Source organism: Streptomyces sp. NPDC093071 (assembly GCF_044754545.1).
GTDB lineage: Bacteria > Actinomycetota > Actinomycetes > Streptomycetales > Streptomycetaceae > Streptomyces.
Map to the genome: position 1 here is coordinate 393582 of NZ_JBIVPH010000003.1, position 55885 is coordinate 449466.

The following is a 55885-nucleotide window of genomic DNA, read 5'->3' on the forward strand; positions in this document are numbered from 1 at the left end:
CGCATCCTCCTTCCCCTGGCCGCCGGGGCCTGCGCCGCCGTGCTCGTCGGGGGGTGCTCCTCCGCCGGGGAGGCGGGCGGTCCCGAGCGGTCGACCCGGGCGGTGGCGCCGCGCTCCGCCAACGCGCTGGAGGACGACTACCGGGCCGTCATCAAGGACGTCCTGCCGTCGGTCGTGCAGATCGACGCGGCGAACAGCCTCGGCTCGGGGGTCGTCTACGACGACAAGGGCCACGTCGTGACCAACGCGCACGTGGTCGGCCAGGAGAAGAGCTTCAAGGTCACGGCGGCCACCGGCGGGCAGCCGGTGACGGCGCGGCTCGTCTCCACGTATCCCGAGCAGGATCTCGCCGTGATCCGGCTGGAGAACGTGCCGCAGGGGCTGAAGGCGGCGAAGTTCGGGGACTCCTCCGCCGTCGACATGGGGCAGATCGTGCTCGCGATGGGCTCCCCGCTGGGTCTCTCCGGGAGCGTGACCCAGGGGATCGTCTCGGCCACCGGCCGGACGGTCAGCGAGGGGCGGGCCGGCGGGGGTACGGGGGCGACCATCGGGAACATGGTGCAGACGTCGGCCGCGATCAATCCGGGGAACAGCGGGGGCGCCCTGGTGAACCTCGCCGGGGAGGTCGTCGGCATCCCGACGCTGGCGGCGTCCGACCCGGAGATGGGCGGCGGCTCGGCGCCCGGCATCGGCTTCGCCATCCCCGCGTCGATGGTGCGGACGGTCGCGGACCAGATCATCAAGGACGGCAAGGTCACGGACTCGGGCCGGGCGGCCCTGAACATCACCGGGCGCACGGTCCTGGACGACGACTACGAGCCGGCGGGCGTCGCCGTGGTCGAGGCTCCGGCGAACGGGGCGGCGGGCCGGGCGGGCCTGAAGCCGGGCGACGTGATCACCCGCCTCGGCGACACGGACATCACCACGATCACCTCCCTGTCGGAGGCCCTGGCCTCCCGGAAGCCGGGCGAGAAGGTCCAGGTGACGTACGTGCGGGGCACGGAGACGGCGAAGACGGAGGTCACCCTGGGCGAGATGTGACGCCCGGCCTCCCCCGGCGGCACCGACACTCCCGTCCACGCCACCGACTCGTGCGGGCCGCCGTGAAGCCATGGGGCCACCCCGCGAAACCCTCGGCCGGGAGCCCGTGGGGCACCTCGCACGCGGGGCGCGGGGCCAGCGGCCCCGGAGGCCGAGAAGGGTGCGGGGCCCGTCGGCCCAGGGTCCGAGAGGGCACGGGACCCGTCGATCCGAGGCCCAAGGGGGCACGGGCCCTTCGGACCCGGAGCCCGAAGGGGCGCAAGCCTCGTCTCGCCCCCGGCGCTCCAGAGCGCGCAGGTCCCATCGTCCCTGGCGCCCCGGAGGGCGCGGAGCCCGTCGGTCCCGGGGCTCAAGGGGCCGGGGACCGGGAGGGCGCGGGGCCCGCAGGGGCCCCGCACCCCCCGTCGCCGGGCGCCCTAGCCCTCCGCGTTCAGGGGCATCGGGCCGTAGATCTTCGTTCCGTCCTCCGAGAGGGTGACCTGGTCGGCGCCGCCGCCGAGGAGGTCACGCCAGTGCTCGCCGATCCAGCTCTCCGCGTCGCCCTGGGTGGTGAACTCCTCGGGGGTCACCACCGGCTCGACCTCCGTGCCGTCGGACTTCTCGAACCGCCACGTCCATGCCATGTCCGCCTCCTGGCGCTCACCGGATGATCGGTTTCCTGCCCGCAGCGTAGCCGGGCGCGCACGCCTCGCGGCGGCGCGGGAGGATCTGAGGGTGGAACTGACTCTGCTCGGCACCGGCGCCCCGCTCGGCCTCCCCCGTCCCGACTGCCCCTGCGCCGTGTGCGCGCTCTCCCGGGGGCCACGCGCGCGTGCCGCGACCGCGCTGCTCGTGGACGGGGCCCTGCTGCTCGACCTGACCCCGGGGGCCGCCCTCGCGGCGGCCCGGTCGGGGCACTCGCTCGTGGGCGTGCGGCAGGTGCTGCTCACGCATCCGCACGACGGGCCGGCCGTGGAGCTGCCGGCCGGTCTCCCGACGGCCGGGCGGGTGCCGGACGGACGCGAGTTGACGCTCATCAGCGGGCACCGGGTGCGGGCGGTCGCGATGGACTCCCCCGGCACGGGCTACGAGGTGACCTCGGCGGACGGCGAGCGGCTGCTGTACCTGCCGCCCGGCGGGGCCCCGGCGGGGCTCGGGGACGACCACCGGGAGCCGTACGACGTGGTGGTGGCCGACGTGACGGGCCGTCCGGACGGGCTGGCCCGGATGCGGGCGTCCGGGGCCGTCGGCCCGGCCACGGACGTGATCGCGGCGCACCTGGACCACGACGTGCCGACGGGCGCCGAGCTGGACCGGCGGCTGGCGGCGGCGGGGGCCCGGGCGGTGCCGGACGGGGCGACGCTGTACACGGGCGAGTACCACGAGGTGCCGGACGTGCCCCGGCGGACCCTGGTGACCGGCGGGGCCCGCTCGGGGAAGTCGGTGGAGGCCGAGCGGCGCCTGGAGACCTTCCCCGAGGTGCTGTACGTGGCGACCGGCGGGACCCGGGAGGGGGACCCGGAGTGGGCGCAGCGGGTCGGGCTGCACCGGGAGCGGCGGCCGGGTTCGTGGCGTACCGCCGAGACCTGCGACCTCGTACCGCTGCTGGCGGAGGACGGGCCCGCGCTGCTCGTCGACTGCCTGTCGCTGTGGCTGACGCACGCCATGGACGAGGTGGGCGCCTGGGACGACGAGGCGTGGGCGGACGGCGGGGAGAAGGCGCTGCGGGAGCGGACGGCGGAGCTGGTGGCGGCGGTGCGGGCGACGCGCCGCACGGTGGTGGCGGTGACGAACGAGGTCGGCTCGGGCGTGGTGCCCGCGACGGCGGCGGGGCGGCGGTTCCGGGACGAGCTGGGCCGGCTGAACGCGTCCTTCGCGGACGAGTGCGAGCAGGTGGTGCTCGTGGTCGCGGGCCGGCCGCTCGTCCTGCGCGGGTAGGGTGCGAGCACCGATGGCCCTCGCTGATGTGTTTCAAGGCGGAACCGTGAACCTGGACGACTTCTCCGATCTGATCGAGCGCCCCGACGGGGGGATACGGCGTGACGCCGAGGAACGCCGGGAGCGGCTCGTCGTGCCGCCGGGGGCGCTCGGCCGCCTCGACGAGCTGGGCGAGTGGCTGTCCGCCGCGCAGGCCTCGGTCAAGGTGCGGGCGATCGAGCAGCCGAAGGTCGTCCTGTTCGCGGGCGACCACGGGGTGGCCTCGCTGGACGTGTCGGGGCGCCCGGCGGGCACCGCGCACGAGCTGGTGCGGGCGGTCCTGGACGGGGCGAGCCCGGTGGCCGTCCTGGCCCGGTCGATGCGCGTGCCGGTGCGGGTCGTGGACGCCGGTCTGGACTGCGACCCGGAGCTGCTGCCCGCCGAGGTCGTACGGCACCGGATCCGGCGCGGCAGCGGCCGGATCGACGTGGAGAACGCGCTGACGTCGGAGGAGACCGGGGCCGCGGTCCGGCTGGGCGTCGCGCTCGCGGACGAGGAGGCGGACTCGGGCACCGATCTGGTGGTGCTCGGGGACCTGAGCGTCGGCGGCACGACCCCGGCGTCCACGCTGATCGCGGCCCTGTGCGGGACGGACGCCTCGGTGGTGACCGGCCGGGGCGGCGCGGGGATCGACGACCTGGCGTGGATGCGCAAGTGCGCGGCGGTCCGGGACGCGCTGCGGCGGGCCCGGCCGGTCCTCGGCGACCAGCTGGAGCTGCTCGCGGCGGTCGGCGGCGCGGACCTGGCGGCGATGACCGGCTTCCTGCTCCAGGCGTCGGTGCGGCGGATGCCGGTGATCCTGGACGGCGTGGTGGGGGCGGCCTGCGCGCTCGTGGCGCAGCGGGCGGCGTTCCGGGCGCCGGACTGGTGGCTGGCGGGCCAGGTGAGCGGCGAGCCGGCGCAGTCGAAGGCGCTGGACCGGATGGCGCTCAACCCGTTGCTCGACCACGGCGTCCATGTGGGTGAGGGAACCGGGGCACTGCTCGCGCTCCCCCTGGTCCAGGCCGCGGCGGCGTTCGCCGCGGAGCTGCCCGAGCGTCCGGATCCGACCACTCCGGACGACGGGGGCGACACCCCGGGAACCCCCGGGGCCTGACGGGGAGGACGGCGGACTCACATCGTCTCCGGGGCGGCCGTACGCGACGCGCGTGCGGCCGCCTCCGGCGTCGCCGCACGGCAAGCGGTGCCCCATATGATCGCTTTTCATGGGAGAGGTCCGTTTGTCCGCCGAAGGAGCGCCCCGGGGCACCACCGCCCGTTCGCGGCGCAGCGCCGCGTTCGCCGTCTGGTACCTGCGCGTCGTCACGTTCATCAATTTCCTGAGCGCCGTCTGGGTCTCGTTCGGACAGGACCTGCGCCGCCACAACGAGGACGACTACTTCACCCCGTACCTGCTCACGGCCGGTTTCGCCTCGGGGCTGTTCACCCTCTTCCTGGCGATCACCATGCGCCGCCGCAAGCGGGCCGCGTGGATCCTGAACCTGGTGCTCGGCGGGCTCTTCCTGCTGCTCTTCGCGCTGGTGATGCTCTTCCCGGAGATCCGGCAGCACGCCCAGAACTGGGTCTCGCTGGTCCTGACCGGCGCCTTCGTCCTCGCGCTGCTGCTCGGCCGCAAGGAGTTCTACGCGAAGGGCGACCGCTCCAATCCGCTGCTCGCCGCGGTGGTGGCGGTCGGCGGGCTGCTCGTCACCTCGCTGCTCGCGGCCGTCCTGGTGACCGTCACCAACGACTCCCCGGGGCACTCCACCTTCGTGGACCGCTGGCGGTACGGCCTGATGCGGCTGGTCACGCTGGCCTCGGACGACTCGCGGTTCCCGGGGATCGACACCCCCGGCTGGGTGGACGTCACGATCAACGTCCTGTCCACGCTGCTGCTGGTCGCGGTGCTCTTCGCCGCCTTCCGCTCCCGCCGGGCCGTCGACCCGCTGACCGAGAAGGACGAGGAGCGGCTGCGGGCGCTGCTCGACAAGCACGGGGACCGCGACTCGCTGGGCTACTTCGCGCTGCGCCGCGAGAAGAGCGTGGTGTGGTCGCCGAGCGAGAAGGCGGCCGTCGTCTACCGGGTGGTGGGCGGGGTGTCGCTCGCCTCCGGCGATCCGATCGGGGACCCCGAGGCCTGGCCGGGCGCCATCGAGCCCTGGCTGGCCGAGGCGCGCGAGCACGGCTGGATCCCGGCGGTGATGGGCGCGGGCGAGGAGGCCGGGACGATCTACGCCCGGCACGGCCTGGACGCCCTGGAGCTGGGCGACGAGGCGATCGTGGAGACGGACGAGTTCACGCTGGACGGGCGGGCCATGCGGACCGTCCGGCAGGCCTTCAACCGGGTCAAGCGGGCCGGGTACGAGGTCCGGATCCGGCGCCACGAGGACATCCCGGCCGAGGAGATGGCCGCGCTGGTGCGCAAGGCGGACGACTGGCGGGACGGGGCGACCGAGCGCGGCTTCTCGATGGCGCTCGGCCGGCTCGGCGACCCAGGGGACGGCCGCTGCGTGATGCTGGAGTGCACCGACGCCGAGGGCGAGCTGCGGGCGCTGCTCTCGTTCGTGCCGTGGGGGCCGAAGGGCCTCTCGCTCGACCTGATGCGCCGTGACCGGGAGTCCGAGAACGGTCTGATGGAGTTCATGGTCATCGAACTGCTCCAGCGCGCCGAGGAGATCGGGATCACTCAGGTCTCGCTGAACTTCGCGATGTTCCGCTCCGTCTTCGAACGCGGCTCGAAGCTCGGGGCGGGGCCGGTGCTGCGGATGTGGCGTTCGCTGCTCAGCTTCTTCTCCCGGTGGTGGCAGATCGAGTCGCTGTACCGCGCCAACGCCAAGTACCGACCGATCTGGGAGCCCCGATTCATGCTCTTCGAGAAGAGCGCCGACCTGTTGCGCATCGGCCTGGCCGCCGGGCGGGCCGAGGGCTTCCTGGAGGCCCCGGGACTGCCGAAGTGGCTGCACCGCAGACACCTGGAGGGCGGGCGTTGAGCGGGACCTCCCGGGGCGGATCCTCCCGGGAAGGGGCCACCCGGGAAGGGACCTCCCGGGGCGGTGGCGTCCGGGGGTTCGCCCGCCGCGAGTGGGGGCCGCTGTTCACCACCGTGCGGACGGCGCTCGTCACGCGGCGGTGGCGGGCGATACCGATGACGCTGGCGGCGGTCTGCCTGACGGCCCTGTTCCAGGTGGTGCAGAACCAGGACTGGGGCTACGGGCCGGTCCACGACATCGGTTTCGTCCGGGCCGAGGACCCGCTCTGGCTCGCGCTGCTCCGCACCCCCCTCTCGCTCTTCGTGCCCGCGCTCGACCTGCCGGTCTGGGGCGCCCTCGCACAGGTGCTGCTGGTGTTCGGGATCGCCGAGATCTGCCTCGGACGCCGGCGGACGCTCGCCGTCGCCTATCTGGCGACGCTGGCCGGCACGCTCTACGCGCGCGTGGGCATCGCGATCGGCCCGCACAGCCCGTTCGGCCTGCCCGCGTCCGACGCCCTCGTGGTCGACACCGGCCCGTCGGCGGCCGTGGTCGGCCTCGCCGTCTACGTCTGTTGGCGGTACCGCGCCTACTGGACCGGCGGCCTGGTGGTCCTCGCGATGGTCGTGGAGGTGGTCGTCAAGCCGAACCTGGCGGGCAAGGAGCACCTGGCGGCCATCGCCGCCGCCCTCGTCCTGATCGCGGTCGTCTCCTGGCGGGAGCGGCGTCAGGGCGGGGTCGAGCCGGGCCCCGAGACGCGCTCCTGGAAGCCGCCGATCAGGTCCTGAAAGCGGCGGCGCACCTTGGTCCAGCGCCGGTCGTGGCGGTACGTGCGGAGCCGGGAGCGGGCCCTGGCCCGGTGGCGGCGGCGGTAGAAGCGCTTGGACCACCAGGAGCCGGGGCGGGCGAGCCGGACGGCGCCGACGAGCGCCACGAAGGGGACGAAGACCCCCATCACGGCCATCCGGAACTTCCCCTTCACCAGACTGACCAGGATGAAGAGGAAGTTGAGCACGATGGTGGCGATGAAGGCGGCCCGGTCCTGGCGCTCGTCCTCGGACACGTCGTTCACACCGAGCGGGGAGAAGCCGCTCAGGGCGAGCATGACCAGGGCCGCGGTGAGCACCACCACCTCGACGCTCTTGCGGCCGTCCTCGCTCCAGTACACGTCGTCGAGGTGGAGGATCAGCGCGAACTCGTCCAGGACGAGCCCCGCGCCGACCCCGAAGACGACGGCGAAGACGGCCGCGCCGACGCCGTGCCGGCCGCTGCCCACCGCGCCGAAGCCGCCGACCACGGAGAGGACCACGCCGGGCACGACATGATGGATGTGGAGCCCTCCCGAGGAAACGTTTCCGAAGGGCCCCTTCCCCGCCCGGATGAGACGGGTGATGGTCCGGGTGACCAGGAACGTCACGACAAATGAGGTCAGGGCGAGGAGCAGCGGGAGCTTCCCCGGTTCGAGGATGTTCCGCGAGAACCAGTGACCCATGCCACCCCCTTCCGAAATGGGCGTTATGCGCAATCTACCGCCCGGAACCGGCGATTACCCTGCCCGGATGGACGGCCTGCGTTTCGCCTTCGGCACCCTCACGGTGCTCCCCGCCCGCATCACCCGCTGGGACCGGGACGCGGCGCGCGCCGGGATGCTCTGCGCCCCGCTCGCCGGGCTGACCGTCGGTCTGGCCTCGGCCGCGCTCGGCGGGGCGTTCCTGCTGCTCGGCTCGGGCCCGCTGCTCGCGGCCGTCGTCACCGCCGCCGTCCCCGCCGTCCTCACCCGTGGCCTCCACCTCGACGGCCTCGCCGACACCGCCGACGGCCTCGGCAGCGCCAAGCCGGCCGAGGACGCGCTGCGCATCATGAAGCAGTCGGACATCGGCCCGTTCGGCGTGATCGCCGTCGTGCTCGTCCTGTTCGCCCAGGTCGCCGCGCTCTACCGGCTGTACGGGGAGGGCTGGGCGCACGGGGCCGTCGCCGCCGTCCTGGCCGCCACCGTCGCCCGCCTCGCCCTCACCCACGCCTCCCGCCACGGCGTCCCGGCGGCCCGCCCCGAGGGGCTCGGCGCGATCGTCGCCGCGACGGTCCCGGTCCGCTCCGCGACCCTGGTGACGGCCGCCTTCCTGGTCCTGGCCGCCGGGGCGGGCCTGCTGCTCTCCCCGTACGACGCGGTCCGCAACGTCCTGGCGGCCGGTGCCGCCCTGGGCGCGGCGGCGCTGCTGCTGCGCCGGTGCGTGCGCCGGTTCGGCGGGGTCACGGGCGATGTGTTCGGGGCGGTGGAGGAGGCGGCGGCGACGGCGGCCCTGATGGCGCTGACGCTGGGCTGACCGGCCTCAGCAGGGCTTGCGCCAGACCCCGAGCTCGTACTTCTTGAGCATGGAGTCGAGGCCGAGCCGCCGGGACTGCGGGCAGAACCGCGCGGTCGTCAGCTCGTACTCCACGTGGAAGACGGCCTTGCCGGCCTTCACGAACGGGGTGAGCCGGTCGCACTCGTCGTACTGGGCGCACTGCTCGTTGACCGCGAAGTCGAAGTCCGGGAGGAGCTCCGGGATCTGGTCGAGGTCGTTCTTGAGGCCGACCGCGAGGCCGCGCTCGTGGGCGAGGCGGGCGATCAGGCGGTTGTAGCGGAGCTGGTCGGCGGCGGTGAGGGGGAAGCCGGTGCGGTTCTTGTAGCCGTCCATGTTGTCGGGCTCGACGGCGTCGAAGCCCTTGTCGCGGCACATGTCGAGGCGTTCGGCCATCAGGGGGCCGAGGACGTCGGTGCGGCGGACGTCGAGCCAGCGCTCGCCCTCCCAGCCGTTGCCCCGGCCGAGCACGGCCTTCGGGAAGCGGTCGGCGTCCGGGCGGAAGTCCTCCCAGGCGCCGGTGGAGAGGTAGCAGATCACCTTGCGGCCCCGGGCGTGCAGGTCCCGCACGGCGGACGCCGGGTGGTCGAAGCCGTCGATGTCGTACACGGGGACGTCGACCGTCGGGTCGAGCCGGCCGCTGAGCTGCCACTGCCAGGCCAGGCCGGGCGCCGGGCGCCAGCGCTCGGCGGCCCGCTTGGCGTCGGGGGGAGGGGCCGCCGTCGTGCAGGCGGTGGCGAGGAGCAGCAGCCCCGCGAGCAGGGGCGCCAGGCGTCTCATCGGGCGGGCTCCAGGAGGTGCGGGAGGGTGCCCCAGGGGTGCGCGCCCGTGCCGGGGACGGCGCAGTGCACCGGGGTGGCGGGGCGGAATCCGGCGGGGGCGGCGTAGACCAGGTGGCAGTAGTGGTCGGCGACCGGCAGGTCGAGGGTGCGGTAGGTGTCCCAGGGGCCCTCGAAGGTGACGAGCAGGTCGGCCTGGGCCTCGTAGCCGGGGTCCGGGTGGGCCCCGTGGTTGAAGACCAGGGTCGCGGCCCCGGCGGCCCGGGCGCCGACCGCGATCCGGCGGTAGTGGGCGAGGGCGCCGGGCGCGGTCGCCACCTGGTCCAGGAAGGCGCCGTCGGTGGCGTACCAGTCGCGGTGGCGCAGCAGTTCGCCGACGACCTCGGCCTGCGGGCGGCGCCCGTAGGCCGTGTCCACGTAGCCGAGGACCCGGACGCCGGCCGTCCGCAGCCGGGCGGCCGCCCCGGCGAACGCCGGGTCGGGGGCCGGGCCCGCGCCGCTCGCCGGGTTGAGGACGACGCCGTACAGGGAGGGCGCCGCGTCGACCAGCGCCGCCCAGGCGTCGGGTCGTTCGGCCGGGTGCTCGTAGAAGGGCACCAGGAGGGACGAGGTCGTCATCACACCCCCTAGACGCGATGGGCGGTCGGTCGTACCAGCAGAACACAGGTGAGGACGGCGAGCGCGGCCGCCGCTCCCCCGGCGGCCACCGGGCCCGCCGCGGGCAGCGCGGTCTGCGCGGCGGCCGCGAGCAGGCAGACGGTGGCGGCGCCGAGCACCGCGCCGAAGGCCTGGAGGAGCAGCCCGAGCCAGAGCGCGGTGCCGACCAGGAGCAGGGCGAGCAGGCGCGGGAGCGTCGGCCAGGGCGCCCCCGGCCAGGCCAGGGTGACGGCGAGGGCGAGGGAGACGAGGACGGTGAGGTAGCCGCCGAGGCAGAGGACGAGGGTGCCGGTGACGGCCCGCCGGAACGCGCGGGCGGTGGTGAGGGTCCGCAGCCGGGTCAGGCTCTCGCCCCGGAAGCGGTGCAGCAGCCATTCGGCGGGCCCCATGGAGAGGGTGAGCGCGACGACGGCCCCCGCGCCGCCGACCGGGGTGGCGCCGACGCCCGCGTGCAGGACGAGGAGCCCGCTGCCGAGCCCGAAGAGCCCGTACGGGAGGGAGGCCGCGCGCGGGGGCCCGCCGCGTCCCGCCGCCGCCCGCCGGAGGCCCGGCCGGAGCACCAGCGCGGCGAGGACGACGGCCGCGGTGAGGGAGGCGAGGAGGAGGCCGATCCGCAGGGACCCCGGCAGGTCCCAGCGGAAGGCGGGGAGGGCCCCGGCGAGCGGCACCAGGGCGCCGAGCAGGGCCCGTTCGCGGCCGAGGACCAGGAGGACGGTCGCGGCGGCGAGGTAGAGCGCCTGTCCGGCGGCGAAGACGGCGGCCGGGGTCTCGCCGGGCGCGGCGACCGCGAGGGCGACGCCCGTCCCGGCGAGGGCGCCGGGGAGCGCCCCGGTGAGCAGGGCGCGGGCGGCGGCGGGCCGGTCGCCGAGGCCGAGCCAGGTGTACGCGCGGTGGGACAGGGCCTGGTTCCAGACCCAGCCGGTGAAGGCCCCGGCGAGCAGCGGAACCGTTCCGCCGGGGAGCCCGTACCGGCCCTGCTCCCCCGCGAGCAGCGGGGCGGCGAGGACGTACGCGAGGCCGGGCAGCGCGAAGACGAGCCCGCGCAGGAGGCAGTGCGCGAGGCCGTCGAACCGGGGCCCGGCGGGCGGCGCCTGCGGTGCGGGGTGGCGCCGCTCCACGCGCGCGTAGAGGTCCTCGGCGAGGGCGAAGGAGTCGGCGCGGCCGTAGGTGAGCCGGATGTGGTCGTCGGTCATGCCGTCGGACTCCAGGAGCGCGGCCACCTCGTCGGGGTGCACGGCGGCGGCGACGAACCCGTCGATCCGCCCGGCGAGTTCGTCGAGGGGGTCGGGGGCGAGGTCCGTGTCCGGGACCTCCTTCGCGTCCGGGGTCTTCGGCGCCTCCTCGCGGCGCGGTCTCGGAATCGCCGGGAGGGCGGCCCCCTCCTTCGGGGGTTTCAGCCAGAGGGAGCCGCTCATGCCGGGGTGCCTCCCGCCACGAGGTCCGCCGGGGTGCGGTGGGGGACGGGGACCCGGACCGTCCAGATCCTCGGGACGGGACGGTCGGGGCGGTCGGGGCGGTCGGGGCGGGGGGACGGGTCCGCGCCCGCCAGTTCGCGGTAGATGCGGCGGAAGCCGTCCACCGACCGGTTCAGGGTGAAGCGGTCGACGACCCGCTGCCGGGCCAGGCGGCCCAGTTCGGCGCGCCGGGCGCCGTCACGCAGGAGCGCCGAGAGCGCGGCGGCCATGACGGCCGGTTCGCGGGGCGGGACGACGAGTCCGGTGTCGCCGACGGCCTCCCGCACCCCGCCGACGTCCGTGGAGACGGTGGCGCGGCCGCAGGACATGGCCTCGATGAGGGAGAAGGGGAAGCCCTCGCTGATGGAGGAGAGGACGACCACGCTGCCGGCCGCGTAGGCCGAGGGGACGTCGGAGACGCGGCCCTCGAAGGCGAGGCCGTCGGTGACGCCCAGTTCGGCGGCGAGCTTCTCCAGGCGGGTCCGGTAGTCCTCGTTCCCGGCGGGCACCGGGCCGAACAACCGCAGCCGCAGCGCGGGGAGTTCGGCGCGGCAGATCGCGTACGCCCGGATCAGGGTCTCCAGGTCCTTGATGGGGTCGACGCGTCCGCACCAGCTGAGGGTGGGGGTCGCGGGCTCGGGGCCGGCCTCGGGGAAGAGGGCCGGGTCGACGCCGTTGTAGACGGTGCGGATGCGGTCGGCGGGGGCGCCGCCGCGCTCCTCCCAGCGCCGGTTGTACTGGTTGCAGGGGGTGATGAGGTCGGCCTTGCGGTAGCCGAGGGTGTTGAGCTCGCGGTAGAAGGCGAGCATCAGGGCCTTGACGGGCCAGGGCTGCGTCTCGGTGCGGTAGCCGAGGTACCGCTCGCGGAGGTAGATGCCGTGTTCGGTCAGCAGGAAGGGGACCCCTTCGAAGTGCTGCGCGGCGAGGGCCGGCAGGGTGGCGAGTCCGCTGGAGACGGCGTGCGCCACTCCGCCGGTGGATATCCGGGCGGCGAGCGGGCGCAGGGCGTGTTCGAGCAGGTCGGTGGCGGTGAGCGCGTCGTGGACGGTGGGCCGGGCCGCGCGCGTCGGCAGGTGCGGCATGGCCCACGTCCACATCAGGGAGCGCAGGGCGGCCTCGGAGCGGAGGGCGGCGGTGAGCCGTCCCCGCCGGGCGAGCGCGGCCAGTTCGTAGAGGCTCGTGCCGAAGTCGTAGCCGGTCCCCGGGTCGAGGAGGGAGAGCAGCAGCCGCTCGTACGTGTCGAGGAAGCGGCGGTGGTCCCGCCCGCGCGGGGCCCGGCGCGCGCGGACGGGCGCGGCCGGGCCCCGCGCGGGGCCCCAGAGGGGGAACGCGGTGTGCCGGACGACGTTGGGCGGCAGGTCCCAGGTGACGGGCTCCCGTCCGCTGCCGGTGAGGGCGAGGATCTCGAAGTCCACCTCGGGCATTCCCCGGACGAGTTGGTCGCACCAGGTGCTGACCCCGCCGTGGACGTGCGGATAGGTGCCTTCGGTGAGCATGGTGACGTGACGGCCACTGCTCGGCATGTTCGGTTCCCCCCGGAACGTGCTGGGTCAGGTGGTCGGGATCGTGAGGGTGACGGCGCTCTGGAGCAGTTCGGGCGAGGTCCAGGCGGAGCGGGTGCCGGCGTAGGCCGTGCCGAAGGCGGTGGTGCCGAGGAGCAGCTTCTTGCGGGTGCCCTCGGGGGCGGTCACGGGCGCGGTGACGCCGGAGGGGGCCTTGACGGTGACGGTGGTGCCGATCCGGTAGGCGGTGACCTTTCCGGCGGCGAGGGCCTGGTCCCAGGCGGTGCGGCGGGTCAGCTCGGTGCCGACGTCCCGCTGGGCCGGGTTGACCAGGGGCGCGGAGGGCGCGAACAGGCCCCGGTAGTCGGCCAGTACGCGGTCGAGGACGGGGTAGAGGAGCCGTTCCTCGGCGAGGTTGGACTGGTGCACGTAGTGCGGGCGCGGGTCGTTGCCGAGGACGTGGGAGAGCGCGGTGCGCGCCTCCTGCGGGACGATGTGGTCGGCGTAGCCGGTGGCGAGGGGCAGCGGGGCGGGCAGGCAGGTGGAGGCCGGGTTGGACTCGCAGATGCCGCTGCCGCCGTCGGCGCGGGAGGTGTAGACCCAGTTGTACTCGTCGGCCATCTCGGCGGCGGTGCCCACGTTGTAGTACACGTTCATGGGGTGGCGGGGCACGGTCTTCGCGGCGCCGGAGGCGGTGGTGAGGGCGCGCTGCTGCGGCTCGCGGGAGTTGTCGCTGCCGGTCCACTTCACGCCGTTGTCGGCGAGGGCGCCGGCGAGGTTCGGGTTGTCGACGGGCTGCTGGGGCAGGGTCCTCAGGCCGGAGTGCTCGCCGGTGACGAGCTCGGAGCGGTCGACGGCGATGCCCTTGCGGACGGCCCAGTCGTGGTTGTCGCGGATCTGCGCGGACAGCTCGGCGCGGGTGACCCAGAGGGTGTTGCCCCGGGCGTCCGTGGCGCACCGCCAGGGCACGACGGTGTTGTCCTGGACGCAGCCGAGGAAGGGGTGGGTGTAGGTGTGGTTGATCCACCGGTACTGGGCGCGGTCGGCGACGAGCCGGTCGGTGAGCGGGTCGGAGCCGCCGTGCTCGGCCTTCCACTGCTCGCCCTGGCCGCCGTTGTAGACCATGTCGAGGGTGAAGCCGGAGGCCTTCTGCCAGGCGGCGGCGTACTGGGCGTCCGCGGCGGTCATGCGGATCGGGTTCGCGCCCTCGCCGTCGTCGCCGGCGCAGTCGAAGTCCCCGGGGGTGCAGTCGAGCGCGGGGTCCCAGCGGGCGTCGGGGGCGAAGACGTCGTCGACGTGGACGGAGAGGTAGTTGCGGCTCTGGCCGAGGTGGACGCCCTGGGTGAGCCATTCGACGATGCCGCGGGCGAGCGCACGGAACTGCCGCTGATACTGGTTGTAGGCGAAGGTGACGACGAGCTCGCGGCGCCCGTCGGCGGCGTACTCGCCGACGAGGCTGGCCCGGCCGCCGCCTTCGACGGGGAGGTCGAGGTAGCTGGTGTAGCCGGCGCGGGGGCGGCCCGCGTAGCCGTAGCTCTCGGCGATCGCGGGGTCGTTGTCCTCGAAGGTGAGCGATCCGGCCAGGTAGCGGAAGGGGCCCGCCTGCCCGGCGGGGGTGACGGAGGTGGTGACCCCGTCGAGGACGCCGGACATGCCGCCCTCGTTCGTGTAGTCGAGGCCGACGCCCGGGTGGGACCAGGTGTAGGCGTCGACCTGCGGGATCCCGAAGGTCCGCTCGTACGCCCGGAGCGCGGTCTGCTCGGCGGAGTCGGGGCCGAAGGCGGTCTCGTGGGGCAGGACGACGCCCTGGTACCTGGCGCGCGGCCGTCCGTCGACCGTGTCGCTGAGGAAGGCCTGGTTCAGGACCGGGCGGTTCGGGTCGTTGAGGTCGATCCTGCGGTACGGGACGCCGGAGCCCTTCAGCTCGGCGGTGATCGCCCCGACCGCGCTGCCGCCGTCGTCGACGACGAGGACGACGAGGTCGACGCGGGGCGCCGGGGCGGTGGCGGCCTGCGCGGACGGCACGACGGTGGCGATCAGCGCGGCGGCGGCGAGGGCCGCGATCCGGCCCGTGCGGGATCCGGGACGGGCGGTGCGGGACGGGGCGCGGTCGCCCGGGGCGGTGCGGGACGCGTTTCCGGGCATACGGATTCGGCCGGAGTCCATCGGTGGTTTCCCCCCTCTGCAGGACCGCGCCGGGCCGGGACGGGACCGGGCGGACCTGTGGAGATGTTGCAGATGGTGCGAAGGCGAGGGCGTCGCCCTTGCGTGATTGAGGCGAGTGTGAAGGGAGCCCCTCGGCCCTGGCCGGTAAACATGAAAGAGACACCACGGATGAGTGAATCAACGCCGCCGTGAGCGAACCGGGCGAGCGAGCGTAGGCTCGTTCCCGGCGCTCTCCGGGCCGAAATACGATGCGGCGGGCACGGTCGGCCCATCCCTCGACCGCCACAGAACTCAATGGAAGCGAGAATTCACCACCGTGACTGCTCTCACTCTCAGCACTGCCGGCGCGGCGACGCTGCGCGCCGACGTCCTCGTCGTCGGCGTCGCCAAGTCCGGGAAGGAGCTGATCGTCGCTCCCGGCGCCGAGGCCGTCGACAAGGCCTTCGACGGCCGGCTCGCCGCCGTCCTGGAGACCCTGGGCGCCTCGGGTGCCGAGGGTGAGGCGACCAAGCTGCCCGCCCCCGCCGGTCTCAAGGCCCCCGTCGTCCTGGCCGTCGGCCTGGGCGGCGCCCCCGAGGACGGCGAGGCGTTCGGCACGGAGACCCTGCGCCGCGCCGCCGGCACCGCCGCCCGCGCCCTCTTCGGAACGAAGAAGGCCGCCTTCGCCCTGCCGGTCGCCGAGGCCGCGGCCGTCTCCGCCGTCGCGGAGGGCGCCCTGCTCGGCGCGTACGCCTTCACCGCGTACCAGGAGGCCGGCAAGGACGCGAAGAAGCCGCTGGCCGAGGTCGCCCTGCTCGGCGCCAAGCCGCGCGACAAGGCCCACAAGGCCGCCGCCGAGCGCGCCCAGGCCGTCGCGGAGGAGATCAACCGCGCCCGCGACCTGATCAACACCCCGCCGAACGACCTGACCCCGGCCGCCTTCGCCGCCGCGGTGCAGACCGCCGGCAAAGAGCACGGCCTGAAGGTCCAGGTCCTCGACGAGAAGGCGCTGGCCAAGGGCGGCTACGGCGGCATCCTCGGCGTCGGCGCCGGCTCGGAGAACCCGCCGCGCCTGGTCCGCGTCGCCTACACCCACCCGAAGGCGGAGAGGACCCTCGCCCTGGTCGGCAAGGGCATCACCTACGACTCGGGCGGCATCTCCCTGAAGCCGGCCGGTCACAACGAGACGATGAAGTGCGACATGAGCGGCGCCGCCGCCGTGTTCTCCACCGTCGTCACCGCGGCCCGCCTCGGCCTGGAGGCCAACGTCACCGGCTGGCTGGCGCTCGCCGAGAACATGCCGTCCGGCTCCGCCACCCGCCCGGGTGACGTCCTGCGCATGTACAGCGGCAAGACCGTCGAGGTCCTGAACACCGACGCCGAGGGCCGGCTGGTCCTGGCCGACGCGCTGACCCGCGCCTCCGAGGAGAACCCGGACGCGATCGTCGACGTGGCGACCCTGACCGGCGCGATGATGATGGCGCTGGGCAGCCGCACCTTCGGGATCATGGCCAACGACGACGAGTTCCGCTCCACGATCCACGAGATCGCGGAGGAGGTCGGCGAGGCGTCCTGGCCGATGCCGCTCCCGGCGGACCTGCGCAAGGGCATGGACTCCCCCACCGCCGACATCGCCAACATGGGCGAGCGGATGGGCGGCGGCCTGGTCGCCGGCCTCTTCCTCCAGGAGTTCGTGGGCGAGGGCATCACCTGGGCCCACCTGGACATCGCGGGCCCGGCCTTCCACGAGGGCGCCCCGTACGGCTACACCCCCAAGGGCGGCACCGGCTCCTCGGTCCGCACCCTGGTGCGGCTGGCCGAGCGGGCCGCCGAGGGCGAGCTCTGAGCACCGTCTGACCCCGTGCGACGGGTACGGCCCCGGGCTCCGCGCCCGGGGCCGTACCCGTCGCGTTCCCCCGTCCGGGGCCTTCCGTACGGACGATCCGCCGTCTCGGAGAACGGCCCCGCGTCCCGCCATCCGTCAACAAGTGCGAAGATGGGTTCTCGGCAGGACAGGGCCCCCATCACAGGGCCGGAAAATAAGCGGCCGAACACCAGCCGCCGCCCGGTCATGGACGACCGGCGACGAGCGCACATGCATGGAGGACGTGACGTGGCGAACGACGCCAGCACCGTTTTCGACCTAGTGATCCTCGGCGGCGGTAGCGGCGGTTACGCCGCGGCGCTGCGCGGAGCGCAGCTGGGCCTGGACGTCGCACTGATCGAGAAGAACAAGCTCGGCGGCACCTGCCTGCACAACGGCTGCATCCCGACGAAGGCCCTGCTCCACGCCGGCGAGGTCGCCGACCAGGCACGCGAGGCGGAGCAGTTCGGTGTCAAGGCCTCCTTCGAGGGCATCGACATCAAGGGCGTGCACAAGTACAAGGACGACGTGATCGCGGGCCTCTACAAGGGTCTGCAGGGTCTCGTCGCCTCCCGCAAGGTGACCTACATCGAGGGTACGGGGCACCTCTCCTCCCCGACCTCCGTCGACGTGGACGGCCGTCGCGTCGAGGGCCGTCACGTCCTGCTCGCCACGGGTTCCGTGCCGAAGTCGCTGCCCGGTCTGGAGATCGACGGCAACCGGATCATCACCTCGGACCACGCGCTGACCCTGGACCGGGTCCCGGAGTCCGCGATCATCCTGGGCGGCGGCGTCATCGGCGTCGAGTTCGCCTCGGCGTGGAAGTCCTTCGGCACCGAGGTCACCGTCATCGAGGGCATGAAGCACCTGGTGCCGGTCGAGGACGAGAACAGCTCGAAGCTTCTTGAGCGCGCGTTCCGCAAGCGCGGCATCAAGTTCAACCTCGGCACCTTCTTCCAGTCCGCCGAGTACACCGACAACGGCGTCAAGGTCACGCTGGCCGACGGCAAGACCTTCGAGGCCGAGGTCCTCCTGGTCGCCATCGGCCGCGGCCCGGTCTCCGCCGGTCTCGGTTACGAGGAGCAGGGCGTCGCGATGGACCGCGGCTACGTCCTGGTCGACGAGTACATGCGCACCAACGTGGAGACGATCTCGGCCGTGGGCGACCTCGTCCCCACCCTGCAGCTCGCGCACGTCGGCTTCGCCGAGGGCATCCTGGTCGCCGAGCGCCTGGCCGGTCTGAAGACCGTCCCGATCGACTACGACGGCGTGCCCCGGGTGACGTACTGCCACCCCGAGGTCGCCTCCGTCGGCATCACCGAGGCGAAGGCCAAGGAGATCTACGGCGCGGACAAGGTCGTCGCCCTGAAGTACAACCTCGCGGGCAACGGCAAGAGCAAGATCCTGAAGACCGCGGGCGAGATCAAGCTCGTCCAGGTCAAGGACGGTGCCGTGGTCGGCGTCCACATGGTCGGTGACCGCATGGGCGAGCAGGTCGGCGAAGCGCAGCTGATCTACAACTGGGAGGCGCTGCCGGCCGAGGTCGCGCAGCTCATCCACGCCCACCCGACGCAGAACGAGGCGCTCGGCGAGGCCCACCTGGCCCTGGCCGGCAAGCCTCTGCACTCCCACGACTGACGCTGACGTCATCACAGGGCGCGACGACCACTTTCCGCAATTCGTTAGGAGCAACTGAAACCATGTCGGTTTCCGTAACCCTGCCGGCGCTCGGCGAGAGCGTCACCGAGGGCACCGTCACCCGCTGGCTCAAGGCCGAGGGCGAGCGCGTCGAGGCCGACGAGCCGCTGCTCGAGGTCTCGACCGACAAGGTCGACACCGAGATCCCCGCCCCCGCCTCGGGCATCCTGGCCTCCATCAAGGTCGCCGAGGACGAGACGGTCGAGGTCGGCGCCGAGCTGGCCATCATCGACGACGGCTCCGGCGACTCCGCCGAGGCCAAGGCCCCGGCCGCCGAGTCCGCCCCGGCGCAGGAGGCCCCCGCGCCGGAGGCCCCGCAGGCCGAGCCGTCCACCGAGACCGAGCAGCCCGCCCCGGCCCCGACGGCCGAGGCCGCCTCCGGTGGCGGTTCCGCCGAGGGCACCGACGTCGTGCTGCCCGCCCTGGGCGAGTCCGTCACCGAGGGCACCGTGACCCGCTGGCTGAAGTCGGTCGGCGAGACCGTCGAGGCCGACGAGCCGCTGCTCGAGGTCTCCACGGACAAGGTCGACACCGAGATCCCGGCCCCGGCCTCCGGTGTCCTCCTGGAGATCGTCGTCAACGAGGACGAGACCGCCGAGGTCGGCGCCAAGCTGGCCGTCATCGGTGCCGAGGGCTCGGCTCCGGCCGCCGCCCCGGCACAGGAGGCCCCGGCCCCCGAGGCCGCTCCGGCCCCGAAGCAGGAGGAGGCCCCCGCGGCTCCGGCCGCCCCGGCCCCGGCTCCCGCGCCGGCCGCCCCGGCCGCTCCCGCCGCCCCGGCTCCGGCTCCGGCCGCGCAGGCTCCGGCCGCTCCGGCCCAGGCCGCCCCGTCCATCGCCCCGGCCGTGGTCACCCCCGTCCCGTCCGCCCCGGCTCCCGCCGCGCCGTCGGAGGACGGCGCGTACGTGACCCCGCTGGTCCGCAAGCTCGCCACCGAGAACGGTGTCGACCTGGGCTCCGTCAAGGGCTCCGGCGTCGGCGGCCGCATCCGCAAGCAGGACGTCCTCGCGGCCGCCGAGGCCAAGAAGGCCGCTCCGGCTCCGGCCGCCACCGCCCCGGCCGCGTCCGCTCCGAAGGCTCCGGCTCTGGAGACCTCTCCGCTGCGCGGCCAGACCGTCAAGATGACCCGGATGCGCAAGGTCATCGGCGACAACATGATGAAGGCGCTGCACGGCCAGGCCCAGCTGACCTCGGTCGTCGAGGTCGACATCACCAAGCTGATGAAGCTGCGCGCCCGCGCCAAGGACGCCTTCGCCGCCCGTGAGGGCGTCAAGCTCTCCCCGATGCCGTTCTTCGTGAAGGCGGCGGCCCAGGCGCTGAAGGCCCACCCGGTCATCAACGCCCGGATCAACGAGGACGAGGGCACGATCACCTACTTCGACACCGAGAACATCGGTATCGCGGTGGACTCCGAGAAGGGTCTGATGACCCCGGTCATCAAGGGTGCGGGCGACCTCAACATCGCCGGCATCTCGAAGAAGACCGCGGAGCTGGCCGGCGCCGTGCGCGCCAGCAAGATCACGCCGGACGACCTGGCCGGCGCGACCTTCACCATCTCCAACACCGGTTCGCGCGGCGCGCTGTTCGACACGATCATCGTGCCCCCGAACCAGGTCGCCATCCTGGGCATCGGCGCCACCGTGCGTCGTCCGGTCGTCATCGACCACCCGGACCTGGGCGAGACGATCGCGATCCGCGACATGACGTACGTCGCGCTGTCCTACGACCACCGTCTGGTGGACGGCGCCGACGCCGCCCGCTACCTGACGGCCGTCAAGGCGATCCTGGAGGCCGGCGAGTTCGAGGTCGACCTCGGCCTGTAGTCGTGTGCGGGCGGGCTCCGGCCCGGCCGCAACGTAACGAGCCTCACCTGCGGCGCCCCCGTCCGGAAGTGTTTCCGGACGGGGGCGCCGCCGTATTGTCTAAGGGTCAACACTCCCCGAGGAGCCCTTCATGACCGTCCCCGTCGTCCACTCGCTGCGCGAACAGATCCGCGAGCACATCGTGGAGGGGATCGTCAGCGGCCGCTGGAAGCCGGGCGAGCGGATCGTGGAGCGCCGGATCGCGACCGAGCTGGAGGTCAGCCAGACCCCGGTCCGCGAGGCGCTGCGCGAGCTGGAGTCGCTGCGGCTGATCGAGTCGGCGCCCAACAAGGGCGTCCGGGTCCGCAACCTGACCGCGGCCGACCTGGAGGAGAGCTACCCCGTACGGGCCGGTCTGGAGCAGATCGCGGCCGAGCTGGCGGCCGGACGCCTCTCGGCGGACTGCTCGGCCCTGGAGCCGCACGTGGCGGCCCTGTACGAGGCGGACGCGGCCGCGGACGGGACGGCGCAGGTGCGGCACACGGTGGCCTTCCACCGGGAGCTGGTGAAGGCCGCGGGGAACGCCGTGCTGCTGCACACCTGGGAGACGCTCGGCATCGAGGTCTTCACGGCCCTCTCGATCCGCTGGCTGGGCACGGTCCAGAAGTCGTACGCGGAGGAGCACCAGGAGCTGGTGGAGGCCTTCCGGCGGGGCGACCCGAACATCGGCGCGCTGGTGAAGGCGCACGTCCTGGGCTGCGCGCCGCGCGCCTGACCGTACAAAGACACCAGCGGGTCCGCTCTCCGGCGGGCCCGCTTCCTCATGTCCGGACGCCCGCTCATCCGTGCGCGGACCCCCTCAGAAAACCGCTCCCACCTGCGAAAACAAGGCACCGGGTGCCCCTTTTCGCGGCACCCTGTGCCGACTTTCTCGATCTGAAGAGGTTTTCGCCTTCAACCCTTTGATCGATCATCGATCGCCGGTTTACAGTCTTCGGCGGGCCACACCCGGCCCTTCGCCCTGTCCTGCCAGACAAGGGCCCCATCTCCACCCCCACCTGTCCGGAAGGCGGCGATCATGACCGATCCCGTAGGCAAGATTCCGAGCGAGCTCGACCAGCTCCCGGACCGTGACACCGAGGAGACCGCCGAGTGGGCGGCCTCCCTGGACGCCGTCACCAAGGCCGCCGGCCCGCACCGGGCCGCCTACCTGATGCGCCGCACGCTCCAGCACGCCGAGGGCGCGGGCCTCGCCCTCCCCAAGCTCCTGGAGACGGACTACGTCAACACCATCCCCACCTCCGCCGAGCCCTCGGTCACCGAGTTCGGCGGCGACGAGGAGATGGAGCGGAAGATCACCGCGTGGAACCGCTGGAACGCGGCCGCGATGGTCTCCCGCGGCTCCAAGTACGGCGTCGGCGGCCACATCGCCACCTTCGCCTCCGCGGCCTGGCTCTACGAGACGGGCTTCAACCACTTCTTCAAGGGCAAGGAGTCGCAGGACGCCCCCGGCTCCGGCGACCAGCTCTACATCCAGGGCCACGCCTCCCCCGGCATCTACGCCCGCGCCTTCCTCGACGGACGCCTGAACGAGGCGCACCTCGACAACTTCCGGCAGGAGTCGGGCGGCAACGGCCTGCCCTCCTACCCGCACCCGCGCCGCCTCCCCTGGCTGTGGGAGTTCCCGACCGTCTCCATGGGTCTGGGCCCGCTCTCCGCGATCTACCAGGCGCGGTTCAACCGCTACCTGACCAACCGCGCCATCAAGGACGTCTCCGCCTCCCACGTGTGGGCGTTCCTCGGCGACGGCGAGATGGACGAGCCCGAGTCGACCGCGGCCCTCGCGCTCGCGGCCCGCGAGGGTCTGGACAACCTGACCTTCGTCATCAACTGCAACCTGCAGCGCCTCGACGGCCCGGTCCGCGCCAACTTCAAGATCGTGCAGGAGCTGGAGGCCCAGTTCCGCGGCGCCGGCTGGAACGTCGTGAAGTCGCTGTGGGGCAACGCCTGGGACGAGCTGTTCGCGCTCGACACCACCGGCGCCCTGGTCCGCCGCCTCCGCGAGGTACCGGACGCGCAGGTCCAGACGTACCAGACCCGCGACGCCGCCTACATCCGCCAGGACTTCTTCGGCAAGGAGCCGGCGCTCGTCGAGATGGCGAAGCTGCTGAGCGACGACAAGATCCTGGAGTGCTTCCACCTCTCCCGCGGCGGCCACGAGCCGCGCAAGGTGTACGCCGCGTACAAGGCCGCCCTGGAGTTCAAGGGCGCGCCGACGGTCATCCTGGCGCAGACCGTCAAGGGCTTCACCCTCGGTGAGGGCTTCGCGTCGAAGAACGCGAACCACCAGATGAAGAAGCTCTCCACCGACGAGTTCAAGAACATGCGCGACCTCCTCGGACTCCCGATCTCGGACGCGCGGTTCGCCGACGGCCAGGTGCCCTACGGCCACCCCGGCGCCGACTCCCCCGAGGTCCGCTACCTCCAGGAGCGCCGCGCGGCGCTCGGCGGCCCGGCCCCGGCCCGCCGCGTCCACCCGCTCGCCCCGCTGCCGGCCCCGGCCGACAAGGCGTTCAGCGTCTTCGACAAGGGCTCCGGCAAGCAGTCGATGGCCACGACCATGGCCTTCGTCCGCCTGGTGAAGGACCTGATCCGCGACAAGGAGACCGGCAGGCGCTGGGTCCCGATCGTCCCGGACGAGGCCCGCACCTTCGGCATGGAGAGCCTCTTCCCGTCCCTCGGCATCTACTCGCCGAAGGGCCAGACGTACGAGCCGGTCGACCGCGACCAGCTGATGTACTACAAGGAGGCCAAGAACGGCCAGATCCTCAACGAGGGGATCACCGAGGCCGGTTCGATGGCCGACTTCATCGCCGCTTCCACCGCGTACTCCACGCACGGCGAGGCGATGATCCCGTTCTACATCTTCTACTCGATGTTCGGCTGGCAGCGGACCGCCGACCAGATGTGGCAGCTCGGCGACCAGCTCGGCCGCGGCTTCCTCGTCGGCGCCACCGCCGGCCGCACCACCCTGACCGGCGAGGGCCTCCAGCACGCCGACGGCCACTCGCCGGTGATCGCGGCCACCAACCCGGCGGCCCTGACGTACGACCCGGCGTTCGCCTACGAGGTCGCGGCCATCGTCAAGGAGGGTCTGCGCCGGATGTACGGCGAGGCCGCCGAGGGCGAGGACCAGGACGTCTTCTACTACCTCACGGTCTACAACGAGCCGATGCCGCAGCCCGCCAAGCCGGCCGGGATCGACGAGGGCATCGTCAAGGGCCTGTACCGCTTCAACACGGCCGAGTCCGCCGGGGTCGACCTGCCCGCGAACCCGTCGCGGATCCAGCTCCTCTCCTCCGGCACGGCCATCCACTGGGCCCTGGAGGCGCAGAAGCTGCTCGCCGCCGAGTGGGGCGTGGCCGCCGACGTGTGGTCCGCGACCTCCTGGACGGAGCTGCGGCGCGACGCCCTGGAGGCGGACGCGGCGCTGCTGCGCGGCGAGGAGCGGGTGCCGTACGTCCGCGAGGCCCTGGCGGGCGCCGAGGGCCCGGTGCTCGCGGTCTCCGACTACATGCGCCAGGTCCCGGACCAGATCGCGCAGTGGGTCGAGCAGGACTGGTCCTCGCTCGGTGCCGACGGCTTCGGCCTCTCGGACACCCGCGACGCGGCCCGCCGCCACTTCGGCGTCGACGCGCAGTCGATCGTCGTCGCGGCGCTCGCGCAGCTCGCGCGGCGCGGCGAGGTGCAGGCGTCGGCCGTGAAGGAGGCGCGCGAGCGCTACGGCCTGTAAGGGTCCTCCGGTCCGGACGGGGCGGGCGGCACGCATGATGGAGTCATGCGTGCCGCCCGCCTCATCAAGTTGGTCCTGCTGCTCCAGTCCCGCCCGTCGATGACGGCGGCCGAACTCGCCGCCGAGCTGGAGGTGTCGGAGCGGACGGTCGCCCGGGACGCGCTCGCGCTCTCGGAGGCGGGGGTGCCGGTGTACGCGGACCGGGGCAGGGCCGGCGGCTACCGGCTCGTCGACGGCTACCGCACCCGGCTGACCGGCCTCGCCCGGGGCGAGGCGGAGGCGCTGTTCCTGTCCGGCCTCCCGGGCGCGCTGCGGGACATGGGGCTGGAGGACGCGGCCTCGGCGGCCCGTCTGAAGGTGTCGGCGGCGCTGCTCCCGTCGCTGCGGGACGCGCCCCGTACGGCCGCCCAGCGCTTCCACCTGGACGCGCCCGGCTGGTACCAGGAGCCGGTGACCCCGGAGCTGCTGCCCGCGCTCGCGGAGGCCGTCTGGGACGACCGGTGCGCCCGGGTCCGCTACCGGCGCGGGGACGGCACCGAGGTCGAGCGGGAGCTGCGGCCGTACGGGCTCGTCCTGAAGGCGGGCGTCTGGTACGCGTGCGCGTGGACGGGCGGTTCGTTCCGCACGTACCGGGTGGACCGGTTCACGGCGGTGGCGGTGGGCGGGGAACGCTTCGAGCGGGACCCGGACTTCGACCTGCCCGCGTTCTGGTCCGCCCGCTCCCTGGAGTTCACCCGTTCCCTGCTCCGGGCCGAAGCCGTGCTGCTCCTCACGGAGGAGGGGGCGCGGCGGCTCCCTTACGTGACGGACCGGGCGGCGGCCGGGGAGGCGCTCGCGGCGGGCACGGCGGAGGCCGACGGGCGGCTGCGGGTGACCCTGCGGGTGGAGAACGAGGAGGTGGCCTTCGCCCAGCTCCTGGGCCTGGGCCCGGAGGCGGAGGTGACGGCCCCGGCCGCGCTCCGGGAGCGGTTCGCGGAGGCGGCGCGGGGCCTGGGAGGGCTGTACGGACAGGACCCCCCGGGTTCCTACCGGTAGTCGTCCACCGACACGTCCTCGTCCGTCTCCTTGGCGACGATGAAGCCCCACGCGTCCGGCCGCGAGCCGTCCGCGTCCGTGAAGCCGTACTCCTTCGCGAGCTGTCCGCTGGAGAGCGAGCGGCCGTTCCAGCGGGCCCGGTCGGGGTCGGCGGCGAGGGCGGCGACCGCGCGGCCGACGTAGACCGGGGACTCGGCGACGGCGAAGTCGGGGAGCTTCTCGGCGGCGTCGCGCCAGTTCTCCTCGGTCACCCCGAAGTGGTCCAGCATCTGCTCCGAGCGGAGCCAGCCGGGGGTGAGCGCGACGGCCGTGCAGCCGGCCGGCTCCAGTTCGCGCGCGAGGCCGAAGGCCATCCGGATCGGGGCGTTCTTGGCGAGGTCGTAGTAGACGTTCTCGCGGTAGCGGGTGGCGTTGTACTCCTGGGTGCCGTCGGTGACCTCGACGAGGAGGCCGCCGGGGTGCCGGGTGAGCAGCGGGGTGGCGGCGGCGCTGGTGATCAGGTGGCTCTTCACGCCCAGCTCCAGCATCCGCAGGCCGTCGGCGAGGTCCACCTCCCAGATCTTCCCGCCGAATCCGGCGACGACCAGGTGCTCGCCGCCCCAGATGTCGTTGACGAGGACGTCGAGGCGGCCGCGCTCGCGGTCGATCCGGTCGACCAGGACGCGGACCTGCTCGGGTTCCAGGTGGTCGGTGGGGACGGCGATGCCCTCGCCTCCGGCGGCCGTCACCAGTTCGGCGGTCTCCTCGATGGTCTCGGTGGTCCGGCCGACCTCGCTGACCTTCTCGCGGGTGGTGCGCCCGGTGGCGTAGACGGTGGCTCCGGCGGCGCCGAGCTGGACGGCGATGGCCCGTCCGGCGCCCCGGGTGGCCCCGGCGACCAGGCAGATCCGTCCGCGCAGGGGCTTGCTGTCAGGTGTCTCGGTGGTCATGGACGTCACCCTGGCAGGAAAGTAAGACACCTTCTGTCCGGATTCATTTCGCGCTTTCCGGGTGCGTCGTCCCCGCCGGGGCAGGATGCTGGTCCCGTGATGGACGAGACCGAGTTCTGGAAGATCATCGACGCCGCCCGGGAGGACGCCGAGGGCGACGCCGAGGAGCAGGCGGACCTGCTGGTGGAGCGGCTGACCCGGCTGGACCCTGACTCGGTGCTCGACTACGCGCGCCATTTCGAGGCCCGCTACAACCGCGCGTACCTCTGGGACCTGTGGGGCGCGGCGGCCGTGCTGTTCGACGGGGCGGGCGAGGAGGCCTTCGACTCCTTCCGCTGCTGGCTGATCGGCCAGGGCCGGGAGGTGTACGAGGGGGCCGTGCACGAGCCGGACGCGCTCGCGGAGCTGCTCGACGACTTCGACGTGGAGATCGACGGGGACGGCGAGGAGATCGGTTTCGCGGCGGACGAGGCGTACGAGCAGCTGACCGGCGCCGAGACGCCGGACCTGGGCATTCCGATGCCGGGGGGCGAGCCGCTGGGGACCCCTCTCGACCTGGCGGACGACGAGGCCCTGGCGGCCCGCTTCCCCCGGCTGTGGGAGCGCTTCGGGGCGGGCTGATCCGGGCCTGGGCGGTTCCGGGGCGGGCCGATCCGGGCGCGGGCGGTTCCGGGGCGGGATGGCCACGGCCCGGCCGGGGGCGCGGGAACCGGACGGGGCCTCCTCAGTCGGCCAGCGACCGGCCCATGCACACGTCGTCCACGTACCGGCCGTCGATCAGGAACTCCCCCGGCAGCACGCCCTCCACCGCGTAGCCCTCGGAGGCGTAGAGCGCGCGGGCCGGGGCGTTGTGCCCGAGGACCCGCAGGGTGAGCCGGGTGGCGCCCCGCTCCCGCGCCCGCCCGGCGGCGGCCCGCAGCAGCGCCCGCGCGACGCCCCTCCCCCGGGCGGACGCGGCGACCACGAGGCTCTGGATCTGAAGCACGTGCGCGTGGGAGGCGAGCGGGATGGGCTGCACGATCCGGACGTAGCCGACGAGCGCGTCCCCGGCCACCGCCACCAGATAGTCCCCGGGCAGGTGGCGCTCGTCGAAGAAGGGCCCATACGGCGGGACGGGCGCGGGCACCACCGCGTGGAGGGGGGACCAGGCGGCCCGGTCGAGGGCGCCGAGCGCGGCGTCGTCGTCGCGTTCGGCGGTACGTATCCGCGTCTCCGGCACGATCATGGAGGTCACTGTGCCATGCCCCGGCCGGAAGGGGGCAGGATGGCCCCATGCAGCGTTCCGCCTCCCGCAAGCGTGTCGCCGTCACCGGCGCCTCCGGGCTCATCGGCTCGGCCCTGGTCCGCTCCCTGCGCGCCGACGGCCACGACGTCCTCCGGCTCGTCCGCCGCCCGGCCCGTACCGCCGACGAGGTCGAGTGGGACCCCGCGCGGCTGTACGTGGACGCCGCCGGGCTCGTCGGCGTGGACGCCGTCGTGCACCTGGCGGGCGCCGGGGTCGGCGAGCGCCGCTGGAACGAGGCGTACAAGAAGGAGATCCGGGACAGCCGGGTGCTCGGCACGACGGCGATCGCGCAGGCGCTCGCCTCGCTCGCGGAGCCGCCGGAAGTCCTGGTGTGCGGCACGGCGCTCGGCTGGTACGGGGACACCGGCAGCCGCGCGGTCGACGAGGGCGCTCCGGCGGGCACCGGCTTCCTGCCCTCGGTGTGCGTCGAGTGGGAGGCCGCGGCGGCCCCCGCCGAGGAGGCCGGCATCCGGGTCGCGTACGCCCGCACCGGTCTGGTGGTGGCGCGCGAGGGCGGGGCGTGGGGGCGGCTCTTCCCGCTCTTCCGCGCCGGGCTCGGCGGGCGGATGGGCGACGGGCGCCAGTACTGGTCCTTCATCTCCCTGCACGACGAGGTGGCCGCCCTGCGGCACATGGTCGACACGCCGTCCCTGTCGGGTCCGGTGAACCTGACGGCCCCCGAGCCGGTCACCAACCGCGAGGTGACGGCGGCGATGGGCCGGGTGCTGCGCCGTCCGACGCTCCTCACGGTCCCGGCGCCGGCCCTGCGGATCGTCCTCGGGGACTTCGCGCAGGACGTGCTCGGAAGTCAGCGGGTGCTGCCGGGGCGGCTTTTGGAGACCGGCTTCGACTTCGCGTTCCCGACGATCGACGAGGCGGTCCGGGCCGCGGCCCGCTGACGCGCCCCCTCCTCCCCCGTCCCCTCCCTCCAGTCCCTTCCGTGCTCCCCCGTGCCGCGCGCACCCCGGCGCGCGCTCCTGGCACCCGTGGGAGCGCTGCCTAGGCTCGACGCGGACCGTGAACTCCGGCATTCCGGAGGCTCGTTGGGGGCATAGGCCTCCCACCGGCCGCGCCGACCTGGGGAGGGGCACGTGCTCAGCAGCGCAGACGACAACGTCAGCAGCACGAAGAACACCGGCAGCACTGGCAGCACAGGCAGTACTGGAAGCACACGCAGCACTGGCCGTACGGGCGGCACGAGCGCCGTGGGCACCACCGGCGGCACCGGCGGTAGCGGCGGTACCGGTGGCACGCACGAGGCCGTCGACGTCGTGGTCGTGGGGGCCGGGGCGGCGGGGCTCGCGGCCGCCCACCGGCTGACCCGCGCCGGGCTCTCCGTCGCCGTCCTGGAGGCGGAGCCGTGGATCGGGGGCCGGATGGCGACGGCGTCCGTCGACGGCTTCCGGCTCGACCGGGTGGGCGGGCCGCTCACCCTGTCCCACGAGGAGCCGCGGTCCCTGCCGGGGCTCGACGCCCTCGCGCTGCGGCCCTTCGCGCCGGGGGTCCTCGTGCACAGCGACGGCCGGTACGCGCGGTGGGGCGCCCCGCACCCGCTCCGGCCGGCCGGAGCGTCCCGGACGGCGGGCGGCCGGAGCGTGGGGGGAGCGTTCAGCGTGGCGCGCGCCCTCGCGAGCGCCCCCCGGCATCCGGCGGCCTCGCTGGACCAGGCGCGGCTCGGCGCGTCCCTCGTGCGGCTGACCGCGACCCCGGCGCAGCGCATCCTGGCCCGGCCCGAGCGGACCGCGCGCGAGGCGCTGACCGCGCGGCTGCCCGCCCGGACCGTCCAGGGGGTGCTGCGGCCGCTGCTCGCGGCGCTCCTGGCCGACCCGGACCTCGGCACGTCGAGCCGCCGGGCGGACCTGGCGCTGCGCGCCTTCGCCCGGGGGCGGCTCGCGGTGCCGGAGGGCGGCGCGGCGGCGCTCCCGGAGCTGCTGGCGGCCGCGCTGCCGCCGGGCACGGTCCGCACCGGCGTACGGGTCACGGAGGCGTCCGTCTCGCGGGTCACGACGGCGGAGCACGGGGTGTTCCGCTGCCGCTCGGTGGTCCTCGCCACGGGGGCGCGCACGGCGGCGGAGCTGCTGCCGGGGCTGCGGACGCCCGCGTTCCACGCGGTGACGGTGCTGCACCACACGGCGCCGGTCGCGCCCACCGGCGATCCGGTGCTGCTCCTGGAGTCGGACCCGGGCGGGCCGGTGGCGCACACGGCCGTGATGAGCGCGGTCGATCCGGGGCGGGCCCCGGCGGGGCGGATCCTGATCACCTCGACGGTGCTCGGGACGCCGCCGGACGACACGGAGCGGCGGGTCCGCAAGCACCTCGCCGCGCTGTACGGCACGTCGACCGACGAGTGGGAGCTGCTGGCGCTCCGGCACACCCCGGACGCGGTCCCGGCGATGCCGCCGCCGCACGACGGGAACCGCCCGGTCCGGCTGCTCGCGGGGCTCTACGTCTGCGGCGACCACCGCGCCGCGAGCACCGCGCAGGGCGCCCTCGCCTCGGGCCGCCGCGCGGCCCGCGCCCTCCTGACCGACCTGGGCGTGCGGCTCCCGGCGGAACCTCCTTGGGCGGAGGCCGCGTAGGGCGGGTCCGGCGGATCGGGGCCGGGCGGGGCACTGCGTCCCGGTGCACGGGGTCTCCCCGGGCCCGCAGGGCCGGGAGGAGCCTGGCGCCTTGGCCCCGGCCGTGGTCCGCCGGCCGCACTCCGGGGCCCGGCCGGGCCGGTCAGCCGATCGCCGCCACCCGGTCGCGGTAGGTGCGGGCGGCCGCCGCGTCGCGGTAGGGCTCCAGGCGGCGCTCGAAGTCGCGCACGTACTCGACGGCGCGGGCCGAGCGCATCTCGGAGGCCTCCTTGGCGGCCTCGGCGCCGAGCGCGCAGGCCTGTTCCAGTTCGCCGAGGGCGAGCCGGGAGGTGGCGAGGACGACCCGGCAGAAGAGGCGGCTGCGGGCGAAGCCGGGGGCGCGGAGCTGGAGGGAGCGCTCGGCGTGCTGGGCGGCGGTGCGGTACTGCTGGAGGTCGCGGTGGCAGTGCGCGAGCTCGTCGGCGAGCTGCGCCTCGTCGAAGGCGCGGGCCCAGTAGGGCACCTCGTCGCCGGGGCGGGCCGTCTCCAGGGCCCGTTCGGCGCGGACGAGGGAGGCGCTGCACGCGCGCGCCTCCCCCAGGACGGCGTGGCCGCGCGCCTCGACCGCGTGCAGCATCGCCTGGACGACGGGCGGCGCGGCGGGCCCGACGCCCTGCTGGGCGACCCGGGCGAGCTGCACGGCCTCCCGCCCGTGGCCGAGGTAGACGGCCTGGCAGCTCATGGTGAGCAGCACGTACGAGCCGTACGCCCGGTCCCCGGCGGCCTGCGCGAGGCGCAGCGCCTGGACGAAGTAGCGCTGGGCGAGGCCGTGGGCGGCGATGTCGTACGAGGTCCAGCCCGCGAGCCGGGTGAGGTCGGCGGCCGCGGCGAAGAGGCGGCGGCCGGTGGACTCCCCGTACGTGCCGCGCAGCATCGGCTCGGCCTCGTGCTCCAGGTAGCGGACGAGGGCCTGGCGGGCGTGGCCGCCGCCGTAGGCGTGGTCGAGGGTGCGGAAGAGGTCGCCGACCGAGCGGAGGGCGGCGATGTCGCCGCTGGAGACGCGCTGGCCGGGTCCCCGGTCCGTGCCGCGCTGGCGGGGCACGGAGAAGCGGCCCTGGGGCGGGACCCGGGGGTCGTGCGGGGGCGTCCCGGCGGAGGCGCGGGCGGGGGCGGGCTCGCCGCGCGCGACCCGCTCGTCGGCGCGGCCGATCAGCCAGTCCCGGCTGGGGACGACCAGGCCCGCCGGGGTGAAGGCGATCTTGCGGAGCTCGGCGTGGCTGCCGGAGTCCTTGCGCCACAGGCCGCCGACGATGTCGACCGCCTCCTCGGGGGTGGCGGCGAACTCCAGGCCCGCGTAGACGGGCGCGCAGGCGTCGAGGCCGAGGTCCTGGGCGGAGAGCCGGCGGCCCAGGCGGCGGGTGAAGACCTCGGCGATGAGGGCGGGGGTGGTGCCGCGCGGCTGCTGGCCGCGGAGCCAGCGGGTCACGGAGGTCTTGTCGTACCGCAGGTCGAGGCCGTGTTCCAGGCCGAGCTGGTCCACCCGTCTGGCGAGGCCCGCGTGGGAGAACCCTGCTTCGGCGATGAGCGCGGCGAGCCGGCTGTTCGGGATGCGCTGCGGGGGTCGTTCCGTCATCAGCTGTGCGGTCTCCTGTTTTCGGGGCCCGGGCGGCACCCCTTCGGACCCTCCTGGAACGGCGTGAATTTAGCGGTCTCCACGGTCCGTACCGCCACCTTCGCCCCACATTCATCCGATCGTGTGAGGATTGGCGGGATCGCTGACGTGGGGCTCCCTACGGCCCCCGTCCGCCCGCCGGAGGGGCGGGCGCGGCGCCGCCGTACAGTGGCATGGGCGCGAATGACGCATGGTGCCGAGCCGGCCCGGGATGATCCCCGGTCCCCGGACTCCCGGCACAGGAGGAGGCATGGCCGTGAGTGAGCTGCGATTCGTCCGTCTCGGCTTCGGCGAGGAAGCCGTCGACTACCGGGCGGCCTGGGACGAGCAGCGCGAGGTGCACGCCGCGCGGTTCGCCGACGAGATCGAGGACACCTGTCTGCTCCTGGAGCACCCGCCGGTCTACACGGCCGGCCGGCGCACCGCGGAGAGCGAGCGCCCGCTGGACGGGACGCCGGTGGTGGACGTGGACCGCGGCGGGAAGATCACCTGGCACGGCCCCGGCCAGCTGGTCGGCTACCCGATCATGAAGCTGCCCCGCCCGGTGGACGTCGTCGCGCACGTGCGCCGCCTGGAGGAGGCCCTGATCCGCACGGCCGCCGACTTCGGTCTGGAGACGACGCGGATCGAGGGGCGCAGCGGTGTGTGGGTGCTCGGCGATCCGGTCGAGCAGCGGCCTTCGCTCGGCGGGCTCTCGCTCGACTTCGACCCGCGCCTGACCGACGAGGAGTTCGACCCGCGTCTGAACGGGCCGGAGTACGCGCCCTCGAACGCGGGCCAGCGCCGCGAGGACCGGAAGCTGGCGGCGATCGGCATCCGGGTCGCCAAGGGCGTCACGATGCACGGCTTCGCGCTCAACGTGAACCCGGACAACGCCTGGTTCGACCGGATCATCCCGTGCGGCATCCGCGACGCGGGCGTCACCTCGATCGCCAACGAGCTGGGCCGTGACGTCACGGTCGAGGAGGTGGTGCCGGTGGTGGAGAAGCACCTGCGGGAGGTCCTGGAGCACGCGGAGCTCAAGCCGCGGGCCGTGGAGCCCACGTCCGTCTGACCGCCGCCCCCGCCCCCGAGGAATGCGGGGCGCTGGCCAGAGGTTGGCCGGACGTAGGCAGGCATGGAAGCCACGGGCGTACCCTGGTGTACGCCGAAGAATCGAAGCTACAGGAGCCGATGTGTCCGCAGTCGCACCCGACGGACGCAAGATGCTGCGCCTGGAGGTCCGGAACGCCCAGACCCCCATCGAGCGCAAGCCCGAGTGGATCAAGACCCGGGCGAAGATGGGGCCCGAGTACACGAAGATGCAGGGCCTGGTGAAGAGCGAGGGCCTGCACACGGTCTGCCAGGAGGCGGGCTGTCCCAACATCTTCGAGTGCTGGGAGGACCGCGAGGCGACCTTCCTCATCGGCGGTGACCAGTGCACCCGGCGCTGCGACTTCTGCCAGATCGACACGGGCAAGCCGCAGGCCCTCGACCGCGACGAGCCGCGCCGCGTGGGCGAGTCGGTCGTCACGATGGACCTGAACTACGCCACGATCACCGGCGTCGCGCGCGACGACCTGGAGGACGGCGGCGCCTGGCTGTACGCGGAGACCGTGCGCCAGATCCACCAGCAGACGGCGGGCCGCGAGGCGGGCCGCACCAAGGTCGAGCTGCTCGCCCCCGACTTCAACGCGGTGCCGGAGCTCTTGGAGCAGGTCTTCGACTCCCGCCCCGAGGTCTTCGCGCACAACGTGGAGACGGTGCCGCGCATCTTCAAGCGCATCCGCCCCGGCTTCCGGTACGAGCGCTCCCTGGACGTCATCACGCGGGCGCGTGACTACGGTCTGATCACGAAGTCGAACCTGATCCTGGGCATGGGCGAGACCCGCGAGGAGATCAGCGAGGCGCTCCAGCAGCTGCACGACGCGGGCTGCGAGCTCATCACGATCACGCAGTACCTGCGCCCCTCGGTCCGCCACCACCCGGTGGAGCGCTGGGTGAAGCCGCAGGAGTTCGTGGAGCTGAAGGAGGAGGCCGACGAGATCGGCTTCTCCGGCGTGATGTCGGGCCCGCTGGTCCGCTCCTCGTACCGCGCGGGTCGCCTGTACCAGCAGGCGATGGAGAAGCGGGCGGCCGCGCAGGACGCGTCGACCGCCGTGTGAATCCGAGCACAAGTAGTTACCGGCCGGTAGTGGCCGGATCCGGTGCGGCCCGTACGACCCCGCAGCTCAGCGGGGGCGTACGGGCCGCACCGCCGTTTCCGCGCTGGGCCGACCGGCCGCACCGACGTTTCACCAGTGTTTGACCGCCGGGTCACGCCCTGGTAACACCGATCTGTGAGCCTGGTTTCACCCACCGCCATCGTCCGCTCACACCCCCACCTCGTCTCACCCGCCATCGAGGGAGGACCCCGCCATGCCGGCCGCATCGACGCACGTCCGCGTCACCGCGATCCCGTCCGTCACCGACGCCCTGAGGGCCGTGGAGTCGCTGCTCCTGGGCTCGGGACAGCGCACCGCCCGGCGCAACGCCTGGAACTCCGTCCTGGAGGACCGGCGCCGCGCCAAGGACCGGGTCGAGGCCCAGCGCGTGATGGAGGTCGCGTCGGGCCGCGCTTCCCGGGCCACGTAAACTTCAGGACATGGCGAGGAAGGCAAACACGAGCAGCGCTGACGCTGCCAACCCCGGGCGACTGAAGCAGATCGCCCTCACGTACAAGATGACCCGGAAGGCCGACCCGAAGGTCGGTCTCGTCGTCGCGGGCGTGGGCATCGGCGTACTCGGTGTCCTCCTCGCGATCGGCTTCCTCATCGGTCATCCGGTCTACCTGGGCATCCTGGGCTTCGTCCTGGGTCTCCTGGCGGCGGCCATCGTCTTCGGACGGCGTGCCGAGAGCGCGGCCTTCGGGCAGATGGAGGGCCAGCCGGGCGCGGCGGCGGCGGTGCTGCAGAACATCGGGCGCGGCTGGACGACGACCCCGGCGGTCGCGATGAACCGGAACCAGGACGTCGTGCACCGCGCGGTCGGCCGGGCCGGCATCGTCCTGGTGGCCGAGGGCAACCCGAACCGGGTCAAGGCGCTCCTGGCGGCCGAGAAGAAGCGCATGAACCGCGTCGTGGTGGACGTGCCGGTGCACGACATCATCGTCGGCGACGGCGAGGGCCAGGTGCCGCTGAAGAAGGTCCGCACGACCATGCTCAAGCTGCCCCGGGTGCTCACCGGCCCGCAGGTGACCGTGGCCAACGACCGGCTGCGGGCGATGGGCGACCTGATGAGCAACATGCCGCTGCCGAAGGGTCCGATGCCCAAGGGGATGCGGATGCCGCGCGGCGGAAAGATGCGCTGACGCGCCCGACCGAACGCACGAGAGGGGCTCCGGACCGCACGGTCCGGAGCCCCTCTCTCATGTCCGTGGCGTCAGATGCGGACCTGGACGGCCCCGGAGAGGCGGTCGTGGAGACCGCGGCCGTCACGGTCCCAGATCAGGGCCGGGATCGCCAGGCAGACCAGGACGGAGCGGAGCGCCACCCGGAGGACGCCGAGGCGGCCGCCGCGCGCCGAGACGACCCGCAGGCCGAAGAGCCGCTTGCCGGGCGTGGAGCCCACGGTGCCGACCGTCAGGACGCTCAGGACGAGCAGGATGCCGAGGGCCCAGTTGCCGGTGGCCTGGTTGTAGCCGTCGGTGATCAGGCCGTATGCGATCACCATGCAGAGGGCCCAGTCGACGGCGAGGGCGCCCAGTCGGCGGCCCGGGCGGGCGATCGAACCGGGCCCCTCCTCGGGCAGCCCCAGCTGCTGACCGCGGTAGCCGAAGTCGACGCCTGCGTCCTCGGCCGCCGCGCGGGGGCCGGAGAGCCAAGATCCGAGTGCTTGCCTGTTGTCCACCCGACCACGGTACTGTGCCCGATTTCGATCTCTTCGGCCCGGGTGGGGCAAGGGGCCCGGCGGCCCCGGAGCGGGGCGCGCCCCGGGCACGGACGGCACCCACCCCGGTTAACTTCGACGAAACAATTGGGTCATGCTTGAGAAATCCCGTCTGCCTATGGTCGGGTCCAGCGTGTGCCACCGCACTGGCCGCACGAACGAGCTGCAACCCCGCCCCTCCCCGGGCCGGGAGTAGGAGGAGTGGGATGTCCCAGACGCACGGGTTCCAGAACGCCGAAGAGGCTCAGAAGTTCATCAAGGACAACGACGTCAAGATGGTCGACGTCCGGTTCTGCGACCTTCCGGGCGTGATGCAGCACTTCACGATCCCCGCCTCGGCCTTCGACCCGTCGGAGGAGCTCGCGTTCGACGGCTCGTCGATCCGTGGCTTCCAGGCGATCCACGAGTCCGACATGGCGCTGCGCGCCGACCTGTCGACGGCCCGGGTGGACCCCTTCCGCCGCGACAAGACGCTGAACGTCAACTTCTTCATCCACGACCCGATCACGGGCGAGCAGTACAGCCGTGACCCGCGGAACATCGCGAAGAAGGCGGAGGCGTACCTCGCCTCCACCGGCATCGCCGACACCGCGTTCTTCGGCCCCGAGGCGGAGTTCTACGTCTTCGACTCGGTGCGCTTCGAGACCTCGGCGAACCAGGGCTTCTACCACATCGACTCCGAGGCCGGCGCCTGGAACACCGGTGCGGTGGAGAACAACCGCGGCTACAAGGTCCGCTACAAGGGCGGCTACTTCCCGGCCCCGCCGGTCGACCACTTCGCCGACCTGCGCTCCGAGATCTCCCTGGAGCTGGAGAACGTCGGCCTCCAGGTCGAGCGCCAGCACCACGAGGTCGGCACCGCCGGCCAGGCCGAGATCAACTACAAGTTCAACACGCTGCTCGCCGCGGCCGACGACCTGATGCTCTTCAAGTACATCGTGAAGAACGTCGCCTGGCGCAACGGCAAGACCGCGACCTTCATGCCGAAGCCGATCTTCGGCGACAACGGCTCGGGCATGCACGTCCACCAGTCGCTGTGGGCCAACGGCGACCCGCTGTTCTACGACGAGACGGGCTACGCGGGCCTCTCGGACACCGCCCGCTACTACATCGGCGGCATCCTCAAGCACGCCCCGTCGCTGCTCGCCTTCACCAACCCGACGGTGAACTCGTACCACCGCCTGGTCCCGGGCTTCGAGGCCCCGGTCAACATGGTGTACTCGCAGCGCAACCGCTCCGCCGCCATGCGCATCCCGATCACGGGTGCGAACCCGAAGGCCAAGCGCGTCGAGTTCCGCGCGCCGGACCCGTCCTCGAACCCGTACCTCGCCTTCTCGGCGCTGCTCCTCGCGGGCCTCGACGGCATCAAGAACAAGATCGAGCCCCTGGAGCCGATCGACAAGGACCTCTACGAGCTGGCTCCCGAGGAGCACGCCAACGTCCCCCAGGTCCCGACCAACCTGGAGGCCGTCCTCTCCGCCCTGGAGGAGGACAACGAGTACCTCCAGGCCGGCGGCGTCTTCACCTCGGACCTGATCGAGACCTGGATCGACTACAAGCGCACGAACGAGATCGCCCCGATCCAGCTGCGCCCGCACCCGCACGAGTTCGAGCTGTACTTCGACCTCTAAGCCGCGAGGCAAGTGAAGGCCGCCGCCCGGAACGTTCCGGGCGGCGGCCTTCGCCGTGCGTACGGTGCCCGTCAGCGCCCGTAGCGGATCAGGGCGCGGACCATGCGGCAGGTGGTGTCCGAGGGCGGGTGGATGCCGAGCTGTTCGGCGGTGGTGCTTATGGTCGCGTTCGTGGCCTTCGACGGGACGTAGACGCCGGCGTCGAGGAGGGCGATCGCGAGGCGCATGGCCTTCAGGCGCCGGTTGTGCGTGACGTACCACTCGCGGGGCCGGCCCGCGGGGAGCGGCTGCTTCTGGAGCGGCTTCCAGGGTTCGAGGGACGGCGTCCGGATCACGGCGAGAGCCATGGGCTACCTCCTGGCGAACGGCGGGGTGCGGGCCCTCCTCGGGACCCTCACCTTCACCCATTATTTTACCGGTCCCCACTGACAATCGTCCCTGGCCAGGACCGGTTTTCGGCACTGTGGAAGGGGGGCCCGGGGGTACCGTGGGCGCCATGGAGATCTGGATCAATCCCGCCTGTTCCAAGTGTCGCGCCGCCCTCACCCTCCTCGACGCCGAAGGGGCCGACTACACCGTCCGGCGCTATCTGGAGGACGTGCCCTCGCCCGCCGAGATCCGGGAGGTGCTCGGGCGGCTCGGGCTCGAACCGTGGGACATCGCCCGGACCCAGGAGGCGGAGGCGAAGGAGCTCGGGGTGAAGGAGTGGCCCCGGGACGCGGAGGGACGCGACCGGTGGATCGAGGCCCTCGCCGCGCACCCGAAGCTCATCCAGCGGCCGATCATCACCGCCGAGGACGGCAGCGCCGTCGTGGGGCGGTCCGAGGAGGCCGTGCGGGACGCCCTGTCCCGCCGGTGAGGGCGGGCGGCCTCAGCGCGCCGCCGCCAGGCGCTCCGCCTCCGTCAGGATCTCCGTGAGGCGGAGGCCGAAGCGGGCGTCGCAGGGGTGCGGGACGCCCGTGCGGGCCGCGGCGACCAGGGCGTCCACGGCCGCGCCGAAGGCGTCGAGCGCGCCGTCCCAGCGGGGCATCTCGGCGCGCCCCTCCGTGCCGTACAGGGCGAGGGCCGCCTCCGCCGCCTCCGGCGGGGCGCTCAGGGTGAGGGTGGCGGTGCTGCTCGCGCCCGAGGCGTGGCGCAGGACCAGGTGGTGGGTGTCCCCCGGGCCCGGCGCGGCCGTGATCTCCGTGACGTCTCCCAGGATCGGCAGGTAGACGGAGAGGACGTGTGGGCCCACGTCCCACAGGCCGCCCTTCTCGCGCCGCCAGGGCGAGGCCGCGTACTCGCTCGTGGAGCCGGAGCCGTACAGCGAGCCCAGCCAGTGCGCCTCGCCCAGGAACCAGCCGTCCGCCGCCGCCTGCTCCTCGATCCAGGAGGCCGTCGGCTCCGCGAAGCGCAGGGTGCAGAAGACCACCGAGGCGACCCCGGCCGCCCCGACGGCGTCGGCCACCTCGCGGGCCCCGGCCACCGTCGTGGCGACCGGCTTGTCCAGGAGGACGTGGCAGCCCGCGGCCGCGGCCCGTACCGCCAGCGGGGCCTGGACGTCCGGCGGGAGGGCGAGGGCCACGGCGTCGCTCGCCGCGAAGAGGGCGTCCACGTCCTCGTACGCGCGCGTGCCCGACGCGGCGGCCAGCGTCTCCGCCGCCTCCGGTCGCCGTCCCCACACCCCGCTGAACTCGACGTCCGGGTGCCCGGCGAGCGCGGGCGCGTGGGTGTGGCCGGCCCAGGGGCCGGTGCCGAGGAGTCCGATGCGGGGCCTCGCCCCGAGCTGCTTCGCCATGGTCACAGTCTGCCGGGTGGTCCCGCCGCGCGACGGCGGCGGGGGTGAAATCCCCTGGCCTCCGCCTTCCCGTCCGGGTTAGCGTTCCCCCGCCGGCCGCGGGACTCCGGCGCGACTTCCGGAACCTGCCTATGAAGCGACGTCTTCGCTGTTCGCGCCCTCATTCCCCGGCCGGCCCTCAGGAGGGGGAAGGTCCGTGTCCGAGCTCGTCGCCGCCGAGGACGTGCTCCTCTTCGTCAACGCCGCCGTCACCGCCACCGGGCAGCGCGAGTTCCGCTCCTCCGCCGGCGAGCAGCGCCTCTCGCTGGACTTCCTCCACGCGTACGTACGGGTCAACTACCGGCCCGTGTACGCCGCCGCGCTCGCGCTCGACATCAACGACCACAACGCGGCCCTCGTCGTCGAGCACCTGCTGCGCACCCCGGCGGAGGCGGAGCCGGGCGAGGGGCGGCTGATCGCCGCGCGGCTCGCGGTGCTGCCGCCGCAGCGGGTCTACCGGCTGTTCCGGACGCTGCGCGCCGCCGGGGTCAACAACCGGCGCACACGCGCGATCGTGCGCGAGTGGCTCGCGGCCCGCCCCGATCCGGCGCTCGACGCCGTGAAGTACCGGGCCGGTCTGAAGACCGCCCTCCGGCACGTCCACGGGCGGACGGCGGACCCGGAGACGGGCGACTTCCTCTTCGCGCCCCGGCGCCGCGTCCGCTACGGGAGCCCGCTGCTCGACGCCCACCGCCGGGCGCACTACGAGCAGGGCGCGCTGTACGAGCTGCCGTTCACCGTGGCGGAGGGGTTCGCCGCGAAGCACGGGGTGCCCCGCGCGCTGTTCCTGGAGCGGATCGCGCCCCGGATGACCCGGCTCGAACGGCTCAGGACCGAACGGGCGGCGGGAAGCGCGAAAGACCTGTCCGTCATGCCGCTGACCCGGCTCGCGGTGTACGTGCTCTCGCTGCCGTTCGGGGAGCGGGTCGCCCGGCGGGCCGAGCTGACCGGGGCGCTGCGGGCCGCCGCCCGGCGGGTCGCCGGGCCGTACGCCGGGAGCTGGGGGCGGGTGGCGGCTGTACTGGACGACAGCTTCTCGTCCTCCGGTTCGGCGGTGAAGCGGCGCCGTCCGCTGGCCGTGGCCCTGGGCTGCCACTTCCTCCTGGAGGCCCTGGCGGCGCCGGGCGCGTACCGCCCGCTGTGGACCTCGGGCGGGGACGATCCGCTGCTCGTCCGGCCGTACGGGCCGACCCCGCTCGGGCTGCGGATCCTGGACGCCCTGGAGACCGGGCCCGAGCGGCTCGTGATCGTCTCGGACGGCGGGGACAACGCCCCGCCGGGGCTCGCGGGCGAGGTGCTGCGGGTGTGGCGGACGCGGCTCGATCCGGACCGGCGGACGAGCGTCGTGCACCTCAACCCCGTATACGACGCCGGGGGCTTCGACGTGCGCAGGCTCGCGCCGAGCGTGCCGGCCGCCGGCATCCGGGACGCGGAGGACCTGGCGGCCCTGGTGGAGATCGCGCAGTTCGCGGAGGGGCGGACCGGGTTCGCGGAGCTGCGGGCCTATCTGGACCGGCGGGTGGAATCGTTCCTGAAGGGGGCCGGAGGGTGACCCGGATCGATCTGGGCGGGCTGGACGCGCGGCCCGCGCAGGTGTGGGGCGGAGTGCGTCTCGTGCCGCTCGTGCGGACCGAGCCGGTGCCCGGACTGCGGCTGCGCCGTGAGGTGTACGAGGGGTCCGGGACGGCCTCGGTGGAGCTCGGCCGCCGGACCACGTACACCTCGTACGTCCCGCACGGCTTCGTCGCCGACTGGTCCGGCTCCCGGCAGGACGGCGAGTCCGCCGCGTACGGGACGCTGCTCGGGGATCGTACGGACGGGTCCCCTCCCTGCGTGCCCGTGCGCCGCGTGCACCGGCTCGCCAAGCGGCGGCGGGGCGAGCGGCGGCTGCGGTTCCTGCCGCTGCACCTCGCCCTGGAGGGCTATCTCGCGCTGCACTTCGGTGGTCCCGCGGTGATCTGGGACGACTGGTCCCGGGAGGCGGTGCGGCGCGGGCTGTCGCCGCGGGCCGAGGCGGCGTACGCCGGGTGGCGGGTGCCGGGGCTCGGGGAGGCGCTGCGGGTCTTCGAGCTGCACCCGGGGCAGTGCGGGACGCTCCTGTACGTGGCGGACGCCCTGGCCGCGGCCTTCGTGGTGCCGCATCCGGAGGACTACCGGGTGCTGCACCCGACGCTGGTCGAGGACCTGTACGGGGAGCTGGTCCACCAGTACGCGCACTACGGCGCCCCGGTGCCGGAGTTCACGGCGCGGATCCGGGACGGCGCCGGCGGGATCCGTACGCTCGCGGACCTGCGGGCGGCGGCCCTGGGACAGGAGCGGGCGTGGGCGGCGGCGCACGACGGGCTGATGGCGCGGGACCTCCTGGAGACGCCGTACTCCTTCGAGCGGGTGTACCGGGCGGGGACGTTCGACCTGTACCGGTTCCTGCCGCCGTTCCGGCGGGACGGGCGGGAGCAGCACATCGGGGAGCTGATCACCGACCACCGGGGGCGGACGGCCTATCTGAAGACCTTCCGGCTCTCGGAGAAGCAGGTCAGGAAGGGGTACCTGCTGCACCGGCTCGCGGACCACGACTGGCACCCCGGGCGGACCGCGGAGGCCCTCGGCACCACGTACGCCGAGCTGGTGCGGCGGATCGGGGCGGCCGGGCTCGGCGGGCTCCTGGACGCCCACGTGGTCGCACGGAAGACGCGGGAGGAGCGGGAAGGCTGAGTAACACGGGGTTCACAAACGGGCAACCGACGGGAAATCCCGTGTTGCGAAGCTGCGGTCCGAAAGCAACCGTACGGTCCGGCCCCGGCCGGTCCGCACGGAGACCGCAGCTTCTCGCAGCGCCGCGAGCCGCCGCGGGCAGCCCCTCCCGCCGCCTCCGGGCGCCGGGGGAAACCCCAGCAGCACGCCACGCGCCCTAAGGATGAGCCCCGTGACCTTCAAGGCTGAGTACATCTGGATCGACGGCACCGAGCCGACCGCGAAGCTTCGCTCCAAGACGAAGATCATCGTGGGCGGGGGCGCGGCGCTCGACGAGCTGCCGATCTGGGGCTTCGACGGTTCGAGCACGAACCAGGCCGAGGGCCACGCCTCGGACCGCGTCCTCAAGCCGGTCTTCGTCTGCCCCGACCCGATCCGCGGCGGCGACGACGTCCTGGTCCTGTGCGAGGTCCTCAACACCGACATGACGCCGCACTCGTCCAACACGCGCGCCGCGCTCGCCGAGGTCGCCGCGACGTACGCCTCGCAGGAGCCGATCTTCGGCATCGAGCAGGAGTACACCTTCTTCAAGGGCTCGCGTCCGCTGGGCTTCCCCGAGGCCGGCTTCCCGGCCGCGCAGGGCGGTTACTACTGCGGTGTCGGCGCGGACGAGATCTTCGGCCGCGACGTCGTCGAGGCGCACCTGGAGAACTGCCTGGCGGCCGGTCTCGGCATCTCCGGCATCAACGCCGAGGTCATGCCCGGCCAGTGGGAGTTCCAGGTCGGCCCGCTGGCGCCCCTGGAGGTCTCCGACCAGCTGTGGATCGCCCGCTGGCTGCTGTACCGCACGGCCGAGGACTTCGAGGTCTCCGCGACCCTGGACCCGAAGCCGGTGAAGGGCGACTGGAACGGCGCGGGCGCGCACACCAACTTCTCCACGAAGGCGATGCGCGAGGGCTACGACGCGATCATCACCGCGTGCGAGTCCCTCGGCGAGGGCTCGAAGCCGCTCGACCACGTCAAGAACTACGGCGCCGGCATCGACGACCGCCTGACGGGTCTGCACGAGACCGCCCCGTGGGACAAGTACTCCTACGGCGTCTCGGACCGCGGCGCCTCGGTCCGCATCCCGTGGCAGGTCGAGCAGGACCGCAAGGGCTACATCGAGGACCGCCGTCCGAACGCCAACGTGGACCCGTACGTGGTGACCCGCCTGCTGGTGGACACCTGCTGCGAGGCCCTGGCGAAGGCCGGCCAGGTCTGATCCGCACGCCTTCCGGAAGGGGCGTCCACCGTTTCGCACGGTGGGCGCCCCTTCCGTCATGTGGGATGCACGACACAGGCTTTGGCCGGTACGGGGGTCGTCCTGGTGTTTCCCTTCTGGTTCAATAGGGATATGGCCAACTTGCAGAACGACACCGCGACGGGTCGTCACGACCTCGAGCCGTTCTGGCCTTCCCGGCAGCACCACGACTTCGACCGGGTGTGTTGCCGCGCGAGGAACGCGTCGGCCCTCTAAAGCCCCGATCGGCCCTGTCCGATCCCGGCCTTCGGCCGACGCGCACGACGTACGACGCCTGTCCGTCCGTTTCTCCGCGCGAAAGAGCTGACCTGCCATGGCCCACACCCAGAGCGCCTCCCTCACGGCCGTCCGTCCCGGCCGGCACCGACTCCGTGCCGTCGATCCGAACGAGGTCGTCGACTTCTCCCAGGTGGCGGACTTCCTGCCGCCCGGCGCCACCCTGCTGCCCGCGCCGCAGCACGCGCTGCCCGTGCTGCCGGGCCGCCCGCCGATGGTCGGGTACCTCGTCCTGGTCCCCGCCGACCAGCAGCCGCACCTGCCCGTGGCCGTCCCCTCCCCCGTGACCGCGCCCGTCGCGGCCGAGGAGCAGGGGCCGGTGACCATCGACGACGTCCAGCGGATCGCCGTCGTGGACGGGGAGCCGCTGGACCTGACGTACCTGGAGTTCGAGCTCCTGGCCCACCTGGTGGCACACCCCCACCGGGTCCACACCCGCGACCAGTTGGTCACGACGGTGTGGGGGTACGGCCACGTCGGCGACGGGCGCACGGTCGACGTGCACGTGGCCCGGCTGCGCCGCAAGCTGGGCGCCGAGCACCGCCACACGATCCAGACCGTGCGGCGGGTCGGCTACAAGTACACGCCCTGACCGGGCCGTTCGGCCCGGCCGGGACGTCCGTTCCGGTCAGGCCGTGCCGTCTCCCGACGCCTTCGCCCTCGTCCTCACCTTCGCGATGAGGGCGAGGGCGAAGTCGACGGCCAGGAAGAGCAGCAGGCTGATCCCGAGCAGCGGGACGAACCAGGCGACGAGCGCCGTGACCGCCGCGAGCGGGAGCAGCAGGGTGACCGAGACCTTCCGCCAGGCCCCGCGCGCCGCCGGCCGGCCCGGGCGGCGCAGCCACCACATCCGGTAGCCCCAGAGGATCATCAGGACGAGCGCGAGGGCGAGGACCGCGAGCAGCAGCTGGTTGAACAGGCCCAGGAAGACGCCCATGTGCGCGTCGATGCCGATCCGGGTGAGCTTCGCGAGCAGCGGGTAGTCCGCGAAGGCGAGCCGGTCGAGGACCGCGCCGTCGGCCGGGTCGACGGCCACCGAGTCCAGTTCGAGCGGGAACTGCGTGTCGGTCTCCTTGACCACGTACCCCTTGCCGTCGGCGGGCAGGGCCACCGAGATCCGCGGGCTGTCGATGCCGGCGGCGCGGGCCGCCTCGACGGCCCGGTCCAAGCCGACGTCCGGGCCCTGGGCGGTGGTGCCTCCGGAGTGGCCGCCGCCGTGGCCCTCGTGGCCGTCGGAGCCGGCGGGCGCGCCGTCGAGGGTCGCGGTGAGGGTGGGGGTCGCGCCCCCGAGGCCGTCCTGGACGGTGCCGATGTTCTCGCCCGCGTACCGCGACCAGGTCAGGCCCGTCGCGGAGAGCAGGACGAGGCCGGCGGCCGCCCACAGGCCGACCGAGCCGTGCCAGGAGAGGGTGCGGCGGCGGGAGGCCGGGCCGCCCTCGGGCACGAACAGGGCGCGTCGGTTCTTCCGGCGCCGGCCGATCCAGAGCAGCAGGCCGCCGAGCGCTATCACCCACAGCCAGCTCGCGGCGAGTTCGCTGTAGTTGCGGCCGAACTCGCCCAGGTGCAGGTCGCGGTGGAGGCCGTCGATCCAGGTGCGCAGCGGCAGGGCGCCGGAGCTGCCGTAGCTGGGCAGCTGCCCGCGGACGTCCCCGGTGTACGGGTCGACGAAGACGGCGAGCGAGGTGCCCTCGGGGGCGTCGGGGTCGGCCATCAGGACCCGGGTCGTCGCGCCGGGTTCGGCGCCGGGCCAGACGGCGGTGACGGTGCCGTCCGGGTTGGCCCCGCGGGCGATGTCCACCTGCCGGGAGAGCGGCAGGGCGGCGTCGCCGACGGGCACCTCCAGCTCGTGCGCGTAGACCACCTTCTCGGCCTGGTAGGAGAGCGCGTAGAGCAGGCCGCTGAGGGCGGCGACGAGGAGGAACGGGGCGACGAGGACGCCCGCGTAGAAGTGGAGACGGAGGAGGAGGGGGCGCAGGCCGCTCCAGGCGGTGGGCTTGCGGGGAGCGGAGGGCGGTTCCTGCACGGGGGTTTCGGGGCGTGCGGGATCGTCGATCGTCATGGGCGACTGTCCTGGGTTCTCGGTGCAGACAGGGGGAAGCGGCCCCCGGGTCAGACGTGTGCTCCGAGGACCGTGGCGCGGGGTGCGGACGGACGGGGCGGGCCGCGCCGGGACAGGGTGTGGGCGAGGACGACGGTGTGCGGCCGGTGGGCGTTCCGCCGCGCCCGGCGGACCGGGCCGCGCGGGGCGTCGGGGACGCGGACGAGCGCGCGCAGCAGGCGCAGCGGGGCGAAGGCGTACGCGAGGGCGGCGCGGGCGAGCGCGAAGAACGCGGCCTCTCCGTGGGCCAGCCAGAGGCCGCAGAGGAGCGCGGCGAGGAGGTGGACGGCGACCATGCCGGGGCCGGAGGCGGTGACGGAGTCCACGACCTGGGCGAGGGCGGGGTCGAGGGCGGAGGAGGAGGCGGGGTCCAGGGCAGAGCCCGCTCCCTCGGCGCCCGCCGTGGGGACGGCGGTGCCGTGCAGGGTGTGCGTGGTGTGCGGGCCGTGCGTGGTGTGGTGAGCGCCCGTCGTGGATCCGTGGGCGCCCGTCGTCGAGAAGAGGACGTGGAGCGCGCCCTGGAGGGTGAGGAGCGCGCCCGCGATGGCGGGCGTGCCCCGGCGGCGGCCGGCCGCGGCCCAGGCGACGGCGGCCGTCACGGCGAAGGCGCCGAGCAGCGCGGTGGCCGGGAGCCGGTGCGCAGACATGGACGAATGCCCCACGGCGGCCAAAGCCACGCACACCACCGCGAAGAGCGCGGCTCGCAGGGCGCGCAAGGGCGACCGGGCATCCGTCATCGCCCGCCATGGTGCCATCCCGCCATCCGGCGGGACAGACCCCCTCCCGATGTCCGGTCCCCCGCCCGTTTCCGCCCCCGGCGGAATCCTCCGGGAGCGGAAACGCTGGTCCCGTCCCGAACGGCGGGGGCAGGCTTCGATCATGAAGCTGCTGATGCTCGGAGGCACGGAGTTCGTGGGTCGCGCGGTCGTCGAGGACGCGCTCGACCGGGGGTGGGAGGTGACGGTCTTCCACCGGGGACGGCACGCTCCCCCGCCGGGGGTCCGGTCCCTGCTCGGGGACCGCGCCGCGGGTCCGGAGGGCCTCGCCGCCCTCGCGGGCGGTTCCTGGGACGCGGTCGTGGACACCTGGTCGGCGGCCCCCTCGGCGGTGCGGGACGCGGCGCGGCTGCTCGCGGACCGGGCCGGGCGGTACGCGTACGTGTCGAGCCGTTCCGTGTACGCCTGGCCCCCGGCGGCCGGGCTCGGGGAGGACGGTCCGCTGGTGGCGGGTTCGCCGGACGACGGGGACGTGCCGTACGGGGAGGCCAAGCGCGGGGGCGAGCTGGCCGCGGAGGCCGCCTTCGGCGCGGACCGGACGCTGCTCGTCCGCGCGGGCCTGATCCTCGGGCCGTACGAGAACGTGGGCCGGCTTCCCTGGTGGCTGAACCGGATCGCGCGCGGCGGCCCGGTCCTGGCCCCCGGGCCCGAGACGGCGCCGATCCAGTACGTGGACGTGCGCGACCTGGCCGCGTGGACGCTGGACGCGGTGGAGGCGGGGCGGTCGGGGCCGTACAACCTCGTCTCGCCGCCCGGGCACACCACGATGGGCGGGTTCCTCGACGCCTGCGTCCGGGCCACCGGTTCGGGCGCGGAGCTGCGCTGGACCGCGCCGGAGGAGCTGGTCGCGGCGGGGGCGGAGCCGTGGACGGAGCTGCCCGTGTGGCTGCCGCCGGGTGAGACGTACGACGCGATGCACACCGCGGACGTGTCCCGCGCGCTGGCGGCCGGGCTGCGCTGCCGGCCCGTGACGGAGACGGTCGCGGACACCTGGGCCTGGCTGGAGTCCCTCGGCGGGACCGCCCCCCAGCGCCCGGACCGCCCGGGCCCCGGCCTGTCCCCGGAACGGGAGGCGGAGGTGGTGGCGGCGCTGGGCCGGGGGTGAGGGGCCGGGGGTGAGGGGCCGCGCGGAGGCCGTGGCGGGGCCCCTACTCCGTCCCCGGCGCGTCCAGGGCCTTGAGGACGTGTTCCAGTTCGTACGGCATGACGGCGATGAGGACGGTGCCCTCGGGGGAGGCGCACTCGACGATCCGGGAGCCGCCGTTGATGGTGATCGCCTCGCGGACCGTGGGGACGCGCAGGCCGACCCGGCGCAGCTCCGCCGGGAGCGACAGCGCCGCCCCGGCCCTGCTGCCGGGCTCCCAGGTCATCCCGGCGGGACCGATCACCATCCGGCCCCGCAGCCAGCGGCCTTCGCGCGCGGGGTGCCGCACCATGCAGGGGACCCCGATCTCGTCGCCCCGCTCGGCGTCCTCCGCGCGCTGCCGCACCTTGCGGCGGATCAGCCAGGTCACCAGGGCGCCGGCCGCGAGGGCCGCCAGTACGTCGATCACCCGGGCATTCAAGCAGCCCCGGTGACCCGGGGGCCCGGTGACCCGGGGGGCCCGCCAGGACCTGCCCGCACCGGCGTGATCCCTTACGGTCGACGGGAAGGGCCCGAAAGGGTCTGAAGGGTGCGAAGGGCACGAACCGGAGGAGTCGACGTCATGGCCGCCATTCCCGCCGTCTCCGTCGCCAACCTCCGTGACCTCGGAGGCCTGCCGCTCGCGGGCGGGCGTACGGTCCGTCCGGGGCTCGTGTTCCGCTCCGCGCAGCTCGACCGGCTCGACCCCGGCGATCACGCCGTGGCGGGCCTGGGGGTCCGCACGGTCGTGGACTTCCGGACGGACGCCGAGCGCGAGGAGCGGCCCGACCGGCTGCCGGCCGGCGCGCGGCTGCTCGTCGCGGACGTGCTCGCCGACTGGCTGGCCACCAGCGGGCTGCCGCCGGCCGCGCGCCTGAAGACGCTGCTCTCCCAGCCGGCCCTGGCCGAGGAGCACCTGGGCGGGGGCCGGATGCGAGAGGCCTTCGCGCGCACCTACCGGGCCTTCGTCTCCGCCGACTCCGCCCGCGCCTCCTACGCCGCCCTGCTCGCGGAGCTGGGCGCGCCGGACGCCGGGCCGCTGCTCTTCCACTGCACGGCGGGCAAGGACAGGACGGGGTGGGCGGCGACGGTCGTCCTGTCGCTGCTCGGGGCGGACGAGGAGACGGTCCGGGAGGAGTACCTGTCGGTCAATCCGGCGGTGCGGCAGGCGTTCGCGCCGATGATCGAGGGGTTCACGGCCCAGGGCGGCGACCCGGAGCTGGCGCTCGAACTGATCGGGGTGCTCCCGGAGTACCTGGACGCGGCGCTCGACGAGGTGGCGGTGCGGCACGGTTCGATGGAGAAGTACGTACGGGAGGGGCTCGGGGTGCCGGACGAGGTGACGGAGCGGATCCGGGAGCGGCTGGCGGCGGACGGGGGGTGACGGGGCGGATCCGGGAGCGGCTGGCGGCGGACGGGGGGTGACGGGGCCTCCCGGTGCGGTGGCCGTCCCCCGCCGCCGGGGTGACCGGCCGCCGGGGTGACCATCGGAAGAATCGCTCGTTCTGCTGAACGTGAGCACCCAGGATCTCGACCCCTCCCCCACGGGTCCCGTCGACGTCGAGCAGGCCGAGGCCGCGCTCGTCGAGCGCTATCCGCGGCTCGTCCGCATCGCCTATCTCGTCCTGCCGCCCACGCTCGGCCGCAACCGCCGGGTGCTGACCGCCCACGCGCTCGTCCAGCGCTCGCTGCCGCGCCGCCGGGTGCCGGGGCCGCGGCGGGCCGAGGACGCGGTCGATCCCGGGTACGCGTACGTACGGGGGGAGGTGCTGCGGCAGGCCCTGGTCGCCGGGCTGCCGCTGCGGCGGCTGGCGCTGCCGCGCCGGGCGCAGTTCCCGCCGCTGCTGCCGCACGTGTGGGGGCTGCGGCTGTTCCCCCGGGTGGGCGGCGCCGACGAACTCGCCCTGGACCAGCGGCTCTCCCGCCTCTCCGGCCCCGGCCGCGCGGCCTACGTCCTCCGCGGCCTGGAACGCCAGGGCGACCCGGAGGTGCTGCGCGCCCTGGCCTCGGCGGGGGTGGAGGACCCGGCGGCGGCTTTGGCGGAGGCGGACGCGGTGGACACGGTGGACACGTGGGACGTGTCGGGGGGCGGGGCGGACGCGGGGGGCCCGGGTGCCCCCGCCGTCGACCGCCCCTCCGTGGTCGGCGGGCAGGGGCGCCGGGGCGGCGGGCCCGGGGCGGCCGGGGGCCCGGACGTGCCGGGCACGTCAGGTGCCGGTGGCCCGGCCGGCGCCGGGCTCGGACGTACCGAAAGGTCCGAGCGGGTCGGCGAGCAGGGCGGCCCGGGGAGGACCGGGGGCCGGGTCGGACGGCCGGGTGGGCCTGGTGGGCCTGGTGGGCCGGAACGTGGCTTGGGGCTTGGGCGTTCGGTGCCGGGCGCGGGGAGCACGGCGGGGCCCGGACGCCCCGCATCCGGTGCGGGAAGCGCGGCGGAGCCCGGATACGCGGCACCCGGCGCGGGGGCCGAGACGGGATCCGGGCGTCCGGCGGTCGGCTCAGAGGCCACGGCGGGCACCGGACGCCCGGCGTCCAGCGCGGAGGCCGCGGCGGAATCCCGGCGTCAGGCGTCCGGTGCGGGACCCGCAGCGGGAGCTGGGCGGCAGGTGCCCGGTGCGGAGACGACAGCGGGGCCCTGGCATCGGGCGCCCGGCGCGGGTGCCACGGCGGGATCCGGGCGTCCGGCGCCGGGTACGGGGATCACAGCCGGGTCCGGGGGCCCTGCACCCGGTGCGGAGGCCGCAGCAGGCCTCCGGCAGCCCGGCGCCGGGGCCCCGGGGGGACCGCTCGGGGGAACGTCCCCCCGGCGTCCCCGGCTCAGTGGTGCCGCCCTGCTCGAATCGGACGAGTTCGATCCCTGTGCGTTGCAGGCGCGGCCGACCGATCTGTTGCGGCGGCGGCAGCACGTGCGGGCCGGGGTGACGGCCGTCGTGGCGTTGGTGGTGTGCGGGGCGCTGCTCGGGCTGCCGGGGGACGGGTGGGGGCGGGACGGTGCCGCGGCGCCGTCGTACGCGCGGAATCCCGCCGCCGAGGCCGCGCTCGATCCGGCCGCCGTCAAGCGGGTCGGTCCGGCGGTCTGGCCGGGGGCCACCCGGCGGGACTTCTCCGTGTGGCCCGCGCGCGGTGACCTGGCCGGGGACCGTGCGCTGCTGCGGCGGGCCCTCGCCGTATGGGCGCGGCCCGGAGGCGCCGTGCAGTCGTCCGCGACGCCGGGGACCCCCGTCGGGCCTCCGATGGGGCCGCCCCAACTGCTGTTCGCGGGCCGGGTGGACGCGGTGCGGGTGGTGCTTTTCCACGACGGGCTGCGGGCCGTGCGGTACGCGGAGCCGGTGGAGGGGACGGCGGGCGTCGCGCTCGACTTCGCGCGGACGGACGGGGCCGACGCGGTCGGCTCGACGGCGCTCGTCGTGTCCCGCGCGGCGGGCAACGTCCGCTACCTCACGGCCCCCTGGGTACGGGAGACGGCCGTGCGGAACCTGCTGCTGCCCGCGAAGGAGCCGTACGCCCTGGCCCGGGACGCGCACGGCGTCACCGACCCGGTGCCGAGTCCGGCGCAGGCGAAGGGCTGCACCCGCTGGAACACCCTCCAGACGCGGGACGGTTCGGGCCTCCGGCTCTTCACCGACCTCGGCGAGCTGGCGCCCGCCCGGCTCCTGTGGGGCCGCCCGGCCGCCCCGGCGGACGCGACCGGGCCGGAGGCGCGGGAGGCCTGGGCGCGGACGGCCTGCCAGCTGACGACGGTGCGGGCGCACGGGGTGCGGTCGGTGAACGCCTGGCGGTTCGCCCGGCAGCGGCTGCCGGAGGGCGCGGGGCTCGGCGCCTGGCTGTGCACCCGCGCGGAGACCTGGCGGGGCACGGGCGACCGGGTCCTCGCCCAGTTCCTGGTCCCGTCGCCGGAGGTGCCGGCGGCGCTCGCGGCCCGCTCCGAGGGCTCGCCGGCCTGCGGGGTGCGCGATCCCCGGGTCCTGGCGGGCGTGCTGTGGCAGGCGCCGGGCGGCAACCGGTACGTCCTGGCGGCGGGCTCCCCCGACTTCGCGTCCCTGGAGGTCTCGGGCGGGGTGGAGGGCCGCACGGACGGCCCCGTCCTCGCCGTGCGGGCGGGCGCGGGCGCCGAGGCGGACCTGGACGGCACCCTGCGGGACGGGACGCGGAGGGCCGCGCTGCGGTGAGGGGTGCGGGGCCGGGCCCGGGCTCTCCCCCGCACCCGGGTCCGCGTCCGTGCCCGGGCCCTCCCCCGCACCCCTCCCCCTCCCAAAAAGAAGCCGCACGCACCTGTTCCCGTCGCTTACCCCTCAGTACATTGACGGCATGTCTAATACGCAGCCTGCACCGGTGGCGTCGGAGCACGTCGAGCTCAAGGCCCGCAAGGTCTCCTTCGACTGGGAGGAGACTCCGCTCCACTGGGTTCCGGGCGATCCGTTCACCACGCACACCATCAACGTGCTGCACCTGCTGCTCCCGGCCGGCGAGCGCTGGTTCGTGCACGTCTACAAGCAGGCGCTGCCGTACATCACGGACGACCGGCTCCGCGAGGACGTCATCGGCTTCATCGGCCAGGAGGCCATCCACTCCCAGGCCCACGACGACGTCCTGCCGCACCTGCGGAAGCAGGGCCTCGACCCCACCCCGTACACCGCGCAGGTCGACTGGTTCTTCGAGAAGCTGCTCGGGGACCGCGCCCTGCCGCCGGGCCGGGCGCGCCGCTGGTGGCTGATGGAGCGGGTCGCGGTCATCGCCGCCATCGAGCACTACACCGCCTTCCTCGGCGACTGGGTGCTCAACGCCGACGAGCTCGACCGGATCGGCGCCGACCCGACCATGCTCGACCTGCTGCGCTGGCACGGGGCCGAGGAGGTCGAGCACCGCTCGGTCGCCTTCGAGCTCTTCATGCACCTCGACGGCGGCTACCGGCGCCGCGCCCGCACCTGGGCCGTCGCCTTCGGCGGGCTCGCCTTCTTCTGGCAGCGGGGCGTCCGCTTCTTCATGGAGAACGACCCGAGCCTCTTCGACGCCAAGCCCTCCCTCGCGGACTTCGTCCGCCGGGGGCGGCGGGGCGTGCTGCCCTCCACCCCGGCCATGCTGCGCTCCATACCGCGCTACCTCAGCCGCTCCTACCACCCCTCCCAGGAGGGCGACACCGCGCAGGCCGTGGCCTACCTCGCCTCCTCCCCCGGCGCCAACGGAGGCCACTGATGGCCCGGTTCGCCGCCGTCGCCCTCGCCGCCGGGGCCGCGCTGCTCGTCCGCCGCGCCGTCCGCAGCCGCATGTCCACCGCCCCGCTGTGGCCGATGCCCGCCCTGGACGAGCCGGTCTCCGGATACGGCCGGGGCCGCACGGTCCCCCTCAAGGCCCTGGTGACCGGCCGCTCCACGCCCGCCGAGGGCGTCGTGGAGCTGCGCCTCGAAGGCTCCGGGCTGCCCGCCTGGCAGCCGGGCGCCCACATCGACCTGGTCCTGCCCTCCGGGCTCGTCCGGCAGTACTCGCTCTGCGGCGACCCCGCCGACGCCGGCGCGTACACGGTGGCCACCCGGCTGATCGAGGCCGGGCAGGGCGGCCGGGGCGGGTCGCGGGAGGTCCACGAGCAGCTCCACGAGGGCGTGGAGGTCGAGGTCCGGGGCCCCCGGAATCGCTTCCCGCTGGTCGACGCGCCCGCGTACGTCTTCGTCGCGGGCGGCATCGGCATCACCCCGCTCCTGCCCATGCTGCGTGCCGCCGAGGCGGCCGGGACGGACTGGCGGCTCCTGCACTGCGGCCGGAGCCGCGCCACCATGCCGTACCTCGCCGAGACCGAGGCGCTGGGCGGCGGGCGGACGACCGTGGTCGCGGAGGACGAGTCCGGCCTGCCCGACCTGGGTTTCCTCGGGGACCTGCCGGAGGGGGCCGTCGTGTACTGCTGCGGTCCCGACGGCCTGATGGACGCGGTCGGCGCGGCGATGCCCGAGGGCCGGACCCCGCGCCTGGAGCGCTTCTCGGCGTCCGCGACGACCGGCGGCAGCGCCTTCGAGGTCGAACTGCGCCGCTCCGGCCGCACGGTGGCGGTGGCCGCCGGCCAGTCGCTCCTGGACGCGGTCCGCACGGAGCTGCCGGACGTCTCGTACTCCTGCCGGCAGGGCTTCTGCGGGACCTGCCAGCAGCGGGTCCTGGAGGGCGAGATCGACCACCGGGACGAGCTGCTCACGGACGCCGAGCGGGACGACTCGATGCTGATCTGCGTCTCGCGCTGCGCGGGGAAGCGGCTCGTGCTCGACCTGTGAGCCCCGGCCCCTAGGGGAGGACCAGCCAGTCCAGGGCGAGCGCGGCGAGCAGGCCGCCCACCAGGAGCCAAGTCCCCAGGCGGGTACGGCCGTTGCGGGAGAGCTCGATCACGACCCCGCAGAGGATCATGGCGAGTCCGTACACGCCGACGACCAGGACGGACGTACGGCTCGCGAGGCGGACGACGAGGACGACGGCGAGGGCGACGAGGAGCACGGAGGCGGCGGCGACGCGGAGGCGCCTCGCCTGCTTGGGGGTGAGGCCCCCGGTGGGCCGTCCGTCGGCGTCGTCGACCCCGTCGTCCTCCTCGTCGAGTCCGTCCTCGTCGAGTTCGCCGCCCTCTTCCTCGTGCGGTTCGGCGGGCTCCCGTATGCCCGGGGCTTCGGACGTCCCCGCCGCGTCGGGGACTTCGGGGGCTTCGGGGACTTCCGCGGCCCCGGCGGGCTTCGGGGCCCCGGGGGCCTTCGGGGTCCGGGTCGCCGGGGTGTCCTGGTCGGAAGCGCTCATGGGGCAGGAGCGTAACGGACACCATTAGGCTGTTCGCATGACGACCGGGGTGCGCCGCAGGATGGGCGTCGAGGAGCGCAAGCAGCAGCTGATCGGGGTGGCCCTCGAACTCTTCGGCCACCGCTCTCCCGACGAGGTGTCCATCGACGAGATCGCCGCGGCCGCGGGCATCTCGCGACCGCTGGTCTACCACTACTTCCCCGGCAAGCAGAGCCTCTACGAGGCGGCCCTCCGGCGGGCCGCCGACGAGCTGGCGGCCCGGTTCGTGGAGCCGCCCCGGGGGCCGCTGGGCGCCCGGCTGCTGCGGGTGATGGGCCGGTTCTTCGACTTCGTGGACGAGCACGGCCCCGGTTTCGCGGCGCTGATGCGGGGCGGCCCGGCCGTCGGTTCCTCGACGACGAACGCGATGATCGACGAGGTGCGGCAGGCCGCGTACGAGCAGATCCTCGCGCACCTGGAGGTCGAGGAGCCCTCGGCCCGCCTGGAGTTGGTGGTCCGCTCCTGGGTGTCCCTCGCCGAGTCGACGGCGCTGCTCTGGCTGGACGGGCGGCGGGTGCCGCGCGCGGAGCTGGAGTTGCAGCTCGTGCACGACTTCGCGGCCCTCGCCGCGGTGAGCGCCGCGTACGACCCCGGGATGGCGGAGATCCTGGTCGGCATCCTGGCCGACGAGCCGGCCGACGGCCCCTTCGGGGACCTGGTGGCCCGGCTGGCCGCGCTCGCCCCGGCCCCCGCCCCGGACGCCCTGTCCGCCGTGCCCGACCAGCGCTTGCCGTAGGGCGGTCCGGGGCCGCGAACCGCCGTGCCGCCGATGGGGAGCCGGAAAGGCCCGCCGCCGACGGCACGCACGTCCTACGGGGTGACCCGGGGGGGCGGGTGCGCCTCCCGGGAGCCGGTCAGCCGGCCTTGAACACCGCCGCCGTCCGCGCCGGGACCGTGAAGGTGCCCGAGTCCTTCGCGTAGGAGGCGGTCTTCACGACCGCGTCGGAGCCCTTGGCCTGGACGGGGTGCAGGCGGTAGCCCTTGCCGGCCAGGTCGGTGACCTTCTGCTGCTGCGGCCCCGGGGTCGCGTTGAGGACGACGACCAGGTCGCCCAGGCGCATGGTGATCACGCCGGGGGTCTCGTCGCGGCCGGAGAGCGGGAAGGTCAGGGCCGACCGGACCCGGTCGGCGGTGGCCAGGGAGAAGACCGGTTCGGTGGTGCGGATCTTCTGGAGGTCCCGGTAGGCGGCCGAGGCGCCGTCGATCTGCGCGCAGCCGACGGTGAGGGACGGGTTCGTCAGGAGGGGCTTGCCGAAGCCCCACTTGGGCTGGTTGTCGGCGGCGGGCGGGAGGCCCCGGCCGAAGCCGTTGCCGTCGCGGCAGTCCCAGTGGATGGCGTTGAACCAGTCGCCGCTGTCGTACGAGTTGCGGTCCAGGGACTTGGAGCGCAGCAGGTCCGATCCGGCCTGGGAGAGCGCCGGGCCCTGCGAGAGGGTGGCCGTCGCCATGGCGAGGACCTGGGCGCGGGCCCGGTCGGCCGGGGACGTGCCCGCCGGGAGCTTGAAGGCGAGCGCGTCGTACAGGGACTCGTTGTCGTGGGCGTCGGCGTAGGCGAGGGCGTCGCCGGGGGCGGCCGCGTAGCCGGCCGGGGAGCCGTTGTAGTCGACCTCGGAGCCCTTGACGGTGCGGCCGGAGGTGTCGGTGAAGGTGTAGTCGGCGAGGTTGCCGGTCAGGCCGACCTTGATGAGGTCCTGGTAGTGCAGGAGGCGGGCCTTCTGCTCGGCCGGGGTGCCGTTGGCGGCCGAGGCGTTGGGGTCGGTGTAGAGGCCGGAGGCGAAGCCCTGGACGCCCGGGTCCTCGTCGAAGGGGCCGCCGCCGCGCACGGCGTCGCGGGCCCGGTCGGAGAAGGTCGCGATGCCCGTCCCGGCCATGTTCTTCTGGGTGGCCTGGACGAAGCGGGCGTCGTCGGCGACCTCGCCGAAGTTCCAGCCCTCGCCGTAGAGGACGATCGCCTTGCCGTCGACGCCGTCCTTCGCGACCGTCAGGGCGTCGAGGGCCTTGCGGACGGCG

Annotated in this window: 49 protein-coding genes (2 of these 49 only partly in view); 31 read left to right on the forward strand and 18 right to left on the reverse strand. The window is 74.2% G+C overall.

The window, feature by feature from the left end:
* Nucleotides 1-1041 carry the 3' portion of a S1C family serine protease gene (locus tag ACIQD7_RS13085; RefSeq protein WP_121828446.1) on the forward strand. It extends 33 nt beyond the left edge of the window, so the window shows 1041 of its 1074 coding nt (coding positions 34-1074); the start codon falls outside the window, past its left edge; the stop codon is at nt 1039-1041.
* A 416-nt stretch (nt 1042-1457) separates the two neighbouring features.
* Here the strand turns inward: ACIQD7_RS13085 and ACIQD7_RS13090 are convergent, their stop codons facing one another.
* Complete coding sequence (locus tag ACIQD7_RS13090) at nt 1458-1664, reverse strand: hypothetical protein (protein ID WP_030205728.1); 207 nt, start codon at nt 1662-1664, stop codon at nt 1458-1460.
* 91 nt (nt 1665-1755) lie between these two features.
* Between ACIQD7_RS13090 and ACIQD7_RS13095 the strand changes: the two genes are divergently transcribed.
* The 4 genes from ACIQD7_RS13095 to ACIQD7_RS13110 all read left to right on the forward strand — a co-directional run bounded on the left by ACIQD7_RS13095 (nt 1756) and on the right by ACIQD7_RS13110 (nt 6733).
* Nucleotides 1756-2958 (forward strand): bifunctional adenosylcobinamide kinase/adenosylcobinamide-phosphate guanylyltransferase, encoded by a 1203-nt coding sequence (locus ACIQD7_RS13095; protein ID WP_402441606.1) that lies wholly within the window; start codon nt 1756-1758, stop codon nt 2956-2958.
* Between the two features lie 46 nt (nt 2959-3004).
* Nucleotides 3005-4093, forward strand: a complete 1089-nt coding sequence (cobT, locus tag ACIQD7_RS13100) for a nicotinate-nucleotide--dimethylbenzimidazole phosphoribosyltransferase (RefSeq protein ID WP_402441607.1) — start codon at nt 3005-3007, stop codon at nt 4091-4093.
* A 109-nt stretch (nt 4094-4202) separates the two neighbouring features.
* Complete coding sequence (locus ACIQD7_RS13105) at nt 4203-5966, forward strand: phosphatidylglycerol lysyltransferase domain-containing protein (protein ID WP_402441608.1); 1764 nt, start codon at nt 4203-4205, stop codon at nt 5964-5966.
* Between the two features lie 101 nt (nt 5967-6067).
* The gene (locus tag ACIQD7_RS13110) at nt 6068-6733 is read left to right on the forward strand and encodes a hypothetical protein (protein ID WP_402442336.1); all 666 of its coding nucleotides are present in this window, start codon (nt 6068-6070) and stop codon (nt 6731-6733) included.
* On the opposite strand, the gene ACIQD7_RS13115 is transcribed toward ACIQD7_RS13110, so the two are convergent.
* Nucleotides 6673-7437 carry a hypothetical protein gene (locus ACIQD7_RS13115; RefSeq protein WP_402441609.1) on the reverse strand — a complete coding sequence of 255 codons (765 nt, stop codon included), beginning with the start codon at nt 7435-7437 and terminating at the stop codon, nt 6673-6675. The genes ACIQD7_RS13110 and ACIQD7_RS13115 overlap by 61 nt on opposite strands.
* Nucleotides 7438-7462: 25 nt before the next feature.
* Between ACIQD7_RS13115 and ACIQD7_RS13120 the strand changes: the two genes are divergently transcribed.
* On the forward strand, nt 7463-8269 hold the full coding sequence (locus ACIQD7_RS13120) for an adenosylcobinamide-GDP ribazoletransferase (RefSeq protein WP_402441610.1): 807 nt from the start codon (nt 7463-7465) through the stop codon (nt 8267-8269).
* Between the two features lie 6 nt (nt 8270-8275).
* Here ACIQD7_RS13120 and ACIQD7_RS13125 read toward each other — a convergent pair whose 3' ends face one another.
* From ACIQD7_RS13125 to ACIQD7_RS13145, 5 genes are read right to left on the reverse strand one after another with little or no spacing between them, the layout of a single operon-like run.
* Nucleotides 8276-9067 (reverse strand): endo alpha-1,4 polygalactosaminidase, encoded by a 792-nt coding sequence (locus ACIQD7_RS13125; protein ID WP_402441611.1) that lies wholly within the window; start codon nt 9065-9067, stop codon nt 8276-8278.
* On the reverse strand, nt 9064-9684 hold the full coding sequence (locus ACIQD7_RS13130; protein ID WP_402441612.1) for a spherulation-specific family 4 protein: 621 nt from the start codon (nt 9682-9684) through the stop codon (nt 9064-9066). Before ACIQD7_RS13130 ends, ACIQD7_RS13125 begins: the two co-directional genes overlap by 4 nt.
* An 8-nt stretch (nt 9685-9692) precedes the next feature.
* Entirely contained in the window at nt 9693-11138 is a 1446-nt protein-coding gene (locus tag ACIQD7_RS13135; RefSeq protein WP_402441614.1) for a hypothetical protein, read from the reverse strand.
* Complete coding sequence (gene pelF, locus ACIQD7_RS13140) at nt 11135-12700, reverse strand: GT4 family glycosyltransferase PelF (RefSeq protein ID WP_402441615.1); 1566 nt, start codon at nt 12698-12700, stop codon at nt 11135-11137. The genes ACIQD7_RS13135 and pelF overlap by 4 nt, the downstream gene beginning before the upstream one ends.
* Before the next feature lie 27 nt (nt 12701-12727).
* The gene (locus ACIQD7_RS13145) at nt 12728-14845 is read right to left on the reverse strand and encodes a hypothetical protein (protein WP_402441616.1); all 2118 of its coding nucleotides are present in this window, start codon (nt 14843-14845) and stop codon (nt 12728-12730) included.
* Between the two features lie 316 nt (nt 14846-15161).
* On the opposite strand from ACIQD7_RS13145, the gene ACIQD7_RS13150 reads away from it, so the two are divergent.
* The 6 genes from ACIQD7_RS13150 (at nt 15162) to ACIQD7_RS13175 (ending at nt 25013) form a co-directional block, all read left to right on the forward strand.
* The gene (locus tag ACIQD7_RS13150; protein WP_402441617.1) at nt 15162-16670 is read left to right on the forward strand and encodes a leucyl aminopeptidase; all 1509 of its coding nucleotides are present in this window, start codon (nt 15162-15164) and stop codon (nt 16668-16670) included.
* A gap of 267 nt (nt 16671-16937) precedes the next feature.
* Nucleotides 16938-18326 (forward strand): dihydrolipoyl dehydrogenase, encoded by a 1389-nt coding sequence (lpdA, locus tag ACIQD7_RS13155; protein WP_402441618.1) that lies wholly within the window; start codon nt 16938-16940, stop codon nt 18324-18326.
* Between the two features lie 62 nt (nt 18327-18388).
* Nucleotides 18389-20206 carry a 2-oxoglutarate dehydrogenase, E2 component, dihydrolipoamide succinyltransferase gene (gene sucB / locus ACIQD7_RS13160; RefSeq protein WP_402441619.1) on the forward strand — a complete coding sequence of 606 codons (1818 nt, stop codon included), beginning with the start codon at nt 18389-18391 and terminating at the stop codon, nt 20204-20206.
* 130 nt (nt 20207-20336) lie between these two features.
* The gene (locus ACIQD7_RS13165) at nt 20337-20960 is read left to right on the forward strand and encodes a GntR family transcriptional regulator (protein ID WP_121833460.1); all 624 of its coding nucleotides are present in this window, start codon (nt 20337-20339) and stop codon (nt 20958-20960) included.
* 303 nt (nt 20961-21263) lie between these two features.
* On the forward strand, nt 21264-23978 hold the full coding sequence (aceE, locus tag ACIQD7_RS13170) for a pyruvate dehydrogenase (acetyl-transferring), homodimeric type (RefSeq protein WP_402441620.1): 2715 nt from the start codon (nt 21264-21266) through the stop codon (nt 23976-23978).
* A 45-nt stretch (nt 23979-24023) separates the two neighbouring features.
* The gene (locus ACIQD7_RS13175; RefSeq protein ID WP_402441621.1) at nt 24024-25013 is read left to right on the forward strand and encodes a helix-turn-helix transcriptional regulator; all 990 of its coding nucleotides are present in this window, start codon (nt 24024-24026) and stop codon (nt 25011-25013) included.
* Here the strand turns inward: ACIQD7_RS13175 and ACIQD7_RS13180 are convergent.
* Nucleotides 25004-25942 (reverse strand): SDR family oxidoreductase, encoded by a 939-nt coding sequence (locus ACIQD7_RS13180; RefSeq protein WP_402441622.1) that lies wholly within the window; start codon nt 25940-25942, stop codon nt 25004-25006. The genes ACIQD7_RS13175 and ACIQD7_RS13180 overlap by 10 nt on opposite strands.
* 99 nt (nt 25943-26041) lie before the next feature.
* Here ACIQD7_RS13180 and ACIQD7_RS13185 point away from each other — a divergent pair, with 99 nt between their 5' ends.
* Nucleotides 26042-26563: a DUF4240 domain-containing protein gene (locus ACIQD7_RS13185; RefSeq protein ID WP_121833456.1), complete on the forward strand. Its 522-nt coding sequence runs from the start codon at nt 26042-26044 to the stop codon at nt 26561-26563.
* A gap of 103 nt (nt 26564-26666) precedes the next feature.
* Here the strand turns inward: ACIQD7_RS13185 and ACIQD7_RS13190 are convergent, their stop codons facing one another.
* The gene (locus tag ACIQD7_RS13190; protein ID WP_402441623.1) at nt 26667-27167 is read right to left on the reverse strand and encodes a GNAT family N-acetyltransferase; all 501 of its coding nucleotides are present in this window, start codon (nt 27165-27167) and stop codon (nt 26667-26669) included.
* A 47-nt stretch (nt 27168-27214) separates the two neighbouring features.
* Here ACIQD7_RS13190 and ACIQD7_RS13195 point away from each other — a divergent pair, with 47 nt between their 5' ends.
* Entirely contained in the window at nt 27215-28126 is a 912-nt protein-coding gene (locus tag ACIQD7_RS13195; RefSeq protein WP_402441624.1) for a TIGR01777 family oxidoreductase, read from the forward strand.
* A 306-nt stretch (nt 28127-28432) separates the two neighbouring features.
* On the forward strand, nt 28433-29806 hold the full coding sequence (locus ACIQD7_RS13200) for an FAD-dependent oxidoreductase (RefSeq protein ID WP_402442338.1): 1374 nt from the start codon (nt 28433-28435) through the stop codon (nt 29804-29806).
* A gap of 142 nt (nt 29807-29948) precedes the next feature.
* On the opposite strand, the gene ACIQD7_RS13205 is transcribed toward ACIQD7_RS13200, so the two are convergent.
* A complete protein-coding gene (locus ACIQD7_RS13205; protein ID WP_402441625.1) occupies nt 29949-31418 on the reverse strand; it encodes a regulator in 1470 nt (489 codons plus the stop codon).
* Nucleotides 31419-31713: 295 nt separating this feature from the next.
* Here ACIQD7_RS13205 and lipB point away from each other — a divergent pair, with 295 nt between their 5' ends.
* The 4 genes from lipB to ACIQD7_RS13225 all read left to right on the forward strand — a co-directional run bounded on the left by lipB (nt 31714) and on the right by ACIQD7_RS13225 (nt 34785).
* A complete protein-coding gene (lipB, locus tag ACIQD7_RS13210) occupies nt 31714-32511 on the forward strand; it encodes a lipoyl(octanoyl) transferase LipB (protein WP_402441626.1) in 798 nt (265 codons plus the stop codon).
* 121 nt (nt 32512-32632) lie between these two features.
* Complete coding sequence (gene lipA, locus ACIQD7_RS13215) at nt 32633-33601, forward strand: lipoyl synthase (protein ID WP_402441627.1); 969 nt, start codon at nt 32633-32635, stop codon at nt 33599-33601.
* A gap of 253 nt (nt 33602-33854) precedes the next feature.
* Nucleotides 33855-34070 (forward strand): hypothetical protein, encoded by a 216-nt coding sequence (locus tag ACIQD7_RS13220; protein ID WP_062756304.1) that lies wholly within the window; start codon nt 33855-33857, stop codon nt 34068-34070.
* A gap of 10 nt (nt 34071-34080) precedes the next feature.
* Nucleotides 34081-34785 (forward strand): DUF4191 domain-containing protein, encoded by a 705-nt coding sequence (locus ACIQD7_RS13225; RefSeq protein WP_121829942.1) that lies wholly within the window; start codon nt 34081-34083, stop codon nt 34783-34785.
* 71 nt (nt 34786-34856) lie between these two features.
* Here ACIQD7_RS13225 and ACIQD7_RS13230 read toward each other — a convergent pair whose 3' ends face one another.
* Nucleotides 34857-35324: an RDD family protein gene (locus ACIQD7_RS13230; protein ID WP_121829943.1), complete on the reverse strand. Its 468-nt coding sequence runs from the start codon at nt 35322-35324 to the stop codon at nt 34857-34859.
* 245 nt (nt 35325-35569) lie between these two features.
* Here ACIQD7_RS13230 and glnA point away from each other — a divergent pair, with 245 nt between their 5' ends.
* Nucleotides 35570-36994 carry a type I glutamate--ammonia ligase gene (gene glnA, locus ACIQD7_RS13235; RefSeq protein ID WP_121829944.1) on the forward strand — a complete coding sequence of 475 codons (1425 nt, stop codon included), beginning with the start codon at nt 35570-35572 and terminating at the stop codon, nt 36992-36994.
* A gap of 71 nt (nt 36995-37065) precedes the next feature.
* Here glnA and ACIQD7_RS13240 read toward each other — a convergent pair whose 3' ends face one another.
* Entirely contained in the window at nt 37066-37341 is a 276-nt protein-coding gene (locus ACIQD7_RS13240) for a hypothetical protein (RefSeq protein WP_121829945.1), read from the reverse strand.
* A 149-nt stretch (nt 37342-37490) separates the two neighbouring features.
* Here ACIQD7_RS13240 and ACIQD7_RS13245 point away from each other — a divergent pair, with 149 nt between their 5' ends.
* On the forward strand, nt 37491-37853 hold the full coding sequence (locus tag ACIQD7_RS13245) for an arsenate reductase family protein (protein WP_401421834.1): 363 nt from the start codon (nt 37491-37493) through the stop codon (nt 37851-37853).
* Nucleotides 37854-37865: 12 nt separating this feature from the next.
* Here the strand turns inward: ACIQD7_RS13245 and ACIQD7_RS13250 are convergent, their stop codons facing one another.
* Complete coding sequence (locus ACIQD7_RS13250; protein ID WP_402441628.1) at nt 37866-38771, reverse strand: Gfo/Idh/MocA family protein; 906 nt, start codon at nt 38769-38771, stop codon at nt 37866-37868.
* A 196-nt stretch (nt 38772-38967) separates the two neighbouring features.
* Between ACIQD7_RS13250 and ACIQD7_RS13255 the strand changes: the two genes are divergently transcribed.
* The 4 genes from ACIQD7_RS13255 (at nt 38968) to ACIQD7_RS13270 (ending at nt 43672) form a co-directional block, all read left to right on the forward strand.
* The gene (locus ACIQD7_RS13255) at nt 38968-40362 is read left to right on the forward strand and encodes a hypothetical protein (RefSeq protein WP_402441629.1); all 1395 of its coding nucleotides are present in this window, start codon (nt 38968-38970) and stop codon (nt 40360-40362) included.
* Nucleotides 40359-41522, forward strand: coding sequence for an ARPP-2 domain-containing protein (locus tag ACIQD7_RS13260; RefSeq protein ID WP_402441630.1), 1164 nt, complete (start codon nt 40359-40361; stop codon nt 41520-41522). The genes ACIQD7_RS13255 and ACIQD7_RS13260 overlap by 4 nt, the downstream gene beginning before the upstream one ends.
* 211 nt (nt 41523-41733) lie before the next feature.
* Nucleotides 41734-42765, forward strand: a complete 1032-nt coding sequence (gene glnII / locus ACIQD7_RS13265) for a glutamine synthetase (RefSeq protein ID WP_121829949.1) — start codon at nt 41734-41736, stop codon at nt 42763-42765.
* Between the two features lie 352 nt (nt 42766-43117).
* A complete protein-coding gene (locus ACIQD7_RS13270; RefSeq protein ID WP_121829950.1) occupies nt 43118-43672 on the forward strand; it encodes a winged helix-turn-helix domain-containing protein in 555 nt (184 codons plus the stop codon).
* 36 nt (nt 43673-43708) lie between these two features.
* Here the strand turns inward: ACIQD7_RS13270 and ACIQD7_RS13275 are convergent, their stop codons facing one another.
* Together ACIQD7_RS13275 and ACIQD7_RS13280 are read right to left on the reverse strand one after the other, a co-directional pair.
* Complete coding sequence (locus tag ACIQD7_RS13275; RefSeq protein WP_402441631.1) at nt 43709-45139, reverse strand: PepSY-associated TM helix domain-containing protein; 1431 nt, start codon at nt 45137-45139, stop codon at nt 43709-43711.
* Nucleotides 45140-45189: 50 nt separating this feature from the next.
* Nucleotides 45190-45825, reverse strand: a complete 636-nt coding sequence (locus ACIQD7_RS13280) for a hypothetical protein (protein WP_402441632.1) — start codon at nt 45823-45825, stop codon at nt 45190-45192.
* Between the two features lie 232 nt (nt 45826-46057).
* On the opposite strand from ACIQD7_RS13280, the gene ACIQD7_RS13285 reads away from it, so the two are divergent.
* Nucleotides 46058-47059, forward strand: coding sequence for an NAD-dependent epimerase/dehydratase family protein (locus ACIQD7_RS13285; RefSeq protein ID WP_402441633.1), 1002 nt, complete (start codon nt 46058-46060; stop codon nt 47057-47059).
* A gap of 43 nt (nt 47060-47102) precedes the next feature.
* Here ACIQD7_RS13285 and ACIQD7_RS13290 read toward each other — a convergent pair whose 3' ends face one another.
* Nucleotides 47103-47507 (reverse strand): hypothetical protein, encoded by a 405-nt coding sequence (locus ACIQD7_RS13290; RefSeq protein ID WP_402441634.1) that lies wholly within the window; start codon nt 47505-47507, stop codon nt 47103-47105.
* A 153-nt stretch (nt 47508-47660) separates the two neighbouring features.
* Between ACIQD7_RS13290 and ACIQD7_RS13295 the strand changes: the two genes are divergently transcribed.
* From ACIQD7_RS13295 to ACIQD7_RS13310, 4 genes are all read left to right on the forward strand, one after another.
* On the forward strand, nt 47661-48461 hold the full coding sequence (locus ACIQD7_RS13295) for a tyrosine-protein phosphatase (protein ID WP_402441635.1): 801 nt from the start codon (nt 47661-47663) through the stop codon (nt 48459-48461).
* Nucleotides 48462-48591: 130 nt separating this feature from the next.
* On the forward strand, nt 48592-51243 hold the full coding sequence (locus ACIQD7_RS13300; RefSeq protein ID WP_402441636.1) for a hypothetical protein: 2652 nt from the start codon (nt 48592-48594) through the stop codon (nt 51241-51243).
* A gap of 139 nt (nt 51244-51382) precedes the next feature.
* Nucleotides 51383-52267 (forward strand): metal-dependent hydrolase, encoded by an 885-nt coding sequence (locus tag ACIQD7_RS13305; protein ID WP_402441637.1) that lies wholly within the window; start codon nt 51383-51385, stop codon nt 52265-52267.
* Nucleotides 52267-53328: a PDR/VanB family oxidoreductase gene (locus ACIQD7_RS13310; protein WP_402441638.1), complete on the forward strand. Its 1062-nt coding sequence runs from the start codon at nt 52267-52269 to the stop codon at nt 53326-53328. The genes ACIQD7_RS13305 and ACIQD7_RS13310 overlap by 1 nt, the downstream gene beginning before the upstream one ends.
* Nucleotides 53329-53338: 10 nt before the next feature.
* Here the strand turns inward: ACIQD7_RS13310 and ACIQD7_RS13315 are convergent, their stop codons facing one another.
* Nucleotides 53339-53836 (reverse strand): hypothetical protein, encoded by a 498-nt coding sequence (locus ACIQD7_RS13315; protein ID WP_402441639.1) that lies wholly within the window; start codon nt 53834-53836, stop codon nt 53339-53341.
* A gap of 37 nt (nt 53837-53873) precedes the next feature.
* On the opposite strand from ACIQD7_RS13315, the gene ACIQD7_RS13320 reads away from it, so the two are divergent.
* Nucleotides 53874-54611: a TetR/AcrR family transcriptional regulator gene (locus ACIQD7_RS13320; RefSeq protein WP_402441641.1), complete on the forward strand. Its 738-nt coding sequence runs from the start codon at nt 53874-53876 to the stop codon at nt 54609-54611.
* Nucleotides 54612-54729: 118 nt separating this feature from the next.
* On the opposite strand, the gene pulA is transcribed toward ACIQD7_RS13320, so the two are convergent.
* Nucleotides 54730-55885, reverse strand: partial view of a pullulanase-type alpha-1,6-glucosidase gene (gene pulA / locus ACIQD7_RS13325; RefSeq protein ID WP_402441643.1) — the final stretch only. It continues 4136 nt past the right edge of the window; only the last 1156 of its 5292 coding nucleotides appear in the window; its start codon lies beyond the right edge, outside the window; it ends in the stop codon at nt 54730-54732.

Bases quoted from the DNA above. Each gene is read 5' to 3' on its own strand.
- ACIQD7_RS13090 (WP_030205728.1), bottom strand. From the start codon at position 1,664: ATGGCATGGACGTGGCGGTTCGAGAAGTCCGACGGCACGGAGGTCGAG.
- ACIQD7_RS13105 (WP_402441608.1), top strand. From the start codon at position 4,203: ATGGGAGAGGTCCGTTTGTCCGCCGAAGGAGCGCCCCGGGGCACCACC.
- ACIQD7_RS13115 (WP_402441609.1), bottom strand. From the start codon at position 7,437: ATGGGTCACTGGTTCTCGCGGAACATCCTCGAACCGGGGAAGCTCCCG.
- ACIQD7_RS13120 (WP_402441610.1), top strand. From the start codon at position 7,463: ATGCGCAATCTACCGCCCGGAACCGGCGATTACCCTGCCCGGATGGAC.
- ACIQD7_RS13125 (WP_402441611.1), bottom strand. From the start codon at position 9,067: ATGAGACGCCTGGCGCCCCTGCTCGCGGGGCTGCTGCTCCTCGCCACC.
- ACIQD7_RS13130 (WP_402441612.1), bottom strand. From the start codon at position 9,684: ATGACGACCTCGTCCCTCCTGGTGCCCTTCTACGAGCACCCGGCCGAA.
- ACIQD7_RS13135 (WP_402441614.1), bottom strand. From the start codon at position 11,138: ATGAGCGGCTCCCTCTGGCTGAAACCCCCGAAGGAGGGGGCCGCCCTC.
- pelF (WP_402441615.1), bottom strand. From the start codon at position 12,700: ATGCCGAGCAGTGGCCGTCACGTCACCATGCTCACCGAAGGCACCTAT.
- ACIQD7_RS13145 (WP_402441616.1), bottom strand. From the start codon at position 14,845: ATGGACTCCGGCCGAATCCGTATGCCCGGAAACGCGTCCCGCACCGCC.
- sucB (WP_402441619.1), top strand. From the start codon at position 18,389: ATGTCGGTTTCCGTAACCCTGCCGGCGCTCGGCGAGAGCGTCACCGAG.
- ACIQD7_RS13165 (WP_121833460.1), top strand. From the start codon at position 20,337: ATGACCGTCCCCGTCGTCCACTCGCTGCGCGAACAGATCCGCGAGCAC.
- aceE (WP_402441620.1), top strand. From the start codon at position 21,264: ATGACCGATCCCGTAGGCAAGATTCCGAGCGAGCTCGACCAGCTCCCG.
- ACIQD7_RS13175 (WP_402441621.1), top strand. From the start codon at position 24,024: ATGCGTGCCGCCCGCCTCATCAAGTTGGTCCTGCTGCTCCAGTCCCGC.
- ACIQD7_RS13180 (WP_402441622.1), bottom strand. From the start codon at position 25,942: ATGACCACCGAGACACCTGACAGCAAGCCCCTGCGCGGACGGATCTGC.
- ACIQD7_RS13185 (WP_121833456.1), top strand. From the start codon at position 26,042: ATGGACGAGACCGAGTTCTGGAAGATCATCGACGCCGCCCGGGAGGAC.
- ACIQD7_RS13190 (WP_402441623.1), bottom strand. From the start codon at position 27,167: ATGATCGTGCCGGAGACGCGGATACGTACCGCCGAACGCGACGACGAC.
- ACIQD7_RS13195 (WP_402441624.1), top strand. From the start codon at position 27,215: ATGCAGCGTTCCGCCTCCCGCAAGCGTGTCGCCGTCACCGGCGCCTCC.
- ACIQD7_RS13205 (WP_402441625.1), bottom strand. From the start codon at position 31,418: ATGACGGAACGACCCCCGCAGCGCATCCCGAACAGCCGGCTCGCCGCG.
- ACIQD7_RS13220 (WP_062756304.1), top strand. From the start codon at position 33,855: ATGCCGGCCGCATCGACGCACGTCCGCGTCACCGCGATCCCGTCCGTC.
- ACIQD7_RS13225 (WP_121829942.1), top strand. From the start codon at position 34,081: ATGGCGAGGAAGGCAAACACGAGCAGCGCTGACGCTGCCAACCCCGGG.
- glnA (WP_121829944.1), top strand. From the start codon at position 35,570: ATGTCCCAGACGCACGGGTTCCAGAACGCCGAAGAGGCTCAGAAGTTC.
- ACIQD7_RS13240 (WP_121829945.1), bottom strand. From the start codon at position 37,341: ATGGCTCTCGCCGTGATCCGGACGCCGTCCCTCGAACCCTGGAAGCCG.
- ACIQD7_RS13245 (WP_401421834.1), top strand. From the start codon at position 37,491: ATGGAGATCTGGATCAATCCCGCCTGTTCCAAGTGTCGCGCCGCCCTC.
- ACIQD7_RS13250 (WP_402441628.1), bottom strand. From the start codon at position 38,771: ATGGCGAAGCAGCTCGGGGCGAGGCCCCGCATCGGACTCCTCGGCACC.
- ACIQD7_RS13270 (WP_121829950.1), top strand. From the start codon at position 43,118: ATGGCCCACACCCAGAGCGCCTCCCTCACGGCCGTCCGTCCCGGCCGG.
- ACIQD7_RS13275 (WP_402441631.1), bottom strand. From the start codon at position 45,139: ATGACGATCGACGATCCCGCACGCCCCGAAACCCCCGTGCAGGAACCG.
- ACIQD7_RS13280 (WP_402441632.1), bottom strand. From the start codon at position 45,825: ATGTCTGCGCACCGGCTCCCGGCCACCGCGCTGCTCGGCGCCTTCGCC.
- ACIQD7_RS13285 (WP_402441633.1), top strand. From the start codon at position 46,058: ATGAAGCTGCTGATGCTCGGAGGCACGGAGTTCGTGGGTCGCGCGGTC.
- ACIQD7_RS13295 (WP_402441635.1), top strand. From the start codon at position 47,661: ATGGCCGCCATTCCCGCCGTCTCCGTCGCCAACCTCCGTGACCTCGGA.
- ACIQD7_RS13305 (WP_402441637.1), top strand. From the start codon at position 51,383: ATGTCTAATACGCAGCCTGCACCGGTGGCGTCGGAGCACGTCGAGCTC.
- ACIQD7_RS13310 (WP_402441638.1), top strand. From the start codon at position 52,267: ATGGCCCGGTTCGCCGCCGTCGCCCTCGCCGCCGGGGCCGCGCTGCTC.
- ACIQD7_RS13315 (WP_402441639.1), bottom strand. From the start codon at position 53,836: ATGAGCGCTTCCGACCAGGACACCCCGGCGACCCGGACCCCGAAGGCC.
- ACIQD7_RS13320 (WP_402441641.1), top strand. From the start codon at position 53,874: ATGACGACCGGGGTGCGCCGCAGGATGGGCGTCGAGGAGCGCAAGCAG.